Genomic DNA, 56,071 nt, shown 5'->3' with positions numbered 1-56,071 from the left:
CATCTCAATGCCGGTCGAGCGGGCAAGGCTTCTTCGTGCTCCGGCGTCTTTGGCCTCGGCCGGGCCAGTAAGCCTCCAGCGGTTGAAGGCAGCGAGTGCGAAAAGGAAAAACAGCAGCGCAAGCTTGATAAGCAGCAGCCGGCCATAGGCGGTGTCGAAGAGAGCCGACGGTGCCTGCACCTGAATGACGGCCAGCACGATGCCGGCAACCGCCAGTACGCCCACGACGGGCAGGATCGTCCGCGAGAACCGGCGCAGGAATGGCCCAGCATCCGCCGACCCTCTCTTGAGGGCAAGGCCGAGCGGCACCAGTGCACCAGCCCAGAAAGCGATGCCAATGCCGTGCACGAACACCATCGGCCGCGTCAGCCATTGCGGCTCGGCCGCGCTGGCGTGACCGCTGGCGGCAAGGGCTGTGCCGACACTGGCGAGCCCGGCCAGGGCGAACAGCCTGGATGCGGCGCGCGGCCCTGCCACCGACAACAAGCCGAGCCCCAGCGCCATCAGCGCGATCAGCGCCGTCCAGCCGAAACTGGTTCCGAGCGCGGTCCGCCAGATGATCGGCCGCGCCAGCCGGGCGAATGGCGCGCCAAGCGCATCGAGCCCCTGAAATCCGATCGACAGGGGTGCCGCGACCAGCCCGCACAGGATGGCGGCGATGACGAAACGCTGGCCGGAACGGTCGTCCTGTGCGAGCCAGGCGAGCGCGAAAGCGCCGCCGACGCCAAGAAAGAGCCCAATATAGAGGGCGACCTTGCCGATCCATATCGCCGATCGCAGCCCCCAGTCGACGGGTTCGGACACCGCGGGCGGCTCGGTGGCCGCGCCGACGGAAAACAGCACCGAACCACCGACCGGATGGCCGTCGGCGGAAATCACCCGCCAACTCAGGACATGCGTGCCGCGCCCCAGCGTTCGCGGATTGTCGATTGTGACGGTCTGGTCGGTGAGACGGAAGGCGGTCAGGGCAACCGGCGTGCCGTCGGGCTTCACCAGCGTCAGCACCAGCGGCGACACCGGCTCGCTGAAGGTCAGCGAAAATTGCGCGGGGCTTTGTTCCAGCGCGGCGCCGTCAGCCGGCTCCGTCGTGATCAGCGCGGCATGGGCAAAAGCCCGCCCCGGCAGCATCGCAGCCGATAGCAATAGAAACGCCAGCAGCAGGCCGATAGTCACGCGCCCGATGCCAAGGCCGGTCATATGGGTTCTTTGCCGAAGGAATGCCGCGTTCATGTCGTTATCGCAAACAGGCGGCGCGCGCCGTTGACCGAAGCGCGCCGCCAAAGATCATTTCTTGGGCAGGAGCTTGATGCCGGGCGCCGGGGTCTCCAGCGCATCCTCGTCCTGGCCTGCCGCCGGGACCTCGATCCAGCGGTCGGCAGCGCCGTCGCATTCCTGCACAACAGGGAAATAGAGCTTCTGGCCGACGGGCAGATCCGCCGTCAACGTCCCGCGGAAAACGAACTCGTCGTAGAATTCATCCGGCAGATTGCCGCCGCTCCAGTCGACCTCCTTGACGCCGTCGGTCACGGCCTGACCATAGAGCTGGTAGGTCTTTTCGTATTTGCCCTTCTTGGTCTGCAGCGTCCAGCCGGGCTTCGGCATTGGCTTCACCGCGATCACCCCTTCCGGGATCTGCACACGCACGGCGGTCGTCGCCTTGCCGTCGCAGCCATGCGGCACGCGCAAAACCGCCTTGTAGGTGGAGCCGACAGCCGCTTCCTGCGTTTCAAGCGTGATGTGGGCGAAGGCGGTGCCTGTGCCGAGCACGAGCAGCGCGCCGGCCGCCAGAAGATACTTGTTCATGTTGGTCCCTCGGATTTCGAAATTTGTGATACCGGTCGGCGCCGTCAGTCGGCGTGATCCATTCCGCCCATCTCGCCCATGCCTTCCACGGCGAAATCGACGGTGACAGGGCCGGCCTTCTCGAAGGTCAGGGTGGCCGCGAATTTTTCGCCCTGTTTCGGCTGCCGCTTCAGGCCAATGAACATCAAATGGTAGCCGCCAGGCGCCAGCGCGACCTTGCCGCCGGCCGGGATTTCCAGGCCTTCGGCGACCGGCCGCATGGTCATGACGCCGTCCTTGACAGACATCTGATGCAGTTCCGCCTTGTCCGAGACGTCGGAGGAGATCGACACAAGCCTGTCCGGCGCGCTGCCTTTGTTGGTGACGGTGAAATAGCCGCCGGCCACCTTGGCGCCGGCCGGCGTGGCGCGCGACCAGGGATGCTCTATCTCGAGATCACCGACCTTGAACTCATGCGCCAGCACGCCGTGGGCGCTGACGAACAGCAGGGCGAGAACGAAAACGGCGAAGCCCAGACGCTCTTCGAATTTGCGCGGAAAAGCGCCGCGGCGCCCGAACAAGAGCGCGTGCGCGGCGGTTTTGAAAGGATGGGACATGGGTAGCTCCATGAAAATGGGATCGCGCCGATGGTCGGTCGCGAATGGTTCCGGTTGTTGGATGCGGGGTCCCGCGAAAGGTTCCACGGGACGAAAGGGCTCAGGCCGGGATTGGCGGAGCGCGCGGGTTTGACGGCGAACGCTCGCGCGCGAAGTCGAGATGGACAATCGCTGGGAAGACGAACGCGACCGTCTCGAAAGTAAGGCTGGCCAGCTCCATGCCGCTCTCGGGCGCTGGCACATAAGCGTGCGAAACCATGCTGCAGCCAAGCGTGCAGCATGCCGGCATATGCGCGGGGTGCTGGTCGCCGGCCGGAAGCTCGGCTGCCCCCTCATGGGTACAGATGACGTTGCCGAAGGCATCGAGTTGCGCGGCAAGCGGCCCTGTGCCGAAGGCAAACGCGCCGAGCACGGACTGGAGCAGCAGCAGATAGGCCGCGACAAGCGCGACCGGCATGCTTCTGCATCTTCCCCGGATGTTCAACCCAATTGCCTCGTCAAGCAAACACGGGAACTACCTATCACGGGCGCGACAATCGGAAAATCGCCAAATCATCGCTGCGGCAACGCGGCGCGATGACAGCATGTCGCCGAAGTACCGTTTGGAAGAAGGCCAAAGCCCATCACGCGCGTCAGGCCTTGGCCGGCTGGCGGCCCTCGGGAATAGACGTCAGCAGCGTCTGTCGCGCGGACTTCAGGTGCTTGCGGCAGGCGGCGTCGACCTTGCCGAGATCGCGCGACTTGAGCGCCGCGATATAGGCCAGATGCTCGCTGACAGCCACTTCGTTGCGCTCGCGCTCCTGCGCCTTGTTCCATTGATAGTGGTAGTGAAAGATCATGGCGATGACGTCGTAGAAATCGACGATGAACCGGTTGTGCGAAGCGCGGTGGATCAGCCGGTGAAAGCGCTCGTCCAGCTCCGAGAATTCATTGAAGCGGGTGGCGATCTCGCGCGCCAAAAGGCGATGCTCGTCTTCCAGCCTGTCGAGATCGGCCCAGACCGGGCTGTCTTCCGGCAATGCGGCGAAGGCCGCGGCCGAACGCAGTTCGAACATCTCGCGGATCTCGGTCAGTTCCAGCGCGAAGGCTCGCGTAAAACCCTTCAGCACCCAATGGCTGTTGCGCCGCTTCTCGATCAGGCCGAAGCGGGAGAAGCGGATCAGGAATTCGCGCACGCTGGTGGTGCCCACCCCGATCTCGCGCGCCAGTTCAAGCTCGTTGATCTGCATGCCGGCCTCGGCGCCGCTGGCCAGCAGGCGCCGCATGAAGCTGCGCTCGATGATCTCGGCCAGCGAATCGGTTTCTTCCTCGGGAAAGAAGTCGTCCGGGCGTGGTTCGCGCAACACCGTCTTGGCGCGTTTGTTCCAGGCGATCAGACCTGTCTCTTCCATGCGCGCGAGAATGGTGCGCACCGTGGTGCGGCTGACGCCAAGCAGCGTACCCAGTTCCGGCTCGGAGGGCAGGTTGTGCGTTTCGTCCAGCAGCCGCAGGCAGCGATTGTAGGCGTCCTTGTAAACGTTGTTGCTCTTCGACATCCCCTGCCCCGTTGCGCCCCGGCGCTTGCGGCGGCCGGCTTGAAGCGCGATATTACGGATGCTCCTAGCGCATGCCCCTCAAAAGCAAAATCGCTTTTCGGCTCACGCGCAGGCCCAGTGCCGGATCACCGCGCATCCAGGTGGATGCGCGACGCTCTCCCGAAAAAACAATTGACGCAAAACTGTTTTTTCACGATAAAAGACATTACCTCTTAACAGGCGCGTGTCAATCCGCCCGCGCATCCCAGGATTACCCAGGAAACCGCCCGTGAACGCCTCGAATAGCATTCTTCTGTCTCCCGCCGACAATGTCGCCGTCGCCAATGGGCGCATCGAGATTGGAACGGTGCTGCCCGGCGGCGCCGTTGCAACGGCACTCATAGAGCCCGGCCACAAGGTGGCGATCAAGCCGATCGCCGCCGGCGCCGCGGTGGTGAAGTATGCGCAGGCGATCGGCCGCGCCACGCAGGATATCGCGCCCGGCGAGCACGTCCATTCGCACAATCTGGTCTTCGAGTCCGGCCGTTTGCCCGTGGTGCCGCCGACCGAGGCCGTCCATGCCACCGAGGCCGACCGCGCCCGCACCTTCATGGGCTACCGCCGCGCCGACGGACGGGCTGGCACGCGCAATTTCATCGGCATCATTGCCAGCGTCAACTGCTCGGCCACCGTCTGCCACGCCATCGCCGACCAGGCCAACCGCACGCTGCTGCCAAAATATCCGGGCATCGACGGCTTCGTCCCGATCGTCCATGGCCAAGGCTGCGGCATGAGCGGTACCGGCGACGGCATGATGGTGCTGCACCGCACGCTTGCCGGCTATACGCGCCATCCCAATTTCGGCGGCGTGCTGATGGTCGGGCTGGGCTGTGAAGTCAACCAGCTCACTCTTTACGGACAGAAGGGCGCGGCGGCTGGAAAGCGCCATTTCAACATCCAGGACGCCGGCGGCTCGCGCAAATCGGTCGAGAAGGCCATGGGCGTTCTGGCCGAGATCGCCGAGGAAGTCGGCCAGCTCAAGCGCGAACCGATCCCGGTCAGCGAAATCATAGTCGGCCTGCAATGCGGCGGCTCCGACGGCATGTCCGGCATCACCGCCAACCCGGCTCTGGGCGCGGCGGTCGACATCCTCGCCGACGCTGGCGGCATCGGCATCCTCTCCGAGACGACGGAGATCTACGGCGCCGAGCATCTGCTCGCCTATCGCGCGGCAACGCCCGAGATCGCCCAGAAACTCGACGGCTTCGTGAAGTGGTGGGAGGAACACGTCGCCAAGCATGGCGCCTCGATCGACAACAACCCTTCGCCCGGCAACAAGCGCGGCGGCCTGACCACCATCCTGGAGAAATCGCTGGGCGCGGTGGCCAAGGGCGGCCAGACGCCGCTCAACGGTGTGTTCGGTTACGCCGAGAAGGTCACCGGGCACGGCCTCGTATTCATGGACACGCCGGGATACGACCCTGTTTCAGCGACCGGCCAGGTGGCCGGCGGCGCCAACATCATCGTCTTCACCACGGGTCGTGGCTCTTGCTTCGGCTGCCGGCCGACGCCGTCGATCAAGGTCGCCAGCAACTCGACCATGTACCACACGATGGAAGAAGACATGGACGTCAACTGCGGCGTCATCGCCTCGGGCGAAAAGACCATCGCCGGCATGGGCCGCGAGATCTTCGAGCTCATCGTCGAGACGGCTTCCGGCCGCAAGACCAAGAGCGAGGATTTCGGCTACGGCGACAATGAGTTCGTGCCCTGGCACCTCGGAGCCACGCTCTGATTCCTGACTGACGGCAAAGATTGTGACAGGCCGGACAGCGGCCGGGGGACGGGAGGCTCGCATGGAGAAACGCCGCATCGGCAGGACGGCGCTCGAGGTCACCGAAGTCAGTTTTGGTGGCGCCGCGCTCGGCGGTCTGTACCGTGCCTGTCCACGCGAGGCGGCGATGGAAACGCTGCAGGGCGCCTGGGACGCGGGCTTGCGCTACTTCGACACCGCGCCCTTCTACGGCCTCGGCCTTTCCGAACGGCGCTTCGGCGACTTCCTGCGCTACAAGCCGCGCGATTCCTATGTGCTTTCCACCAAGGTCGGCCGCCTGCTCCGGCCAGTTCCGGAGGATCAGGTTCCCGATCACTCCTATGTCGATCCGCTCCCCTTCGCCGTCGACTACGACTACTCCTATGACGGCATCATGCGCTCGGTCGACTTCAGCTATGCACGGCTCGGCCTCAACAAGATCGATATCCTGTATGTGCATGACATCGGCACCTACACGCATGGCGTCGAGAAGACCAAGCTGCACTTTCGCCAGTTGATGGATGGCGGGCTGAGGGCGCTGGAGGAACTGAAGTCGTCCGGCACCATCTCCGCCTATGGGCTCGGCGTCAACGAAGTACGGATCTGCCTGGACGTGATGCGAAGGGCGCCGCTCGACTGCATCCTGCTGGCCAGCCGCTACTCGCTGCTGGATCGCAGCGCGCAGGCAGAATTGCTGCCGCTGTGCCGCGAACAACGGACATCGCTGGTCATCGGCGGCGTCTTCAACTCCGGCATTCTGGCAACGGGGCCGGTGGTCGGCGCCCATTTCGACTATTTGCCGGCTACCGAAGACATCCTGCACCGCGTCGATGCGATGGAGAAGATCGCGGGCGATGGCGGCTATCCACTTGCGGCGGCGGCGTTCCAGTTCCCGCTGCGCGAGCCCGTTGTCGCCACCGTGCTGACCGGCACGGCGAAGGCCACCAACCTGACGCGCAACCTTGAACTGCTTGATATCGAGATCCCGGAAACGGAATTCGCGAAATACGATCCCTACGCGGTCGTGCAGGAGCTGGCTTGATGTTGCGCGGCATTCACCGATGCCCGCGGCCGGGGAGACCGGCGGATGCCCGCCGTGGCGGACCGGCTTCACATTCGCGCGACCCCATAAAAGAATGAATATTCCATATTGACTAATGTATGGAATTAATATTCCGTACCGTTTCAGAACGAAACGGAAGCGCGTGAAGGTGACGGGGGACAAGCATCCTCGTCGCCGGGTCGGGAGGACCATACGAAACACCGCTTGCATCGCCCGAACCGATGCACTATCAAAAAGCGGTAAATGTTTTTTATTGATAAAGTTCTGTTTGGGCCGCGCCTATCCGAACGGAGCTTCCGTAACGTTCACCGGGCGACTTAGGGAGGAAACCTATGAAATTCGTCACCAGCATTCTCAACCGCCGCGCATTCGTGGCGCTCGCGGCCGCCTCCATGCTAGCCGGCGTGATGCACTCGGCCCCCGCTTCGGCGGCGGACGTGACCATTCCGATCATCGTCAAGGATACCACGTCCTTCTACTGGCAGATCGTTCTGGCCGGCGCCCGCAAGGCCGGCAAGGACCTCGGCGTCAATGTTCCGGAACTCGGCGCGCAGGCTGAAACCGACGTCAACGGCCAGATCTCGATCCTTGAGAACGCCGTTGCCGGCAACCCGGCCGCGATCGTCATCTCGCCGACGGAATTCAAGGCCCTTGGCAAGCCGATCGATGAAGCAGCCGCCAAGGTCAAGGTCATCGGCATCGACTCCGGCGCCGACTCCAAGGCCTTCACCTCGTTCTTGACCACCGACAACGTCCAGGGCGGCCGCGTCGCCGCTGACGGCCTTGCCGCAGCCATCGGCGCCGCCAATGGCGGTAAGGTCGAAGGCAAGGTTGCCCTGATCACCGCGCTTCCCGGCGCTGGCTCTCTCGAGCAGCGCGCCCAGGGCTTCAAGGAACAGCTGAAGGCAAAATATCCCGGCCTTACGCTGGTGGCCGACAAATATGCCGACGGCCAGGCCACGACCGGCCTCAACATCGCGACCGACCTGATCACCGCCAACCCTGATCTGAAGGGCATCTTCGCCTCCAACCTGATCATGGCGCAGGGCGTTGGCCAGGCCGTGGCCGAGAACAAGCTTGCCGGCAAGCTGGCCCTGATCGGCTTCGACAGCGACGAGAAGCTGATCAAGTTCCTCAATGACGGCGTGATCTCGGGCCTCGTCGTCCAGGATCCGTACCGGATGGGCTATGACGGCATCAAGACCGCGCTTGCCGCTTCAAAGGGCGAGAAGGTCGAGGCCAATGTCGACACCGGCGCCAATCTGGTGACCAAGGCCAACATGAAAGAGCCGAAGATCGACGCACTGCTCAACCCGAAGCTCAACTGAGCATCGAGGCACAATGGTTTCCGGGGCGCCGTTGCCCCGGAAACATCCCCGCACAAACGGCTTGGAAATCCGCCGCCTTGGACTAGGCTGCGATCGAGGCGTGTCAAGACATCGCCACGTGCCCATCGTGAGACCAATCTGGGAGGATTGTCATGACGTCGACGGCGCAGGAAAACCATCCGGCCCCTGTGCTGGAGCCCGGCAGGACGATCCTCGAACTGCGCGGCCTCGAGAAGAAATACCCCGGCACGCACGCGCTGAAGCCCGTGAACCTCGCCTTCAAGGCAGGCGAAATCCACGCCATTGTCGGCGAGAACGGCGCCGGCAAATCGACACTCATCAAGCTTCTGACCGGCGTCATGCCGCGCACGTCCGGTGACCTCATCTGGGAAGGCAAGCCGACCGCGCTGGCCACGCCGCACGAGGCGATGGCGCTGGGCATCAACGCCGTGCACCAGGAGGTCGTGCTCTGCCGCCACCTCACGGTCGCCGCCAACATGTTCCTGGGCGAGGAGAATTCCCGTTTCGGCATCCTCCAGCAACGGTCCATGGTCAGGCAAGCACAGAAGATCATCGACGATCTCGGCTTCGACCTGCCGGCGCATGTCAACCTTGGCGACCTGACCATCGGCCAGCAGCAGCTGATTGCCGCGGCCCGCGCCACCGTGCGCGGCACCAAGTTCCTGATCTTCGATGAGCCGACCGCGTATCTCACTCGCAAGGAGGCAGATCAGTTGTTCACGCTGATCCGCCGGCTGAAGGGCGAAGGCGTGACGATCATCTACATCAGCCATCGCATGGAGGAAGTGTTCGAGCTCGCCGACCGTGTCTCGGTGCTGCGCGACGGCACGCTGGTCGGCACCAGGAACATCGCCGAGACGAACGACGCCGAACTGGTCAGGATGATGATCAACCGCTCCATCGAGCAGATCTACCACAAGGAGCATTTCACGCCGGGTGCCACGATCCTGGAAACCAGGAACCTCTCGGGCAAGGGCTTCGAGAATGTCTCGATGACCGTCCGCGCCGGCGAGATCGTCGGCCTCTACGGCCTGATCGGCGCCGGGCGCAGCGAGTTCGTGACCACGGTCTATGGCCGCCACCGCAAATCGGCTGGCGAGATTCTCTGGGACGGCAAGCCGGTCCAGGTCAACTCGGAGCATGACGCCATCAAGCTCGGCATGGCGCTGGCGCCGGAAAGCCGCCGCGACCAGGGCCTCTGCCTCAACCTGCCGGTCGGCCTCAACCTCAATCTTCCGATCTACAAGCGCATCTCCAAGAATCTTCTGATCTCCGGCTCGCAGGAGAAAGCCGAGGCCGACCGGCAGATCGCCGATCTGAGGATCAAGACCCCGACACGCGGCGCTTTGGCCTCCAGCCTGTCGGGCGGCAACCAGCAGAAGATCGTCATCGGCAAATGGCTGGCCCATGGCGCCAGGCTGTTCATCTTCGACGAGCCGACCGTCGGCGTCGATGTCGGCACAAAGGCGGAAATCTACCGCCTGTTTAGTGCCTTGCTGTCCAAGGGCGCCGGCATCATCCTGATCTCGTCCTACCTGCCGGAGGTCTACGAACTCGCCGACACGCTGCACGTGTTCCGGCGCGGCAAGCTGGTGGCCACGCATGGGTTCCGTAGCGCCGATCACGAGGAAATTCTGACGCAGGCGCTCGCCGAGAAACAAGAAACGCTGGGAGGACAGACATGAGCACCGAGGCTATTCCCGCCGAAAAACCAAAGCGCAATTACAACGCCCTGTTCGGCCTGACGCTTCTGGCCCTGCTGGTGCTGCTGTGGGTCATCCTGTCCTTCTCCACATCAAGCTTTGCATCGGCCAACAACATCTCGAACCTGCTGCGCCAGGGTTCGATGATCGCGATCCTTGCAGTCGGGCAGACCTTCGTCATCATCACCGGCGGCATAGACCTTTCCGTCGGCGCCGTTGTCGGCTTCGCCACCGTCATTGCCGCGATGCTGATCAATGCCGGCCTACCGGTTTTCCTGGCCATCTTCCTGACCTTGCTGGTCGGTGTCGCCATCGGCCTGTTTCATGGCTTCGGCATCGTCAAGATGGGTTTGCCGCCCTTCATCATCACGCTGGCGACGCTGACCTCGCTGCGCGGCATCGGCCTTTTGATGACCAACGGCAATTCAATCTCGATCAACAACGATGCCTTCCAGGAGTTCTCGCGCAATTCCTTCCTCGGCATTCCCAACCTGTTCTGGATGGTCCTCCTGGTCGGCATCCCCGCCTATGTCTTCCTGCAGCATAGCCGCTGGGGGCGCTACCTGTTCTCGGTCGGCTCGAATGCCGAGGCCTCGCGCCTGTCCGGCGTCAGCGTCCAGCGCACCATCTTCATGGCCTACACGCTCTCTGGCCTGTGCGCGGCATTTGTCGGCGTGCTGCTGGCCTCGCGCATCGGCATCGGCAATCCGACCCAGGCCGAGGGCTGGGAATTGCAGGCGATCGCCTCGTCCGTCATCGGCGGCACCTCGCTGTTCGGCGCGGTCGGTTCCGTGCAGGGGCCTCTGCTCGGCGCGTTCATCCTGGCCACCATCAACAACGGCGCCAACCTGCTCAACGTCAACGCCTTCTGGCAGCGTGTCATCACCGGCGCACTGATCATCATTATCGTCTACTTCGACGGGTTGCGCCGACGCGGCGGGAAGTAGGCGCATCGATATCAATCGCCGGCCCGGCCTGCCGGAGCCGGCGATGCACCAACCGATTGGATTGAAGCATGAAAGCTGTCGTGTGCCGCTCGCCCGGCGACCTTGTCCTGGAAGATCGTCCCGCGCCCGGCGCACCGCCTCCCGGTTGGGCGCTGGTCGCGGTCAGCCATGTCGGCATCTGCGGCACCGACTACCATATCTTCGAAGGCAAGCACCCCTTCCTCGCCTACCCCCGCGTGATGGGTCACGAAGTGTCGGGAACCATCATCGACATCGGTGAAGGCGTCGCTCTTGCCGTTGGCGAGCCGGTCGTCATCAATCCCTATCTGTCCTGCGGCAAGTGCATAGCCTGCCGAAATGGCAAGCCGAACTGCTGCGTCGGCATCGAGGTGCTCGGCGTCCATCGTGACGGCGCCATGTGCGAGGAAATCCTCGTTCCCCAGCAGAACCTCTATCCTGCCAACGGGCTGTCGCTGGCCGATGCCGCCGCCGTCGAGTTCCTGGCCATCGGCGCGCATGCCGTGCGGCGCGCGCGGGCGGAACCTGGCGTGCGCACGCTGGTCATCGGCGCCGGCCCGATCGGGCTTGGCACGGCGATCTTCGCCCGCATTGCCGGGCTCGACGTGACTCTGCTCGACATGAGCAGTGAACGGCTGGATTTCGCGGCAGGTGAGCTCGGCTTCCAGACCCTCGACGGCTCGCGCGGCGCGGCGTCCGACCTGGTCAGGCAGGCAACCGGTGGCGACGGTTTCAACGTCGTCTTCGACGCCACCGGCAACACCCAGTCGGTGCAGTCGGCCTTCGCCCATGTCTCTCATGGCGGAACGCTGGTGCTGGTCAGCGTCGTCAAGGACGACATCAGCTTCTCCGACCCGGAATTCCACAAGCGCGAGATGACGCTGATCGGCAGCCGCAACGCGCTGCGCGCCGATTTCGACCATGTCGCCGCCTCGATCCGCAACGGCGCGGTTCCCTTGGCAAAGCTCGTAACCCACCGCACCAGGCTGGCCGAAACACCAGCCCATCTCGCCCGCTGGTCGCATGAGAAATCCGGCCTGATAAAGGCAGTGATCGAGATCGGTTAGCCAGCCAGCGGCAGCCTACAATGCCGACAATTTGAGCTCCACCCGCTCAGCCGGAAACCGCGACTCTGAAAACTGGATCGGCTGGCCGTCCGGCGTGACGTTGACGGAGACGGTGACCAGCACGATGGCGCCGGGCTGCAGGTCGAGATCCGCAAGATCCGTCGCGTCGGCGTGGCGCGCCGACAGCACCGTGGATTGCCTGAGATAATCGTCGATGCCGAAACGTGCCAGCGATGCGGTGATGGAACCGGTCTGCGCCATGGCCTTGTCGATGCCGTCAAAGCGTTTGGCATCGAACCAGCCGGCGGCGCGCGACACAGGCAGCCCGTCGGCCTGGCCGCGCGTTTCCAGACGGATGACATTCGAGCCCTTGGCAAGGCCAAGACCCTCCGCGACGCGCTGGCTTGCCGGCTCGACGCATGAAGCAAGCAACAAGATGTGGCGCTCTGTCGTCTGCCCTTGCAGGCCTGTCGAGAAGCGCGTCCGCGCGCCGATCGGATAGGACAGGCGCTTGCGCGACAGCACGAACGTCCCGCGTCCCTGCTCCGCCCTGAGCACGCCTTCCTGCACAAGCGCGGCTATGGCGCTGCGCACCGTATGGCGGTTGACGCCATAGCGCTCCGCCAGCGCCACCTCGGGCGGTAGCGCGGCGTTCTCGGGGAAGTCGCCGGCGGCGATCGCCTGCAGGATCCTGTCGGCGATCTGTCGCCACAGGGAGACGCCGCTGCGCCGCTCGATACTGTTGGCCATATGCTGCCCAGCCATGTTCCACGCCCTTGTTGCCCCTGTCATCCACCCGTCATGGACACGCGCTAGATAATAGGTATAATTTGTATAGTTGTCTATATCACTAGACAAATTCGAAACCGAAAGGAAGGTTCGATGCGAGGACAGGAAGCGCGCGACCAGGCAGAGCGCAAGGCCGCCATGGCGACCCTGGCGCAATCCAGTGGCGACGACATCGTTCGCCTGTGGAACGAGTCCGGTCTGCCCGCGCAGGCCGAGCTGCTGCGCGGCCCCGAAACGGGGCTGGTCACCGTGCGCGGCCGGATCGGCGGCGGTGGCGCCCCGTTCAACGTCGGCGAGGCGACGGTAACGCGCGCCACTGTGCGGCTTCCGTCAGGACAGGTTGGCCACTGCTACGCTCTCGGCCGGGACAAGCAGAAGGCGAAGCTGGCGGCGATTGCCGACGCGCTCTGGCAGGACCCTGTCCGGCGAGCCCAAGTCGAGACCAGGATCATCGCACCCTTGCAGGAGGAACTGGCCAGGGCACGAGAAAAAAGCCGCGCCGAGACGGCGGCGACGAAAGTGGATTTCTTCACCATGGTACGCGGAGAAGACTGATGGACATCACGGCCCAATCGATCGAGGGCGGCTTCGCCGATCCCGTGTTCAATGCCCAGACGGTCTTTCGCGGCGTTATGGACGCGATGGCGCGGCCAGGCACCGTGCTGAAACTGCCGGCCCTTGCCCGCCCCCCGGCGCCGCTGTCGGCGACGGCCGGCGCCATCGCGCTGGCGCTGTGCGACAACGACACGCCGGTGTGGCTCGACCCTGCGCTGCAGGCTGCCGTGACGGTGAAATCCTGGCTAGGGTTCCACTCCGGCGCGCCACTGGCCAACACGCCGGCCGATGCCCATTTCGCTATCATCACCTCCCCTTGCGAAATGATGGCGCTCGACGGGTTTTCGCAAGGCACCCAGGAATATCCCGACCGCTCCACGACGCTGATCCTGCAGATGAGCGATCTTGCCTCGGGCACGCCTCTGTTGCTGCAGGGCCCCGGCATCGAGACGACGGCGACGATCGCGCCGGCGCAGATGCCGCGCCACTTCGTCGAGCAATGGAAACAGAACAACCAGCGCTTTCCGCGCGGCATCGACATCATCCTTGCCACGCCTGACAGCATTGCCTGCCTGCCGCGCACCACGCGCATCAAGACGATGGAGGCGTAAGATGTATGTCGCGGTAAAGGGCGGCGAGGCCGCAATCGCCAACGCCCACAGCCTGCTTGCCGACCGTCGGCGCGGTGATCGTTCCGTCCCCGCACTTCGCCTCGACCAGATCGTCGAGCAGCTGGCGCTCGGCGTCGACCGGGTGATGAGCGAAGGTTCGCTCTACGATCGTGAACTGGCCGCACTCGCCATCGTCCAGGCACGCGGCGACATGATCGAGGCGATCTTCCTGGTTCGTGCCTATCGCACCACACTGCCGCGCTTCGGCTACACCAAGGCGATGGACACCGGAGCGATGCAGGTTGAGCGTCGCGTGTCGGCGACCTACAAGGACCTGCCCGGCGGCCAGCTGCTCGGCCCGACCTTCGACTACACGCACCGCCTGCTCGACCCCGAGCTCGCCGCTGGCGGCGATGTCGCCGAACCTCGGCAACGCGCCGGTGCGGCCGAGGCCATGCCGCGCGTCTCCGCCATCCTGGCCCGCGAGGGCCTGATCGAGCCGGATGGCGATATGCCGAAGGATCATGTACCCGGCGACATCACCCGCGAGCCGCTGGAATTCCCGATGGCGCGCGACATTCGCCTGCAGGCGCTGTCACGCGGCGACGAGGGTTTCCTGCTGGCGCTCGGCTATTCCACCCAGCGCGGCTATGCCCGCAACCATCCCTTTGTCGGCGAGATCCGCATCGGCGAGGTCGAGCTGGAGCTCGACGTACCCGAATTGCCCTTCGCCGTTCCGCTCGGCACGGTGCGCGTCACCGAATGCCAGATGGTCAACCAGTTCAAGGGCTCGGCCAAGGCGCCGCCGCAATTCACGCGCGGCTACGGCCTGGTCTTCGGCCAGAGCGAACGCAAGGCGATGGCCATGGCGCTGTGCGACCGCGCTCTTCGTGCGACCGAACTCGGCGAGGATGTCGTCGCGGCCGCACAGGACGAGGAATTCGTCATCTCGCATTCCGACAATGTCCAGGCGACGGGCTTCGTCGAGCATCTGAAACTGCCGCACTATGTCGACTTCCAGGCCGAACTCGACCTCGTGCGCCGCATGCGCGCCGAATACGACGCGCGTGAAAATCCCGCGAAGGTCGAGGAGAAGCGGGAGGCCGCGGAATGATCGAAGGCCTGTCCCACATGACCTTCATCGTCCGCGACCTCGACCGGATGACCGAAATCCTCGAGGGCGTTTTCGATGCACGCGAAGTCTATGCCAGCGACGCCGAGCAGTTCTCGCTCTCGCGCGAAAAATTCTTCCTGATCGGTGACATCTGGATCGCCATCATGGAAGGCGAGGCATTGCCGCAGCGCAGCTACAACCACATCGCCTTCAAGATAGATGAGGCTGATTTCGACGATTACCTCGACCGCATCGGCGGACTAGGCCTCGAACTGAGACCTCCACGCCCGCGCGTCGAGGGCGAAGGCCGCTCGATCTATTTCTACGACGACGACAACCACATGTTCGAACTGCACACCGGCACGCTGGCCGACCGGCTGGGACGCTACGCGCGGGGATTGGAGGCTGTGGAATGACCTTAGCTGTCTCCACCTCCATGCCCGCCACTGCCGTCGTGTCCGCCGCCATCATGAGAATGGACAGTATGGCTCCCATAGCTGCCATCTTGTCCGCCGGAGAAGGAATCATTGCCACCCGAACCGTTCCTTTGTCTGGAAAGGCTCTGGCGTGTGACGACAAAGATGACGACGCCGCCAAATATGAACAGCAGGATTGCGACGTGCGTCCATCCGGTTGGGGTCATCCGAGTTGGGCCCTTGCTGGCGCGCTACGCCGAGGGATTGAAGGCTGCGTAATGAGATCCGCTTCCAATATTTCCACGGTGAGAACCAGGCATGGGAGGGATGTCGTTGCTGTCATTTGGACGATTTAGCTTTCGCGGCCACAGGGCAACAACAATACCGGCAAAGATCAGCAGCAAAACACCTATGGCCACCCAGCCCCCGAAGCTCATGAAACATCTCATCTTAAGCGGCGCTGGCCAAGTTATTAACACGGAATCGGTGCAACAACCATGACCGACATCGCCACCTACAACTTCGCCTATCTCGACGAGCAGACCAAGCGGATGATCCGCCGCGCGATCCTCAAGGGTATCGCCATTCCAGGCTACCAGGTGCCGTTCGCCTCGCGCGAGATGCCGATGCCCTATGGCTGGGGCACCGGCGGCGTCCAGGTCACCGCCTCGATCATCGGTCCCGACGATGTGCTGAAGGTGATCGACCAGGGCGCCGACGACACCACCAACGCCGTCTCCATCCGCGCCTTCTTCAAGAAGGTCGCCAACGTCGCCGTCACCACGGAAACGGCCAGCGCCACCATCATCCAGACACGCCACCGTATCCCGGAATACCCGCTGAGCGCCGGCCAGGTGCTGGTCTACCAGGTGCCGATCCCCGAACCGCTGCGCTTCCTCGAACCGCGCGAGACCGAGACGCGGAAAATGCACGCGCTGGAAGAATACGGCCTGATGCATGTAAAGCTATATGAGGATATCGCCAGGCACGGCCGCATCGCCACCACCTATGCCTATCCGGTCAAGGTCGAGGGCCGCTATGTGATGGACCCCTCGCCGACGCCGAAATTCGACAATCCGAAGATGCATCAGTCGCCGGCCCTGCAACTGTTCGGCGCCGGCCGCGAGAAGCGCATCTACGCGCTGCCGCCCTTCACCGACGTGGTCAGCCTCGACTTCGAGGACCATCCCTTCGAGGTGCAGACCTTCGACCAGCCCTGTGCGCTGTGCGCGGCCGAGAACGTCTATCTCGACGAGGTCATCCTCGATGATCATGGCGGCCACATGTTCGTCTGCTCCGACACCGATCACTGCGAAAAACGCCGGTCGGACGGCCATCGCGGCCATCTTGCCCCCGAAGCCCATCTTGCCCCAGGAAACATGGAGCCGGCACAATGACCGACGAACCGCTGCTGCGCGTCGCCGCGCTCTCCAAATTCTACGGCTCGCGCGTCGGCTGCGAGAACGTCACCTTTGATCTGTGGCCAGGCGAGGTCCTGGCAATCGTCGGCGAATCCGGCTCCGGCAAGACGACGCTGCTCAACTGCCTGTCGACACGGCTGCTGCCGAGTTCCGGCACCGCCAGCTACCGCATGCGTGACGGCCAGTTCCGCGAGCTCTACCGCATGAGCGAGGCCGAGCGGCGCTTCCTGATGCGTACCGACTGGGGCTTCGTACACCAGAATCCCGCCGACGGCCTGCGCATGACGGTGTCGGCCGGCGCCAATGTCGGCGAGCGGCTGATGGCGGTCGGCGACCGGCACTACGGCAAGATCCGCGCCACCGCCGTCGACTGGCTGTCGCGCGTCGAGATCGACGAGGACCGCATCGATGACGAGCCGCGCGCCTTTTCCGGCGGCATGCGCCAGCGCCTGCAGATCGCCCGCAATCTGGTGACCGGCCCCCGGCTGGTGTTCATGGATGAGCCGACCGGCGGCCTCGACGTCTCGGTGCAGGCGCGCCTGCTCGACCTGCTGCGTGGTCTGGTCACCGATCTCGGCCTCGCGGCCATCGTCGTCACCCACGACCTCGCCGTCGCCCGGCTTCTGTCACAGCGCATGATGGTGATGAAGGACGGCCGCGTCGTCGAAAGCGGTCTCACGGATCGCGTGCTCGATGACCCGCGCGCGCCCTATACGCAGCTTCTCGTTTCCTCCATCTTGCAGGTGTAACATGCCGACGCCTCTCGTCGTTTCCGACGTCGCCAAGAGCTTCACCATGCATCTGCGCGACGGCATCAAATTGCCGGTGGTCGCCGGTGTGTCGTTCTCGATCAGGGCTGGTGAATGCACCGTCCTCGGCGGCCCGTCCGGCGCCGGCAAGAGCTCGATCCTTAAGATGCTCTATGGCAACTATGCCGTCGATGAGGGCCAGATCATCGTCCATCACGAAGGCGGCCTCATCGATCTTGCCACGGCCAGCCCACGCACCGTGCTTGCCGTACGCCGGCAAACGATCGGCTATGTCAGCCAGTTCCTGCGCACCGTACCGCGCGTCTCGGCGCTGGACGTGATCGCCGAACCGCTGGTCGAGCGCGGCGAGGAACGCGAAGCGGCGCGCGAAAAGGCACGTACCCTGCTGGCACAGCTCAATCTGCCCGAAAAACTCTGGGCACTGCCGCCGGCGACCTTCTCGGGCGGCGAGCAGCAGCGCGTCAACATCGCGCGCGGCTTCATCACCGAGCACCCGATCCTGCTGCTCGACGAGCCGACCGCTTCGCTCGACGCCACCAACCGCGAGGTGGTGATCGCGCTGATTGCCGCCAAGAAGGCGGCGGGTGTCGCCCTGCTCGGCATTTTCCATGACCACGACGTGCGCGAGGCGGTTGCCGACCGCATCATCGACGTCACCGCCTTTGGCGCGGGGAAGATCGCGGCATGACCCGGAAGCTTTCGGAAACGCCGCTGATCCACCCGACGGCGCAGGTCGAGAACTCAACACTCGGCCGCTGGACCGAGATCGCCGACCGCAGCCGGGTCTCGGAAAGCGAACTGGGCGACTATTCCTACATGATGCAGGACTGCTCGGCGTGGTGCACCACGATAGGCAAGTTCTCCAACATCGCGGCGGCCGTGCGGATGAACGCCACCAATCACCCGACCTGGCGGCCGACGATGCATCACTTCACCTATCGCGCCTCCGACTATTGGGACGACGCCGAGCATGAGAGCGAATTCTTCGCCCAGCGCCGCGCCAGGCGGGTCACAATCGGCCACGACACCTGGCTTGGCCACGGCTCCACCATCCTGCCCGGCGTCACCGTGGGCGATGGTGCCGCGGTCGGCGCCGGCGCCGTGGTGTCGAAAGATGTCGCGCCTTACACCATCGTCGCGGGCGTGCCGGCCAAGCCGATCCGCGAGCGCTTCGATCGCCGTACGGCGGAGCGCTACCAGGCACTGGCCTGGTGGGACTGGGACCACGCCAGGCTGCGTGCGTCGCTCGCCGATTTTCGCGAGCTTTCGGCGGAAGCATTCCTGGAGAAATACGGCTGACAGGGGGCAAGTCCGTTTCACACCCCTGACACATGACTCGGACAGGAGGCGATCTTACCCTGGAGATCGCAATGTCCACGTCAATCAGACCGTCACTCGCCGGATTCTTTGCCGGCTCCAATCCGACCGTTCCCGTGCATCTCGGCACGCGTTACGACATATCCGGCAATTTCCTGATCGAGCCCGGCAACACGGTCGTCAGCCATCTGGTCAGCGGTTCGCCATCCGAAGCCGTGGTCCTTGCCGTGCGCGACCGGATGCTGGCTATGCCCGACGCCGACCGGCTTGCCTTCACGCCTGTCTCCAGCCTGCATATGACGCTGTTCCAGGGCATCATCGAATACCGCCGCCGCCTGCCCTTCTGGCCGCAGGACGTGCCGCTCGACACCAGCATCGATGCGATGACGCGTCTCTACCTCGAACGCCTGAAGGGTTTCCAGGGCTTGGGCCCGTTCAACATCAAGGTGATCGAAGTCGTGCCGACCGGTCTCACCGTTGCCGGCGCAACGCAAGACGATTTGCGCATCATGCGTGAGTGGCGCAATGCGCTGGCGGTGCCATTCGGATACCGGCATCCGGATCACGATAGCTATGTCTTCCACATTACCTTCGCTTACCAGATCCAGCGCCTGGCCGACGGGCGGGCGGCCGAATGGCAGGCCCTGTTCGACGATAGCCTTTCGCTGTTTGCCCGCGAGGCGCCGGTCATCGAACTGCGGGCGCCGGCATTCTGCGGTTTCAAAGACATGAAGCATTTCGAGGAGCTGCTGGTCCTCCAGCAGTAAAGCCCGCGTCTGTGGAGCGTAACAAAACTGACATGGAGGCGACATGGCAGGTTCATGTGGCTGCGCTAGGCGAGAACCAGACGATCATTATGCCCCGGACTGGAATTTGCTCATGTCAGCAACCTCTGCCACGCTTGAAATTCGCGGTGTCAGCCGACGATTTGGCAAGAATACCGCCGTCAGCGATATCAACATCTCGATCCCGCAGGGTCAGATGGTCGGCATCATCGGCCGTTCGGGTGCTGGCAAGTCGACCCTTCTTCGCATGATCAACCGTCTCATCGATCCCAGCCAGGGGTCGATTTTTTTTGACGGCGCCGAGGTCTCGCAATTGCGTGGTTCGCCGCTCAGGCGCTGGCAGCGCGACTGCGCCATGATATTCCAGCAGTTCAACCTGGTGCCGCGCCTTGATGTCCTGACCAACGTGCTGCTCGGCCGGCTCAACCACCGCTCCACCATGTCGAACCTGCTTGGCGTGTTCTCCCGCGCTGAATGCGCCGAGGCCGTCTCGGCGCTTGAACGCCTCGACATCGCCCGCACCGCGCTTCAGCCGGCCGGTACCCTGTCGGGAGGCCAGCAGCAGCGCGTGGCCATTGCCCGCGCCATGATGCAGCAGCCGAAGATGATCCTGGCCGACGAGCCGATCGCCTCGCTCGACCCGCTCAACGCCAAGGTGGTGATGGACTCGCTGCAGGACATCAATCTGCGCGAAGGCATCACCGTCGTCACCAACCTGCACACGCTGGATACGGCCCGCACCTATTGCAACCGCATCATCGGCATGGCCGCCGGCAAGGTCGTCTTCGACGGCCCGCCCGAAGAGCTCGACCGCGAGGCCGTGCGTCTCGTCTATGGCGCCGACAGCAATGGCGCCGAAATCTCGGAGGCCATCACCTCCACCAGCGTTGCCTTCAAGCAAAAGATCGCCGCATCCGCCGGACCGCTCGAACCCGCATTCCCGGGATACTGAGCCCATGATCCCGAAAAGTGGAACCCGGTTTTCGGGAAAGATCATGGGCCCAGGACGAGCGGCCTGGATCGCCAGCCCGCGTTAAGGGCACCTGTCAAAAATCACGAACGCTGCCGGCGCGGGGCCGGCACCTATAGGAGAGACATTCAATGTTCAGGAAGATGGTTTTCGGCGCCGTTTCGGTGCTCGCCATGGCAACCAGCGCGGCTCACGCCGCCGATATCAAGGAATTCCGCGTCGGCATCCTCGGCGGTGAGAATGAAACCGACCGCCTGCGCAACTACCAGTGCCTCGCCGACCACCTGAAGGCCGAATTCGGCTTCGAAAAGGTCTCGCTGTTCCCCGCCGCCGACTATGATGGCGTCATCCAGGGCCTGCTTGGCGGCACACTCGACTTCGCCGAGCTCGGCGCCTCTGGCTACGCCAGCGTCTACCTGAAGGATCCGAATGCTGTCACCCCGATCCTCACCACCCAGCAGACCGATGGCGCGACCGGCTACTATTCGATCGGCTTGGCGCTGAAATCCTCGGGCATCACCGACATCAAGTCGGCCAAGGGCAAGAAGCTCGGCTACGCCGACCCGGATTCGACCTCGGGCTACCTGATCCCGCTGACCCAGATTCCGAAGGACACCGGCGCGTCGAACGAAAAGTTCTTCGCCTCGACCCAGTTCAACGGCGGCCACGAGAACAACATCCTGGCCGTGCGTGACGGCAAGGTAGACGTGGCGGTGGACGATTCCTCGGGCATCGGCAACTTCAAGGACGGCTACACCTCCGGCACCTTCCACAAGGTCGCCGCCAAGGGCGCCGTCGACCCCAACGACTTCGTCGAAGTCTGGCGCTCGGGCCTGATCCCGAACGGCCCGTTGGTCGTGCGCACCGCGATCGGCGCCGACATGACCGCCAAGCTCACCGACTTCTTCACCAACCTGCCCAAGAAGGACAAGGCTTGCTTCGAAGGCGTGGAAGGCGGCGACTTTACCGGCTACGTCCCGGTGAAGGCGGACTTCTACAACGTAATTGTTGAAGCTCGTAAGGCCGCTATCGGCGGCTAACGGCAAAAACCAGAAAGGGCGGCGACACCTCCAGCGCCGCCCTTTTTGCATGTCAGATCATGACCCTCTCCGTGACAGCCCATTCAGACGCGACACACCAGGCAGCCGATGCCTGGCGACGCCAGACATCCTTGCGCCGGCTCTATACGGTCCTGGGTGTCGGCCTGCTGCTCGTCGCCATGTGCGGAACCATGTGGTTCGCCGACGAAGCCAATGCCGGCCATTTTTTCGACCGGCTGCCGCATATATTCGATTTCCTTAGCTGGCTCATTCCCAAGGACTGGAACGATGTCTGGCGGGCCATGTTCGATATTGCCTCCCCGCATGACAACGGCACCCAGGAATACAATTTCCCGCTTGGCCGCGCCTATGTCTGGGGCGATTTCTACGTACCCGAATATTTCGAGCTGATGCTCACCACGTTGAACGTGGCGCTGGTCTCGACCTTCATCGGCTTCGTCTTCGCGGTGCCATTCTCCTTCATCGCCGCGCGCAACCTGACGCCACACCCGGTGCTGCGGCTTGTCGTCAAGCGACTGATGGAGCTTCTGCGCGCCTTTCCCGAGATCGTCATTGCCGGCCTGTTCGCGGCCATCGTATCGATCGGCCCGATCGCCGCCATCATCGCCATCGGGCTGCATTCGATAGGGGCCTTGGGCAAGCTGTTCTACGAGATCAACGAGAACATCGACATGCGCGCCGAGGAAGGCCTGACGGCCGTCGGCGCCAACTGGTTCGAACGCGTGCGCTTCGCCGACCTGCCTCAGGTGTTGCCGAATTTCATGTCCTACACGCTGCTGCGCATCGAGATCAACGTTCGCGCTTCCACCATCATCGGCGCGGTCGGCGGCGGCGGCATAGGCGAGGAACTGAAGCTCTCCATCTCGCGCGGCTTCGGCGCCAAGACGCTGGCGCTGGTGCTGCTGCTGTTCACGACCATCTTCCTGATAGACCAGTTCTCCGCGTGGCTGCGCCGCAAGCTTGTCGGCGAGCAGGCCTTTTTGATGGGTGCTCAGCCATGATCCCGACCCGAAGGACCGCGCCGGCGAAAAGTGGAATCCGCTTTTCGGAAAAGATCATGGCGAAAGGCTCTTGATATGGCTGTCATGACCGCCGACGAAATCCTGTCGATCGAGAAGCGCTTCCCGCAGGTGTTCCAGCGGCCGCTGCACAAGCGTTTCGGCCCGCTGCTGCTGTTTGTCGGCACGCTCCTCTATCTCGTCTATGCCGTATGGTTCTTCAACCTGCCGCAGGTCCTGCGTGAATCGCACTGGGAGCGGCTGCCACTCTTCCTGACCCAATGGATCAGCTACGACGTGCAGCCAACCTTCCCGCTCGACACGCCAACGATCGAGCCCAAATATCCGCGGTTCTCCGTGCTTGGCGCGGACCCACACCCGGACTGGGTAAAGACCAATGCCGACGGCTCGATCACGGTCCTGGTCAACGGCCAGGCCAAATCCGTCACCTTCACCAAGACCGAAGCCACCATCGCCGCCAATGGCGAAACGGTCCAGGTTTCGATGCTTTCGGGCAAGCCGGTGGTCTCGGGCGTCATTCCGGCCTGGATCACGGCGCATGACGAAGAGGTCGTCGCCGACATGGGCTTTGCCGGCGAGGTGCGGGTCGCCGCCGATCGCGTCAAGGTCCGCAAGCGCTTCCTCGGCTGGGCGAATTTCGTCTTCGACCCACGCTCGCCTTTCTTCGAGAAATCGCCGAGCGAGGTGATCTCGCTGATCACCTCCGGACCGGAGCTCAAGCCGGGCACGTCCAATCTGGCGCTGGCCGCCAACAATATCTGGTACAACGGCCAATGGCAGCATGGCGACGTCTGGACGAAGCTCCTGCAGACCATAGTCATGGCGTTTCTCGGCACGCTGCTTGGCGGCATCGTCGCCTTCCCGCTCGCCTTCTTCGCCGCCCGCAACATCACGCCCAGCGGCGTGTTGAGCCAGGTCCTCAAGCGGTTCTTCGACTTCATGCGCTCGGTCGACATGCTTATCTGGGCGCTGTTCTTCACCCGCGCCTTCGGACCTGGCCCGCTGGCGGGCAGTGCCGCGATCTTCTTCACGGAGATCGGCACGCTCGGCAAGACCTATTCCGAAGCACTGGAGAACATCGACGACAAGCCACGCGAAGGCGTGATGTCGACCGGCGCCAACGGCCTCCTGGTGCAGCGCTACGGCGTGTTGCCGGAGGTGATCCCGGTGTTCATCAGCCAAACGCTCTACCAGTGGGAATCCAACACTCGCGGCGCCACGATCATCGGCGCTGTCGGTGCGGGCGGCATCGGCCTGAAGCTGTGGGAAGCCATGCGCACCAATTCCAACTGGGCCAATGTCTTCTACATGGTGCTCCTGATCCTGCTTGTCGTCTTCATCTTCGACAACATCTCCAGCTTCCTGCGCCGGAGGCTCAGCCGGACGATCCACGATTACAACAGGATCCAGGCCGAGCAGGGGTGATGAATTGACGGCACCACGACAACGGCTCGGCGCGCCTTCGTCATCCTAGGGCGGAGCAAGGAGCGAACCGACGCGGCGCGGACAAGGATCCATGCCGCGACGTCCGTTTTATAGTGCAGCAATTCAGGACAACCGCACAACAGCACAACAGCTCATCGTCGCCGTACTCAGAGGTCACGGCATGGATCCTCGGGCCTCCGCGCGCGCTTGCTCCCGCTACGCCCGTGGATGACGAAGGAAAGTTACGCCGCCTTCTTCCACCCGTTCTTGATATGCTTGTAACCCTCCCGATACACCGCCTCCGGCGTCTCGGAAAAATCGCGCCAGACCTTGGTCGCCGCCGCCAGGTCCTTCAGCGAGCGGCCGAACGCCTCGATCGTCAGCCAGTCGTTATAGCCACTCTTGCGGATGGCCGAAAACGTCTCCTGCCAGGGGATGTTGCCGCGCCCCGGCACGCCGCGATCATTTTCCGAAATGTGGATATGAACCACATTGCCACGATGTTTCGTATAGGCGCCGATCGGGTCGGCTTCCTCGATATTGGCGTGGAACGTGTCGTACATCGCCTTGATGTGCGGCCGGCCGATGGCGTCGATATGCTCCGACAGGTCAGCCATCGTGTTGACCAGGTAGCATTCGAAGCGATTGAGCGCCTCGAGCCCGATGGTGACGTTCTTCTTGCCGGCATGGTCGCCGATGGCGCGCTGCGATGCGACCGAACGCTTCTTCTCGGCCGCCGTCGGCCCTGTGCCGGAAAAGGCGCCCAGTGTCGAATGCAGCGGCCCGCTCAGCGTCCGGGCGCCCAGCGCATCGGCACAGTCGATGGCCCATTTCATATAGTCGACGCCGGCCTTGCGCGTCGCCGCGTCGGCCGAGATCAGGTTCATCGAGGGATCGCCCATCGCCGAAACGGCGGTTCGCTCAAGCCCGATACGGTCGAGCAACTCGCCGAGCTTTCTGTAATCGTCCGGCGTGCCCACGAAGATCGGTATCTCGACGCCGTCGAAGCCGGTCGCCTTGATGTCGCGAAGCAACGGCTCGTGTTTCTTTGACACCGCCGTGGTCCATAAGAACATGCACATGCCGATTTTCATCGACGCCCCTCCCCTGATCCTCCCAGATCTCCCTCAGATTTAAAGCTTCGTCCACGCCCCGTTTTTCTTCGAGGACTTCACGCAAGCTTCGATGAAGGCCATGCCCTCAACGCCGTCCTGGATGGTCGGAAACACCACATCCTTTGCCGGCTTGCCGCCCTTGCGGCGCGCTGCCCGGATGGCGCGCGCGGCTTCCTGGTAGATGTTGGCGAAACCTTCGAGATAGCCCTCCGGATGCCCCGACGGCACGCGGCTGACACGGCCCGCCACCGGCAGCGATCCGGCGCCGTTGCGGGTGATCAGTTGCTTGGGCTGGCCGAACGGCGTGTACCAGAGATAGTTCGGGTCGGCCTGCACCCATTCCAGCCCACCCTTCGAGCCGTAGATGCGCAGCTTCAGCCCATTCTCATGGCCCGGCGCCACCTGGCTTGCCCAGATCATGCCCTTGGCCGGATGTGCCTTGCCGGGCGCCTTGAAGCGCAGCATGACGTTGACATTGTCGTCGAGTTGCCGCCCCGGCACGAAAGCGTCGAGATCGGCCGACAGCGAATCCAGTTCCAGCCCGGAAACGAAGCGGGCGAGGTTATAGGCATGCGTGCCGATGTCGCCCAGCGCGCCGCCCGCGCCCGCCTGCTTTGGGTCGGCGCGCCACGACGCCTGCTTCTGGCCGGTGGCCGCGAGGTCCTCGGTCAGCCAGTCCTGTGGGTACTCGGATTGCACGATGCGGATATCACCGAGCACACCCTTGGCCACCATTTCGCGCGCCTGCCTGATCATGGGATAGGCGGTGTAATTGTGGGTCAGCACAAACACCTTGCCGGTCTTCTCGACGATCGCCGCCAGCTTCTTCGCCTCGGCCAATGTCGTGGCCAGCGGCTTGTCACAGATCACGTGGATGCCCGCCTCGAGAAACGCCTTGGCCGCGGGCACATGCACATTGTTGGGGGTGACGATGGCCACCGCCTCGATGCCGTCGGGCCGCTTGGCCTCGGCTTTGGCCATCTCGGCATAGGAGGCATAGCTGCGGTCCGGATCGAGACCCAGTTCTGCCGCCGAGGCCTTGGCGCGTTCTGGATCGGATGACAGCGCGCCGGCAACGAGCACGAAATCATTGTCCATGCGCGCAGCGATGCGATGCACCGCGCCGATGAAAGCGCCCTGCCCGCCGCCGACCATGCCGTAGCGGATCGGGCCGCCTCCCGTTTCCGACTTCGATGCGCCAACCATGTTTTTCTCCCTCGTGTCAGATACCCCTCTCCTGGAGGGGAAGCGTTCGCCGCGCTAAATTCCCATCATGGCCCGCAGCACCTTCTTGTCGGTAGCGCCGCCGGCGAAATCATCGAATGCCCTTTCCGTCACCCGGATGATGTGGTGCTCGATGAAGGGTGCGCCTTCGGCCGCGCCATCCTCCGGATGCTTCAGGCAGCACTCCCATTCCAGCACGGCCCAGGAATCATAGCCGTATTGGGTGAGCTTGGAGAAGATGCCGCCGAAATCCACCTGACCGTCGCCGAGCGAACGGAAACGGCCGGCACGGTTGATCCAGCCCTGGTAGCCGGAATAGACGCCTTGCCGTCCTGTCGGGTTGAACTCGGCGTCCTTGACGTGGAACGCCTTGATGCGCTCGTGATAGATGTCGATGAATTCGAGATAGTCGAGTTGCTGCAGCAGGAAGTGCGAGGGATCGTAATTGATGTTGCAGCGCTTGTGACCGCCGACGGCATCAAGGAACATCTCGAAGGTCGCGCCGTCGAACACGTCCTCGCCCGGGTGGATCTCGTAGCCGACATCGACGCCATTGTCCTCATAGATATCGAGGATCGGCTTCCAGCGCTTGCCCAATTCCGCGAATGCCTCCTCGATCAGCCCTGCCGGCCGCTGCGGCCACGGATAAAGATAAGGGAAGGCCAACGCGCCGGAGAAGGTCACCGAAGCGTTCAGGCCTAGATTGCGCGACGCCTTGGCGCCGAATTTCATCTGTTCGACCGCCCACTTCTGCCGTGCCTTGGGGTTGTTGTGCACCGAAGGCGGCGCGAAGCCGTCGAACTGCGCGTCATAGGCCGGATGCACCGCCACCAATTGCCCCTGCAGATGCGTCGACAATTCGGTGATCTCGACGCCTGCCTCGGTGCAGACGCCCTTCACCTCGTCGCAATAGGTCTTGGACGATGCAGCCTTCTTGAGATCGAACAGCCTGGCATCCCAGGTCGGGATCTGCACGCCCTTGTAGCCCAGGCCTGCCGCCCATTTGGCGATCGACGGCAGCGAATTGAACGGCGCGGCATCGCCCGCGAATTGTGCCAGGAAAAGTCCTGGGCCTTTCATCGTCGACGGCATTCCTCATCCTCCCTTGCAGACCAACCATAGCGCCGATTGAACGCAGAGCCAGCCTCTTTGTCTTTTCAACCATACGCTTGTGGACATCGTCGTTCTGGTATTACCAAATGTGTCATACTGGTCAAGCCATTCAACACGGCGCCATTAGGCCGACCATCCCCGGATAGTGGTCATATAAGCCAATATAATCAGCCATCTAAACCACACAAGAAGTTGTCTTGGTCCGGTTCTTGCCGTTCCATTAAAATTGCGATAGACCTCAAAAGCGGCCCAATTGGTCGAACCAGTTTGTTGAAAAGAGCTGGGACGCCTTGGGGAGGAACCCGTGCGCGGCTTTCGGCGGCGCGCGTTGCAGGCGAACCGTTAAAGACGAATTGGGAAGGACTGACCATGCATCTTTCGACGCACAACTGGATGCGCGCGGAACCACTGGAGACGACGCTCAGGCGCATCAAGAAATTCGGCTATGAGTCGATCGAGATTTCCGGCGAGCCCGAGCAGTACAAGACCAAGGAAACACGCGCTCTTTTGAAGGAGCATGGCATTCGTTGTTGGGGCGCGGTGACGTTGATGCTGGGCGAGCGCAACCTAGCCGCCAGGAACCAGGGCCAGCGCGAGCGCTCCGTGCAATACGTCAAGGACGTGCTGACGATGGTCGGCGAACTCGACGGCGAGATCATCACGCTCGTCCCCGCGACCGTCGGCAAGGTGGTGCCGGACGGCACCGAGGAAGAGGAATGGAAGTGGGTCGTCGATGCGACCCGCGAATGCTTCACCCACGCCAAGAAGGTCGGCGTCAAGATCGCGGTCGAGCCGCTGAACCGCTTCGAGACCTATCTGTTCAATCGCGGCGCCCAGGCGCTCGCATTGGCCGACGCCGTCAGCCCCGAATGCGGCGTCTGCCTCGACGCCTACCACATCCACATGGAGGAATTTAACGTCCATGACGCCATTCGCCAGATCGGCAAGCGACTGTTCGACTTCCATGTCGCCGACAACAATCGCTTCGCCGCCGGCCTTGGGCAGATCGACTGGCCAAGGATCGTCGCGACCCTGCGGGAGGTCGGCTATGACGGCGCGCTGACCAACGAATTCGTCGCCCCGGTCGACCGCACGCCGGCCGCGCCCTATCCCGACATGGTCGAGCGCCACCCCGTCGACATCTCGCCCGAACAGCTGAAATTCATCCAGGATCACGGCTCCAGCGTGCTGACCGAGAAATTCTACACCGACCAGATGCGCATCACCGCCGAAACGCTGCTGCCGCTGATCAAGTAGTCGTCTTTTCAGGGAAATCTGCCTTTCCGCCCAGCCGGCGGCAGGGCCGGGGAAGAACATGCGCATAAAGACCGTCCAAGCCTGGTGGGTCCGCATACCGATCGAAGCGGCACAGCAACACCGCAGCGACTTCGGTCAGGTGACGACTTTTGACGCCGCCATCCTGCGCATCGAGACCGACGATGGCCTGGTCGGCTGGGGCGAAGGCAAGAATGCGGCCGGCAGCGCCGGCAGCTACGGCGCCCTGGTCCACATGCTGAACCACGAGGTCGGCCCGCAGCTGATCGGCCGCGATCCCGCCGACATCGGCGTGATCTGGGAGATGCTCTACAATGGCGTGCGCCACGACAGCGCGGCGCGCGCCGGCCACGCCATGCCGCAGCTGGCGCGGCGCGGCATGAGCGTAGCCGCCATCAGCGCCGTCGACATCGCGCTGTGGGATATTCTGGGTAAATCGCTGGGCGTGCCGGTCTGGCGGCTGCTTGGGGGGCGCAAGCTCGACCGCTTGCCGGCCTATGCATCCGGTGGCTGGGCAGCGGTCGACGCCATCGGCGAGCAGTTGAAATCCTATATCGCGAAGGGCGGCTTCAAGGCGCTGAAGATGCGGGTCGGCGCCATGGACGGCGCACCGCACGTTTCCGCTGCCCGTGTGCGCGCCGCGCGACAGGCGCTCGGCCCCGATGTCGAACTGATGGTCGATGCGCATGGCACCTACACGGTGGCCGAAGCCAAGCGCTTCATCAATCTCGTTGGCGATCTCGACCTTGCATGGTTCGAGGAACCGATCATCGCCGACGACAAGCCCGGCATGGCCGAGGTGCGGGCGTCCGGCGCCGTGCCGATCGCAACGGGCGAAAGCGAGGCCACGCGCTATGCATTCCGCGATCTCGCCGTGCTCAAGGCGGCCGACATCTTCCAGCCCGATCCGGCCTTTTGCGGCGGCATCAGCGAGGCGATGAAGATCGGCACCATCGCCAGTGCCTTCAACCTGCGTTTTGCCCCGCATCTGTGGGCGGGAGCGCCCTGCTTCTTCGCCGGGCTGCATATCTGCGCGGCCTCGCCGGCGAGCTTCACCGTCGAATATTCGCTCGGCGCCAATCCGATGATTCACGATCTTGTTGAAGAGACTGTCGAAGCAAGGGACGGTATGATAGCCGTCCCTGAAAAGCCCGGATTGGGATTCACCACCTCGGAGCGATTCCTCGAGGCGCACGCGCAACGCGGGTGACAATGAAAGAAAAGAACCTTCTGGCGGAACTTGCCGCCTATCTGTTTTCCCACTCGGACAAGGAGACGGGCCGCACGCCGTCGGAACGTGAGCTGGCCGAGCATTTCGGCGTCAGCCGCGGCCAGATCCGTGAAACGCTGGCCATCCTCGAAGCCATGCGCATCGTCGAGCGCCGGGCCAAGTCCGGCATCTATATCGACACCAAACAGGCAAGCGTCGAGGCGTTGGCGCTGTTTGCCCGCGCCGGCCTGCCGCTCGATCCCTTGCAGATCTACGAAACCGTCGAGTTGCGCAAGATCCACGAAATCAAGGCCGCCGAGCTCGCCTGCTCGCGCGCCACGGAGGAGAACTTCGAACGGCTGCGCGAGATTCTGAAAGCGTCCGAGAAGCGCATTGCCGCCGGCGAAGGCCTGGCCAAGGAGGACCGGGAATTTCACCTCGAGATCGTGCGCGCGACCAAGAACGGTGTCTTCCACAATATCTGCAGCGTCTATTACCTGATGGGCGAGCAACGGCTTCCCGTCTACTTCAACGATCCCGAGCGCAGCGTGCGCTCGCATGCCGAGCACATCCAGATCTACGAGGCGCTGCTGCGCCGCGACGGCAATCTCGCCCAGGCGCTGATGAGCGCGCATCTGCAAGGCGCGGAGAGCTACTGGAAGGGACTGATCGGCGGTCGGGCCGCTGAACCGCCGCCCCCCGTGCTTGAAAAAGCCTGACGTGGCGCGAATCCTTTCAACCCACCCCCTGCACCCGCACGCTTCGGCCATGCTGGCCGGCGCCGGTCAGCTTGTCATTGCGTCCGCACTCGATGCCGGCACCCTGACCAGGGAGGCGAAGGACGCCGACATCGTCATCGTGCGGGCGCATCTGCCGCCACAACTTTTCGAGGGTGCCTGGACGCTGAGGGCGGCAATCCGCCATGGCGCCGGGCTCGACATGATCCCGATGGAAGCAGCCACCGCCGCCGGGGTGCTGGTGGCTAACGTGCCGGCGGTCAATGCCCGCTCGGTGGCCGAACATGTGATGTTTGCCGCCCTGGCCCTGCTGCGCAATTTTCGCGTGGTCGACCGTGACCTGCGCGCTAAAGGCTGGCTCGCCGGCCGTGAGCACGCCAATGCCAATAGCGAACTTGCCGGCAGGACGATCGGCATCGTCGGCCTCGGCGCCGTCGGGCAGGCGGTCGGCCACATCGCCACGCATGGTTTCGACCTCAACGTCGTGGCAACGACGCGCAGCATGCAGCCGGCGCCGGACAAGGTCGGCTTCCTGTCGATCGACGCCTTGGTCGAACAAAGCGATATCATCGTGCTGTGCTGCCCGCTGACGCCGGAGACACGCGGCCTGATCAGCCGCGAGCGCATCGCCCGCATGAAGCCACACGCCTTGCTGATCAACGTTTCGCGCGGCCCGGTGATCGACGACGACGCGCTGATCGAGGCGCTGCAAAAGCACCGCATCGGCGGCGCGGCGCTCGACGTGTTTTCGACCCAGCCGTTGCCACCCGGCCACCCCTATTTCGGCTTCGACAACGTCATCATCACCCCGCACATGGCTGGCATTACCGAGGAATCGATGATGCGCATGGGCGTCGGCGCGGCGGGCGAGGCCCTGCTGGTGTTGGCGGGCAAGCTGCCAGTCAACCTGCGCAATCCCGAAGTGATCGACCACTACCGGCGGCGGTTTCCCGAGTCCGACTGAAGGCGCCTCAATTTTCCCGAATTCCTTGGCGACCTTGCCGCCCATGTGGAACGTCGCTTCAATGATTCTCCTGGCCGTCGGCGTCTTCGCAACGACGGCGCAAGCCCTTGCCGATGGACGCGACGGCTACGTGTTCTGCGACAATGGTCTGCGCTGCATGGCGGCGCCCTGCCCGTCGAACAGTGCGCTCGACCTCACCACCGGCAAGATCATCAAGGGCGTGTCGATCGACATCGACGGCTTGCCGCGGGAAGACAGGGCACTCGATCTTTCGGACAAGCTTTACGACGGCAAGGTCGTCGTTGCCGGCTCCATCGAGAACCGGACCCAGACACTCAACGGCAAGCAATCCATCCAGCCCTGGCTGGTAGCCACGGGCATAGAACGCGCAGCCCGGGACAGCGAACGCAGCCACTGCTCGGCGCACTGAAGCTTGGCCTTACACAGACAGCGACTCGATCAGCGGCCGAGCAAAGCCTCGATTTCGGCCGCGATCCGCAGCAGTTGATGATCGCGGCCATTGCGCGCCACCAGCATAAGGCCGGCAGGCAACACCGTTCCCGGCATCGGCAGCGAAATCGCGCAAAGGTCGAACTGGTTGGCGACCTGCGTGTTGCGCAACAGCAGGCCCTCGATGCGGTCACGCAGCTCCGCATCCTCGGCCACCGAAACGATGGCCGGAGCCGTGACCGGCGTCGTCGGCAATGCCAGCACATCGACCGATGCCAGCCGCTCGTCCATCGCGGCGACGAGCCCGCCGCGACGGCGCAGCGCCCTGATGTAGACCGGGGTCGGTATCGCGGCCGCTCGCGACAAGGGCCCGCTGACATGTGGATCGACAGGCACGGATGCACCCGTCGCCAGCCAGTCGGCATGGACTTCGGCTCCCTCCATCGCCGCGATCGAACCGCGCTTGGTCGCCGCGCGCAGGTCCGCGATCAGATCGTCGATCGACAGGTCCGCGATGCCGGCGCCGGCTCGTGCGATCTTGCCGAGACAGTGCTCGAACGCCGCCGCGACCTCGCCTTCCGTGTCTTCGAAAAGAACGCCGCGCGGGATGCCGACGCGAAGTCCTGAAAGGGCGATCGGAGCCAGCGCGGCCGGCGTATCGCCGGCCATCACGGCGTCGGCGGCGGCGCATTGGGCGACGGTTCTGGCAAGAGGTCCGACGGAGTCCAGCGTGCCGGACAATGGGAAAGCGCCGGCGAGCGGCACACGGCGCGCCGTTGGCTTGAAGCCGACGACGCCATTCAGTGACGCCGGGATGCGGATCGAACCGCCAGTATCGGAACCGATCGATATCTCGCTCGTCCCCTCGCCAACGGCGACGCCTGCACCCGAGGAGGAGCCGCCGGGAATGCGGCTGGCATCGGCGGCGTTGCCCGGCGTGCCATAATGCTGGTTGTCGCCGATGGCGGTGAAGGCGAATTCGGTCATATTGGTCTTGCCGATGACGACCGCGCCGGCCTGCCGTAGCCGGCTTACGATGGCGGCGTCGCGCTGGGCGGGCGCGGCGGTGCTGAGCATCAGCGAGCCGGCCGTTGTCGCTTCGCCGGCGACATCGAACAGATCCTTGATCGAGACGATCGTACCGTCGAGTGGACCCAGCGTCACGCCGGCCTTGGTGCGCCCATCGCTGGCGTCGGCCGCTGCCCGCGCCGCGTCGGCATAGAGCTTCGTATAGACCCTCTCATCGGCCACGCGATTGGCAAGACGTGACAGGATGATTTCGAGACGGTCGCGAATTGATTGCATATCGATGTCGGACTCCGCCAGGATACAACGTCTTTAAAGCAGTTCCAGGAAAAGCGTTCAGCGGCTTTCCTTATGGAATTGCGAAGAAACAATGACTTACCGCAGCCCATGGGCCTGCGTATTGGATAACCCGGCCAGCGTGCGTTCGCACCGGCCAGCAATAGGAAGATTCTGGTGCTGTACAAAGGCGGTTGCCATTGCGGCAAGGTTGCATTCGAGGTGAAGGCCGAACTGACCGGCGCCGCGCGATGCAATTGCTCGATCTGTTCGCGCAAGGGCGCTCTATTGTCAGCCGTGCCTCACAAGGCGCTGCGCGTGCTGGCCTGGGGCGACGACCTCGGCAGCTACACGTTCGGCAACCACGTCATCGCGCATCGCTTCTGCCGCGGCTGCGGCATTCATCCCTTCGCCGAGGACGTTGGCGAAGGGAATGAAAGGAATGCCTACATCAATCTGCATTGCGTCGATGGGCTGGATCTTGCCTCAATGCCTGTTTTCGACTTCGACGGCCGCTCGGCCTGATACCCTCAAATGTCGGTCCGCTTCGGCCCGAGAGCGAACACAGTCAGGGCCGCCAGCAGCGTCGCTGCCCCGCAATAGGCGAAAGCGCTGGCAACGCCGGCATGATCGACAAGCAGGCCGCCAAACACTGCCCCAAGTGCGATCGCCACCTGGAACGTTGCGACCATCAGTCCGCCTGCGCTTTCGGCCTGGTCCGGCGCCTCGCGTATCAGCCAGGTTTGCAGCCCGACCGGCACCGCGCCGAAGGCAAAGCCCCACGCCGCGACCGCCATCGCGGCAATCGCGGGCGACGCGCCGAAGGTGAGCAGCAGCACGGCCGAGACGGCGATCAGCAGGGGGGCCAGCGCCACGGCGGCCTTGAGGTTGCGCTCGGCCATGAAGCCCCCGGCAAGATTGCCGAAGAAGCCACCGACGCCATAGGCAAGCAGCACGAGCGAGATCGTCTGGATACCGAGTACTGGCACCTTCTCCAGGAACGGGCGCACATAGGTGAAGCCGGCGAAATGTCCCGAGGCGATGAGCAGGACGACGACAAGCGCTACCTTGATCATCGGGCGCTTCAGCACGTCCAGCAAGGTCCGGAAACCCGCCACGCCGTCGGGCGGCAACTTTGGCAAGGTGGCGATCTGCACCAGCAGCGCCAGGGCGCCGACGACAGCGGCGATCATGAAAGCCGTGCGCCAGCCCCACATGTCGCCGACATAGGCGCCGATCGGCGCCGCGCAGACGGTCGCGACCGAAACGCCGGTCAGGATAATGGACATGGCGCGCGGCACCAGACGCATGGGAACGAGCCGCATGGCCATTGCAGCCGACATAGCCCAGAAGCCGCCCAGGCCGATCCCCAGCAGGACGCGGGCGACAAGCAGGACAGGAAGCGAAGTCGCGAAGGCTGCCAGTATGTTCGAGAGGATGAGCAGAACCGAGAAGCCCCACATAACCAGCCTGCGGTCGAGGCGCTTGGTGATGATGGCCATGGTCGGCGCGGCGATGGCGCCGACGATCGCGGTCGCCGTCACAGCCTGCCCGGCCGCGCCCTCCGTGATGCCCAGGTCGCGCGCGAGCGGGGTGAGCAGGCTCGCGGGAAGAAATTCCGCGGTCACCAGCCCGAAGACGCCGAAGGTAAGGGAAACGACCGCGCCCCAGGCAGGCTGGGCGCGTTCGTCGGCGTCGGACGGATTGAGCAAAGGCGCGTCTATGACGCCTGTCGCGGGTTCGATCATGGTCAGTCTCCGATCTGTTGGCAGCGCCAGATACTCAGTGGCCCGCCGGAGGCTCCACCCGTTACATGCTTGACTGTGTCGGGCATGGCTATTGGCCGGTCTCTGATTTGTGTCGCAGTGCAACATAGGGAGTGACCGGCTGGAGTTTCCATGCTAGAAACCCCATTATGTTTAACCATTCGTCCAAAATCCCAGTCACCGGCGATCCGCTGACGGATATCTTGCGCGGCTTGCGCCTTGATGGCGTCGAGTATGGCCGCTGCGAAATGAAGGAACCCTGGGGCATCCAGTTCCCCGCTCATCCCGGAGCACGCTTTCATTTCATCGGCCGCAAAGGTTGTTGGCTGAAGCAGCCGTCCGGCGAATGGGTGCAACTCAATGTCGGCGACGCTGTGCTGCTGCCGCGCGGTGCGGCCCATGTGCTGGCCAGCGAACCCGGCGCGCAGGCATGGCCGATCCACGGCTACGCGCTCGAGGAAGTTTGCAAGGACGTCTTCTGCACGTCCAACGCGGAGATGTGCGACAAGAATTGTCATCCGGGCACGCTGCTGTTCTGTGCCGCCATGTACTTCAACATCGACGGCCTGCATCCCCTGCTCGGCATGATGCCGGATGTGATGCGCAGCCACGAGTTGGAAGCATACGAACCGGGCATCCCGCACCTGCTGGAGGCGATGGCGCGCGAGGTGACCATGGAGCGCGTCGGCTCGGGCGGCATACTGGCGCGGCTGGCCGATGTGCTGGCCGCCACGGTCATCCGCTCATGGGTGGAACGCGGCTGCGGTGACTCGTCCGGCTGGATCGCGGCGGTCCGGGACCGTGACATCGGCCGCGTGCTGGCGGCCATCCATCTCGAGCCAGACCATGACTGGACGGTAGAGTCCCTGGCGAGGATGATGGGCGCCTCCCGCTCGGGGTTTGCCGAGCGCTTCGCCACCATTGTCGGCGAGACGCCGGCAAGGTATGTCACCCAGGTCAGGATGCATCAGGCGCGGCAATGGCTGGTGCGCGACCGGATGAAGATTTCCGTCGTTGCCGCGCGTCTCGGCTATGAATCGGACGCCGCCTTCAGCCGTGCCTTCAAGCGCGTCATCGGCTCGGCGCCCAGCCATTTCCGGGCCGACGAGCAGGCCGTCATCCGACAGGCCGGATGACCCAGCGGTATCAGCCTGCGTGTCGCAGGCTGATACCGCTGCCCTTGTCGAACAGCACCACCTTTTCAGCGTTCCAGGCAAAGCGCACCGGCTGCTCGATCGTGACATCGGTCCTCGCCGGCACGGTGGCGCGCAACGTCGTGTCGCCGACCCGCAGCGTCAGGATCTTCTCCACGCCATGGTTCTCGACATCGTGGACACGTGCCTCCACCGGGGCGCCGCTTTCGAGATAGACGTCTTCCGGCCGGATGCCAAAGACGAGTTGGCGACCATCGGTCGCCGCACTCGTCCTGGCTCCCCCTGTAAAAGGCAGTTCGAAATTCAGCGGCGCCATGACCGCGCGTCCGTTCACGAGCTTGCCGTCGATGAGGTTCATCGGCGGCGAGCCGACGAAACTCGCCACATAGGTGTCGCGCGGATTGTTGTAGATTTCGTGCGGCGTACCGGTCTGGACGATGCGACCATGGTTGAGCACGCCAACCTTGTCGCCCATCGACATCGCCTCGATCTGGTCGTGGGTGACGAACAGGAAAGTGGCGCCAAGCTGTATCTGCAGGTTCTTCAATTCGGTGCGCAGCGCCTCGCGCAGCTTGGCATCCAGCGCCGACAACGGCTCGTCCATCAGGAACACGCGCGGCTTGCGTACGATGGCGCGTCCGATAGAGACGCGCTGCATCTCGCCGCCTGACAGCCGGTCGGTCTTGCGGTCGAGCAGATGCTCGATCCTGAGCGTGCGAGCGGCACGGTCGACCCGATCCTTGATCTCGGCAGCGGGCAACCGGCGGATCTTCGGCTTGAGCGGGAATTCAAGGTTTTCGCGCACCGTATATCGCGGATAGAGCGAATATTGCTGCAGCACGAGCGCCACGTCGCGCTCGGCCGCTCCCCAGTCGGCGACATCGACGCCGTCGATGAACACCTGGCCTTCCGTGGGTTTCTCCAGGCCGGCGACAAGGCGCAGCGTCGTCGTCTTGCCGGCGCCGGTCTCGCCCAGCAGGACGAAGAATTCGCCATCGGCAATGTCGAGGTCGAGCGCGGTGAGCGCCGTGTGGTTGCCGAACTTCTTCGAGATGTTCTTGAGCTGGATATGGGCCATGGGTCAGTTGCCTCGATACTGTTTGGAGGCGGTCTGCACTCCGCTATGGCTCCGGGCGTTCGACTGTTCGAAAAGCCAGATCATTGGCTTTTCGCGGCCTTCGGCCATCACAATCTCACCCCCAGCGACTTGCCGCTTGCCGTGTCGAAGAAATGCGCCTGCGTCGGATCGATCCTGGCAAAGACCTTTTCGCCGGGGCCGGAGATGAAACCGCTCCTGGTGCGCGCGCGCAGCGTCTTGGAACCGACCTTGAGGTCGACGATGTCGTAGGACCCGAGCGGCTCGACGATCTGTGTCTCGACCGCCACGAAGCCTTCGCTGGCATCACGCCGAAGGAAGACGCCCTCGGGCCGGATGCCGAGTGCGAGCTTGCCGCCGGCATGGCCGTTGAGCCTCGACAGCAGCGCATGCGGGAATTCGAAACCGCTGGCGGAGCCGCCCACCGTCACCGATGCGGAGGAGGCCTTCTCCGCCACCGCCGCGTCGGCGACGTTCATCACCGGGCTGCCGACGAACTGCGCGACGAAGAGGTTCGCCGGGCGCGAATAGACTTCGTCTGGAGTGCCGACCTGCTGGAGCACGCCTTCATGCATGATGACGATGCGGTCGGCGAGGCTCATCGCCTCGATCTGGTCGTGGGTGACATAGATGGTGGTCGAGCCCTGCTTGATGTGCAGCCGCTTGATCTCGGCGCGCATCTCCTCGCGGAGCTTGGCGTCGAGCGCGCCGATCGGCTCGTCCATCAGCATGGCCTTGGGCCGCCGCACCAGCGCCCGGCCGATGGCCACGCGCTGCATGTCGCCGCCCGAGAGCGCCGACGGCTTCCTGCCGAGCAGGTCGGTGATCTGCAGCGTCTTGGCGACCGAGCGCACTTCCTGGTCGATCTCGGCCCGGCTCTTGCGCGTCGCCTTCAGCGGAAAGGCGATGTTCTCGTAGACGCTCATATGCGGGTAGAGGGAGAACGACTGGAAGACCATGGCGATGTCGCGGGCGGCGGCCTTGAGATGCTGCACCGGCTTACCGTCGATGAGAATGTCGCCCTCGTCGATCGTCTCCAGCCCGGCAATGGCCCTCAGCGTGGTCGTCTTGCCGCAGCCGGACTGGCCGAGCAGCACGATGAACTCGTTGTCTGATATCTTCAGGTTGAGGTCCTTGATGACCTGGACGGCGCCAAAGAATTTTTGGACGCCCCGGAGCTCGATCTGCGTCAATGCTGTGCTCCCGGATAGCCCTGTGCATTTCCAGCCTGGCCGGTGGCTGCGTCTTCCTCCGGCGCGATCTTCGAGGTGACGTTGAAGCCGATCAGGCCGACGAGGATGATGGTGAGGCCATAGCTGTGGAGCAGCATGTTCCACGGCTGGCAGAGCGCGATGATGCCTAGCACCATGAGCACCTGCGAACCCGGTTCCAGATATTTCTGGTTGATGGCGCGGAAGCTCATTTGCGGATCGCTCCGAAGGACATGCCACGCAACAGGTGATTACGCAGCAGGAAGGTGAAGATCGCGACTGGCAACAGGAACAGGAAGGTTCCGGCAGCTATCACTGTCCAGTCGGTTAGGCCCGAGCCGACCTGGCTGGGAATGAAGGGTGGCGCGGTCTGGGCGCGGCGGTTGGTCATGATCAGGGCGAAGGCATATTCGTTCCACGCCGTGATGAAGCAGAAGACAGCAGTGGCGGCGATGCCGGTGGCCGCCTCGGGCAGCACGATTTTGAAGAAAGCCTGCATGCGCGTGTAGCCATCGACGAGCGCCGCCTCCTCGTACTCCTTGGGGATCTCGTCGATGAACCCCTTCATAAGCCAGACGGAGAAGGAAAGGTTGAAGGCCGTGTAGAGAATGATCAGGCCGATATGCGTGTCGTTCAGCCCGACCGCGCGATACATCAAGTACATCGGGATCGCGACCACAACGGGCGGCAACATGCGCGTCGACAGGATGAAGAAGAGCAGATCCGCTTCACCCTTCACCTTGAACCGGGAGAAGCCGTAGGCCGTGAGCGTGCCCATTCCGACAGCGATCACCGTGCTGCTGATGGCAATGATGAGGCTGTTCGCGAAACGATCCGGGTATGGCGACAATTGCGGGCTGTCCCCGACCTTCAGGATGCGCTCGCCGCCGTCATAAACCGCCTTCTCCCACCACGGCGCCGCGGCGTAGGTTTCGGGGTCGACCGGCTTGGTCTGCTGCACGCGCTTGGTGAACAGCTTGACGAACGGTGTCAGCTCCGGCTGGAACAGCACGGTCGGCGGCACTGTGGTGGCGAGCGCGCGCGGTTTGAAAGCTGTCGAGGCTATCCAGTAGATCGGCGCGAGAAAGATAACCATCACGACCAGGACCGCGACAATGGCGATGCGATTGAATGCTATCTCGCCGCTGGTGCGAACTGCGGCCATCTCAGCGCTCCTTCACCTTGTTGAGATATTTTACGTAAATGTTGGTGATGGCCAGCACCATGATCAGGACGATATAGGCAAGCGCCGACGACCTGCCGGTATCCCATTGCTGGAAGGCGAGACGGTAAAGCTTGATCGCAATGAGTTCGGTCGTAGGCTGAACGCTCAGGACGTAGGCAAGATCAAACGTCTTGAAGGCTTCCATGGTTCGGAAGATGAGCGCGATCATCAGGATTGGCGCGACCAGCGGCAGCGTGATGCGCGTGAAAGTGTACCAACTGCTGGCACGGTCGATTGCCGCGGCCTCGTAAAGATGTTTCGGCACCGCCGAGAGACCGGCGAGCGAAAGCAGCATGACAAAGGGGGACCACATCCAGATATCGGTGATCGCCACCGCGTAGAGGGCGGTGTCGGCATCCGACAGCAGGCCGAAACTGCGCAGACCGAGGATGTAGTTTATCGGCCCCCATGACGGGCTGTAGAGGAGCTGCCAAAACAACCCAACGACAGCCGCCGAGAGCATCATTGGCAACAGCAGCAGGGTCGTGACCACCCCCTTGAAGGGGAAATCGCGATTGAGCAGGAGCGCGATCCCAAAGCCGATGATCATCTGTCCGCCAACCGAGACAATCACATATTTGGCGGTGATGACGAAGTTGGTCCAAATGCGCTGGTCGGCAAGCAGTTCGCGATAGTTTTGCAGACCCACGAAACTCCACGCCGCGTTGCGGTTCGCCGCGAAGTCGGTGAACGAATAACCGAGTGAATAAATCAACGGGAAAATGTTGAAGACGATCAGAAACAGGACCGTTGGAATGATGAAAAGATTGCGGATGGTGAGATCGCTCCACCCGCGTGCGGCGGCGCGCGACCGCGCGTCCAGCGTATTCAGAACCGAAACTGCCAAAACTTCCTCCGGAAATCCCCTGAGAACAGGTTTCGAGAGAAGGCTGTTGCCTTCCCTCGAAACGAGCACATGGGCCTAGTGGACTGGGCGATTGTACTTCTTGAAGGTCGCGGTCCAATCCTTGATGACGCCGTTCATGGCTTCCTCCGCCGTTCCCTTGTTGTTGACGACGAAGGGATAGACGTTGTCGTTGAACTGGGTCAGCAACTCGGCATATTCAGGCGGCGTCCAGAAGTCCCTGACGATCTTCATCGAGTCATAGAAGGCCTTGTTGTAAGGCGTGGCGTTCTGGAACTCCGCGGATTCGAGCACCGCCTTTGAGCAGGTATAGCCGCCGAGTTTCGCCCACTTCAGCTGGGTCTCATCCTTGACGAACCATTCAAGGAACTTCATCGCCTCTTCCTGCTTCTTCGAATAAGAGACCACCGAAATGCCCTGCCCGCCCAGCGCGGCGACATGGACGCCTGTCGGCCCCGGGGGATTGGCAAAGAATCCCGTGTCCGCGGCATGCGGATTGGTGGCCGGATTGGCGAGGGCAGGGAAGAAGGCGAAGAAGTTCATGCTCATCGCCGCCAGGCCAGAGGTTATGGCCTGATTGTTCTCGAGAAAGAACGACTTGTTCCATCCGGGCGGAGTGAACTTGAAGAGGTCGTGATAGGCCTGCAGGCCTGCAATCGACTCCTTCGAGTTCACGACGCCGTTGATCTTGTAGGTATCGTACTCGCCGAGACTGCCGCCGTAGGAGAAGATCGTCTGCTCGGTTCCCATGGCGACCGCGTCGTAGGAATTGTCGGTGTAGAGCGCGATGCCGTAGCGGTTCTTGTCGGGTCGCGTGAAGAACTCGGCGATATCATGCAGCGCCTTCTGGTCCTTCGGCACACCAAGCTCATAGCCGTACTTGGCCTTGAAGTTCGCTTTCTCGGTAGGATCCTCGAACCAATCCTTGCGGTAGGACCAGCCGTTGACGTCGCCTTCGAGGGGAATCGCCCAGAACTTGTTGCTCTTCAGCGGATACTCGCCATAGGCAAGGGTTGCGGGCAGGAAAACGTCCTTGAGCTTATGTTTGTTGAAGAAGTCCGTGAGATCGACCCAGTGCCCCTGCTCCGAGCCGACCCCCAGCCACTGGGAGTCGCCGACGATCAGATCGTACGCATCGCCGTGAGCGTTCAGCTCGGCGAATGTCTTGGTCTGGAAATCGGGCCAAGGCGTTGTCTCGATCGTAACCTTGACGCCGGTCTCGGCCGTGTAATCGTTGACAAGTTCCTGAAGATAATTGGCAGGATCCCATTCCGCCCAGAAGATGGTGAGCTCCTTGTCCTGCGCGTAGACGGACGTTCCGCAGGCAAGCGTTAAGCCAATACCAGCAAGCAAGCTGGTCACAAACTTGCGCATATTCATTTCCTCCCTTGTGCGCATTCTACCGTGTCGAGCGAACCGGCAACGGAGCCGGCCCAGGTAGTTCCTCCCATGATCGCGCCTTCCGGTTTGGGCCTCCTCGCCCGGCCGGAAATGGATCGCAGCTTTTCACTTTCGATCCGCTTTTTCTTATCTGATCTGGTATTACCAATTTGATGCTGACGTCAAGCTGTTTCTTGACCGGCGCACCAACGCCGAACGGCACGAAAACAGCGATATCTCGCTGTTTTACCTTCATTTTCCTACTGATTGATACATGAATGCCTTGCCCTGACCGCCGCATCGCAGCTAAAGTCAGTGGACAGAAGAGAAATCTGGTCGAACCAGATAGATGCTATTTCTAATCTTTCGACGGTTCGGCGTCCTCGCCTTAGGTCTCTGAGTCCGCGATGGCCGCGCGCACCAGCGCCCCGGCCGCCCATTGAGCGACTGACATCGTCTCGCGACTGTCCAACCCCCAGATATCCTTCAGCACGACAAGCACTTCCACGCCGAAGATCAGCGAAAGCGCCTGCGCCAGGCGACTGAATTCGTCCGGTGGCAAGCTGTTCTCGAGCGGCGCGAGCGCATCCTTCAGCAACGCGATACGGTGACCGCGCGTGAAGGCGGGCTCGCCTCCCAGCGTGCCTGCCTGGCGCCGGGCCCATTGGTCGAGGGACAATTTCAGGGCCGCCTTGAACGTCGCCTCGAAGGCTTCGATGCGCGGCATGGCGGCGTCGAACAGGTCCGCCACCCGGCGCCCGGGGTCTGCCGAACTGGATTGCCAGGTGAGGATCGGACCAAGCCCTTCGTCGACCACGGCCTGCACAAGCGCCGCCTGACTGGGGAAATAGCGATAGGCCGTGGCGCGAGAAACCTCCGCCGCCTCGGCAACCTCGCTGACCGAGGGCGTGACACCAGCCTGCATCAGCCTCGTTGCTGTCTCCAGCATCAACCGTTTTGTCCGCGCGCGGGGTCCGCGCTCTGAATCATCTGTTACGGCTTGTTGACGTGAGATGCCCATATCAATATGATACGCATGTCTCAAAAATTTGCAATGGCAGCCCTTTTGTAGGAGTGGCTACGTTGACCCTCCAAGGGGTACTCGGTTCTCAAGCTCCCGACAGTGCCACGGCCGAGCCTGCCAGCAGGGTAGCGCTCGCATGAAACGCGTCTATGCGGTAGGTACCGCCGATACCAAGGGCGAGGAACTCGCCTTCCTGGCCGATGCGATCACCGCCGCCGGCGCTGCCGTTTGCCGGATCAACGTCGGAACACGTGGCGCGACAGTCCCCGTCGATGTGACGGCAGGTGAAGTTGCGGCGCATCATCCCGAGGGCGCCGATGCGGTTCTCGGCAGCAATGACCGGGGCACCTCTGTGGCCGCAATGGGCATCGCCTTTGCCCACTTCGTCCAATCGCGAAACGACATAGCGGGCATCATAGGCATTGGCGGTGGCGGCGGCACCTCGATCATCACGTCGGGCATGCGCGCCATGCCTCTCGGCCTGCCCAAGATCATGGTATCGACGCTCGCGTCGGGCGATACGGCGCCTTATGTCGACGTCTCCGACATCATCATGATGCCCTCGGTCACCGACATGGCCGGGCTCAACCAGTTGTCCCGGGTCGTGCTGCACAATGCCGCCCAAGCCATATCCGGCATGGCGGCGAGGCCGGCGCCACCGCCGGACGGCAAACCGTCGATCGGCCTCACCATGTTCGGCGTCACCACGCCTTGCGTGACCGCCATCGCCGATCAGCTTCGTTCGACCTATGACTGCATGGTCTTCCACGCCACCGGCACCGGCGGCCGAAGCATGGAAAAGCTGGCAGACAGCGGCCTCTTGTCCGGCATCATCGACATCACCACCACCGAGGTCTGCGACCTGCTGTTCGGCGGCGTGCTGCCCGCTACGGAAGATCGTTTCGGCGCCATTGCCCGCACCGGCCTGCCCTATGTCGGCTCCGTCGGCGCACTCGACATGGTCAATTTCTGGGCGCCTTCGACCATTCCGGAGCACTACCGCGGACGCCTGTTCTACGAGCACAATCCCAACGTCACGCTGATGCGCACCACGGCCGACGAATGCCGGCGGATCGGTGAGTGGATCGGCGCAAGGCTCAGCCTTTGCGAGGGCCCGATACATTTCCTGATCCCTGAGAAAGGCGTCTCGGCGCTCGACATCGAAGGTGGCGCGTTCTTCGATCCTGAGGCCGACACGGTTCTCTTCGAAGCCATCGAGCGGACGATCCGGCCAAACGCAACCCGCCGGGTGACCCGCCTGCCCCTTCACATCAACGACCCCGAATTCGCCAAGGCCGCGACATCAGCCTTCCTCGACATCGCCAGACAGTGAGATCCCAGACATGCCAGCCATACCGCGCAAGGACATACTGAAGAAATTCAGGGGAATGATCGACAAGGGCCTGCCGATAGTCGGCGGCGGCGCCGGCACCGGCCTGTCGGCAAAGGCCGAGGAAGCCGGCGGCATCGACCTCATCATCATCTACAATTCCGGCCGCTACCGCATGGCCGGGCGCGGCTCGGCCGCCGGTCTGCTCGCCTATGGCAATGCCAACGAGATCGTCAAGGAGATGGCCTACGAGGTGTTGCCGGTGGTCAAGAAGACGCCGGTCCTGGCCGGCGTCAACGGCACCGATCCCTTCATCATCATGCCGCTGCTTCTGGCCGAACTGAAGACGATGGGCTTTTCGGGCGTGCAGAACTTCCCCACCATCGGCCTGTTCGACGGCAACATGCGGCGCAGTTTCGAGGAGACAGGCATGGGCTTCGGGCTCGAGGTCGACATGATCGCCGAGGCGCACAAGCTCGACCTGTTGACCACTCCCTATGTGTTCAATCCCGACGAGGCACGCGCCATGACAAAAGCCGGCGCCGACATCGTCGTCGCCCATATGGGCGTGACGACAGGCGGCTCGATCGGCGCGACGTCAGCCAAGTCGCTTGACGACTGCGTTGTCGAGATCGACGCCATCGCCAATGCCGCGCGCTCGGTGCGCAAGGATGTCATCCTGCTTTGCCACGGCGGTCCGATTTCGATGCCGGACGACGCCCGCTACATCCTCGACCGCTGCAAGGGCCTGCACGGCTTCTATGGCGCGAGCTCGATGGAACGGTTGCCGGCGGAGGCCGCGATCGCAAGGCAGACTGCGGATTTCAAGGCCGTGACACTTAGTGCCCAGAAGACCACGCCCAAGAAAAAGAAGGGATGAGACGATGGCCGACACAAGCAGGGTGTTTGTCTATCCGAAGGACGTCAGCGCCTTCGGTTTCGACTGGGGGAAACTCTCGCTGACGGTGGCTCCGGAAGTGAACGGCGCCAGCCGCTTTTCCGGTGGCGTCGTCGACCTCCCCTCCGGCAAGGGCCACACCCGCCACAACCATCCAGGCGCCGAGGAAATCATCTTCGTCATCTCCGGCCATGGCGAACAGATGGTCGAGGACGAACAAGGCAACCCGGTGGTCGAGAAGGTCGGCCCCGGCTGCACCATCTATGTGCCGGAAAGCCGTTTTCACTCGACGTTGAATACGGGCGACGGGCCAATGCAGCTGTTCGTCGTGTATTCGCCGGCGGGGCCCGAGCTGGGCTTGCGGGAACTGCCGGATTTCAGGTTGATCCCTGCTGGGCTGTTGTAAACTCATTCCAGGGTAGCGCCGCCCCTCATTGTCCTGCCGGACATTTCTCCCCGTATAGTGACGGGGAGAAAGACGCTGTCATCTGCGATTTCGCCAGTTGGCAGCGCTGCAGCTGCTTCCTTCTCCCCGTTCTACGGGGAGAAGGTGCCGGCAGGCGGATGAGGGGCAGCGCCGACCTTCATCCAGATCAGGCCACCCCACCCCTGTTCCAGCCTCGACCCCGATCGCCAAACATCACATAGCCGCCCTCGGTGACCGCCAGCGTGTCCTCGAGCTTGATGAAGCCGCGCGTCGGGTGAAGCATGGTCGTCTCTACCGACAGCACCATGTTCTTTTCCAGCGGTTTGGCCGCATAGGTGCCTTCATAGGTCACCGGATGGTTGGTCATCAGGAACGGCGCCTCATGCGTGATCAGCCCCATGCCATGGGCGAAGAAATCCGTGTAGGCAGCAATCTTGGATTTCTTCAGCACGCCCTCCGCATGAGAGATCATGTCGCCGCCCAGCGTACCCGCGCTGACCTTGGAGAACGCCGCCTGCTGCACGGTCTCGACCTCGGCCAGCAGATCTTCCAGTTCGGCGTCCGGCTCGCCCAGGATGCCCATCCGGCAGAGGTCGCCGATATAGCCGTGATAATTGCCACCTGAATCGATCGACAGCACCTCGCCCCTTTGCCACGCCTGAGGCGAGGTGGCGCGGTTGTGGCTGGCGCCCAGCGTCAGCAGGCAATATTCGAAGTGCACGCCGCGATTGGTTTCCTCGCGCCGCAGGTGCTCGATGATCTCGCTCTTGGTCGTGCCTTCGCGCGCCCAGGCAATGGTCGCCAGCATGGAATCGGTTATCAGCTCGGAAGCGATGCGTAGCTTCTCCAGTTCCGCGTCGGTCTTGATCGCACGCATGCGTTCCAGCATGTCGGTGGCATCGATCAGCTTGGCGTCGGGCAATGCCTTGCGGATCAGCGTATAGGCATCCGAGGGCAGAAAGCCCGGCTCGATGCCGATGCGGGCAGCGCCCTTGCCGATCTTTTCCAGATGCTCGACAGCCAGATTGGCGGCGTCGAGCGTGCCCCAGCAGGCGGCATGCAGGGTCGGCGTCCAGAACGGATTGTTCTGATGCTCGCCGCCCTCCATGCGATTGCCGATATAGGCGGCATGGTCCGGACCGCCCTTTTCGTAGACGACGATCGGCAGGTAGCGGCTGTGGCCGATCGCATCCATGGCGGCGAAGAAGATGAACTTGTAGCCGCCCAGCAGATATTGCGTGTTGTGCTTGGAAGTGGCGAGCAGCACATCGATACCGGCCTCCTCCATCAAAGCATCGACCCTTGCCTGATCGAACGGGATCGTGCTGACGGCATTCTTGCCCGGAGCAATGTTCATCTCTCTCTCCCTAAATTGGCTGGGATCGCGGGCTGTTCTACTCCTGATCCCTTGGCTGTGGTCAAATCTGCATCATTTTGCCTATACTGGTCCAGCCAGAAATGGACGAGTGGCGCCACCAGCTTAGTCACAAAGCCGCCATTGGGCATATATTCTGGAAATCTGGTCCTACCAGATTACCCGGATTGGCCCGCTGCCTCTGAACTGGTCCACCGAACGAAAATTTCAAAGCCAAGTCAGGATGCGCCAATTCCGTCTCTGGCGAAAGCTTCGGCAAAGTTCATAATCAGCTCCGCATGGATGCGCCCAGGAGTCATCCGTGGATGATACGTCGCCTGTTGCGGCCGATAGAGGGGGAGTTGGGTTGATGTCGGAGTTCCGGATTTCGCGCCGTAAGGTGCTTGTGGGTTCGGCCATGCTGCTGGCCTCAACCGCCATGCCGACCCTCGGCTGGGCGCAGACGCCGAAGAAGGGTGGCCGTCTTGTGCTCGCCGCCGATTCAGAGCCGCGCAACCTTAACCCCGCGATCGTCGCCTCCAACGGCGTGTTCTTCATCTCCAGCAAGATCGTCGAGACGCTGGCCGAAGCATCGTTCACCGGGAAGGACGGGCTCGACCCACGCCTCGCCGTCAGTTGGGAGGGCGCCGCCGATGGCCTGTCGGCGACCTTCAAGCTGCGCGAAGGTGTCAAATGGCATGACGGCAAGCCGTTCACCTCCGCCGATGTCGCCTTCTCGGCGCTGCGGATCTGGAAGCCGTTGCAAAATCTCGGCCGCACCGTGTTCAAGGATCTCACCGCCGTTGACACGCCGGACGACCTCACAGCCATCTTCAAATTCGCCAAGCCGACGCCGTTCCAGCTCATCCGCAACGCCTTGCCGGCACTGAGCAGCGTGGTGCCAAAGCACATTTACGAAGTGGGCAAGATCGAGGACAACCCCGCCAACAACGCCCCGATCGGCACCGGCCCCTTCAAATTCGGCGAGTACAAGGCCGGCCAGTACTACCGGCTGACGAAAAACACCGACTATTGGGGCAAGGACGAGCCCTATCTCGACGAGATCATCTACCAGGTGCTGCCGGACCGCACCTCGGCGGCAAGCGCGCTCGAGGCTGAAGAGATTCAGCTCGCGGCCTTCTCCGCCGTGCCGCTGGCCGACCTCGACCGCATCTCCAAGGTGCCGGGCCTGAAGGTGATCAGCAAAGGTTATGAGGGCCTGACCTATCAGCTGGTCGTCGAAATCAACCACCGGCGCAAGGAACTGGCCGATCTGAAAGTTCGCCAGGCGATCGCCCATGCCATCGACAAGGATTTCGTCGTTAAGACGGTGTTCCTCGGTTACGCCGCGACCGCCACCGGCCCGGTGCCGAAGAACGATCCGCAATTCTACACCGCTGATGTCCCGACCTATGCCTTCGACGTCGCCAAGGCCAACGCCTTGCTCGACGAGGCCGGCTACAAGAAAGGCCCGGACGGCAACCGCTTTACCCTGAAACTTTTGCCGGCTCCCTATTTCAACGAAACCAAGCAGTTCGGCGACTATCTGCGCCAGGCGCTCGCCGCCATCGGCATCGACGCGCAGCTCGTCAACAATGACTCGGCCGCCCACATCAAGGCCGTCTACACCGACCACGCCTTCGACCTCGCGGTCGGGCCACCGGTGTTCCGCGGCGACCCTGCGATCTCGACCACCATCCTCGTGCAGAGCGGCATTCCCGATGGCGTGCCTTTCTCCAACCAGGGCGGCTACAAGAACGACGCGCTCGACGCTCTGATCGCCAAGGCCTCCGAGACGCTCGACACATCAGCTCGCACGGAGCTCTACAAGGAATTCCAGAAAGAGGTTGCCGCCGACCTGCCGCTGATCAACGTCGCCGAATGGAGCTTTATCAGCGTCGCCCGCGACACGGTGGGCAACATCGCCAACAATCCGCGCTGGGCGGTGTCGAACTGGGCGGACACGTATCTGGCGGGCTGACAAGATCCTCACGGGATGCTTGCGCATCGTTTGGGCGAGTGCTCATCATCAGCGATGAGAGTTCCTTCGCGCCCCCCTCTGTCATGCCGGACCCAGCCCTTCGCTGTCGCTTCGGGCGTTCGTCATTCGGAAAGCCAAGCAGTTGGCTTTCCGTCCGCTTCGCGGACTACTCCTTACCCCCCACGAGAGGGGAGATTTGCCGTCACGATCGCCGTCGCTAATCTCCAGCGCTGCAGAACCGCAGCCAGTGCCGAAGCTGCCGCCCCCCCGTGTGGGGGAGATGTCCGGCAGGACAGAGGGGGGCGCTGTAAAGCGCGACCTCAGATGCTTGAGAGCGGCGTCCCTCTCCCATGACCCGCGCCCTCACTCTGCTCCGCCGTCGTCTCGTCGGCAGTATCTTCGTGCTGCTGATCGTCATCATAGGCACCTTCCTGTTGCTAGAAGCCGCACCCGGTGACGCAGTCGACGCCTACATGGTCTCGACCGGCGGCGACGCCGGCATGATCGAACTGCTGCGCCATCGATGGGGCCTGGACCAGTCTGAGCTGACGCGGCTGGCGAACTATCTCTGGGCGCTCTTGCATCTCGATCTCGGCCAGTCCGTCACTTTCAACCGACCGATCCGCGACGTCATACTCGAACGCCTGCCCAACACGCTGCTGCTCATGGCCAGTTCCACCGCGCTTTCTTTTGGCCTCGGTTCGGCGCTCGGCATCTACGCCGGCGCAAAACCCGGCAGCGCCCGCGACCGTCTCCTGTCGATCGGTTCGCTGGCACTCTATGCGGTGCCTGGTTTCTGGCTCGGCCTGGTGCTGATCGTCGTCTTTGCCGTGGACCTGCGCTGGTTGCCGATCGGCGGTATCGAGAGCCTGGCATCGTCCAAGACCGGTCTAGAACGCGCCGCCGACATCGCCGTTCACCTTGTCCTACCTGTGTCAGCACTCGGCTTCATTTATCTGGCGCTTTACCTACGCATGATGCGCGCCGGCATGGCCGAGGTCTGGCGGCTGGATTTTGTCCTCGCGGCCCGTGCCAGGGGCCTTTCGCGCCGCCGCATCGTGCTCGCCCATGTCGCGCGCAATGCTCTGTTGCCGCTGGTCACCATGCTCGGGCTGCAATCGGCGCAGATGCTGGGCGGCAGCGTCGTCATCGAGAGCGTCTTTTCCGTACCCGGCCTTGGCCGGCTGGCGCAGGAAGCGGTGGCCTCTCGCGATACCCCGTTACTGCTCGGCATTATCCTCGTCAGCGCCGTCCTCGTCGTCATCATCAACCTTGTCGTCGACATCGCCTACGCCTTCCTCGACCCGCGCGTCGGCGCCAGCGAGGCCAGCGGATGAGCCCCATCCGACGCTTCCTGCGCACGCCCGAGGCAATCGCCGGGGCGATCATCCTGGCAGCGCTCTTCGCCATGGCGCTGTCTGCATCGCTGGTCTTTCCCGGCGACCCCCAGGCCCTTGCCGGCCCGGCGCTGCTGCCGCCATTTCAGGACTGGTCCCTGCCACTCGGCACTGACCGGCTCGGCCGCAATGTGCTGGCAGAACTGTTCCACGGCGCCCGAACCTCGCTGGCGGTAGGACTGGCGGCGGCGGCCGCTTCCCTGTTCATCGGCACGGTGATCGGCACGCTGGCGGGCTTTGCCGGCGGCCTTGTCGACGAGGTGCTGATGCGCATCACCGATGCTTTCCAGACCGTGCCGAGCTTCCTTCTTGCCTTGGCATTCGTCAGCGTCGTCGGGCCGTCGCTCGCCGTCGTCGTCACCGCGATCGCATTGGGGGCCTGGACTGGCCCTGCGCGCGTGGCGCGTGCCGAAGTGCTCTCCATTCGCGAACGCGATTTCGTCGCCGGCGCCCGCGTCATCGGCATGCATCCGCTGGAGATCGCCTTTCGCGAGGTGCTGCCCAATGCCTTGCCGCCGGTGCTGGCGCTGTCGTCGGTGATCGTCGCCGCCGCGATCCTCACCGAAGCGGCGTTGTCGTTTCTCGGCCTGGGCGATCCCAACCTCGTGACCTGGGGCGGCATGATCGCCGAGGGCCGCGCCGTGCTGCGCACCGCACCCTTCCTGTCGATCATTCCAGGCGTGGCGCTGGTCTTGACGGTGCTCGGTGTCTACCTCGCCGGTGAAGGCATCGTCGAGACGACGGCAGTGCGACGGGGGCTGTCGTGACAACGCTGCTCTCCATCCGCGACCTGACGGTGAATTACCGCCGCGATGGCAGCGAGGTGGCAGCGCTGAGGAGCATCAATCTTGATATTGCTGCGAGCGAGCGTCTGGCAATCATCGGCGAAAGCGGTTCGGGCAAGAGCACGCTGGCGCTGGCCATTGCCGGGCTGCTGCCGGCGTCGTCGATCAGCGGACGGATCGACCGGCCGGGCCTTGATCACGCTCCCATTCCCGGCCGCGACATCGGCTTCGTCTTCCAGGACCCGTCTGGCAGCCTCGATCCGGTGATGCCGGTCGGCAAACAGATCGCCGAAGTCGTGCGCACGCATCTCGGCCTCACATGGCGGCAGGCCTACGCGAAAGCCAGAACCCTGCTCGAACGCGTCCGCCTGCCGGACCCGGACTCGGCCTTGGACGCCTTCCCGCATCAGCTGTCCGGCGGCCAGAAACAGCGCGTGGCAATTGCCGCCGCTATCGCCGCCGGGCCGAAATTGCTGATCGCCGACGAGGCGACCAGCGCGCTCGACACGATCGTCCAGGCGGAGATCGTAGCGCTGATCCGGCAGCTCGTTGCAGAGGACGGCATGACGCTGGTGTTCATCAGCCACGACATCGCGCTGGCGGCGGAGCTTGCCGAGCGGATCGCCGTCTTCCGTCATGGCGAGCTCGTCGAATGCGGCGCGACGGCACAGATCGTCGAAACCCCAAGGCAAGCCTATACGCGCGCGCTACTCGACGCTCATATCGGCCTCGATGCCGAGCCGCTGCTTGGCCGACATTCTCTTGGGCACACCAGATGAGCCCGCTTACGGTTTCCAACCTCGCCAAGCGATACCGCCGGGGCGGCAAGACGCTCGCAGCCGTGGACGATGTGACGTTCCACATCGAGCCCGGCGAGACGCTGGCATTGGCCGGTCCTTCCGGCAGTGGCAAGTCGACGATCGCACGGCTGGTGCTGCGGCTGATCGAGCCCGATGCCGGCCGCATCGAATTCGAGGGAGACGATCTGTTGGCCCTGAATGGCGCAGCGCTGCGCGTCCGGCGCGCACGCCTGCAGATGGTGTTCCAGGATCCGCTCGCGGCCTTGAACCCTCGCGCCACCGTCGCCCGAGTGCTGGACGATCCATTGCGCATCCACGGCATCGCATCACGCAGCGATCGTCCGCACCGCATCGCCGCCCTGCTGGAGCGTGTCGGATTGAGCAGCGCCCTTGCCGGGCGCGCCATCCATGAAATCTCGGGCGGCCAGCGGCAACGCGTCGCCATCGCCCGCGCCATCGCGACAAAGCCATCGCTGATCGTGCTCGATGAGGCGGTTTCCGCGCTGGACGTCTCGGTTCGCGGACAGATCCTGCAACTGCTCCTCGATCTGCAGCGCGAGGAAAGCCTCGCCTATCTGTTCATCTCGCATGATCTTGGCGTCATCCGCGCCGTCTCCCATCGCGTCGTCATCCTCGACGCCGGCAAGATAGTCGAAAGCGGCGATGCGCGTGCCGTCATCGACGCCCCGCAATCGGCGGTTGGCAAGGCGCTGGTGGCGGCGGCACCAAGACTGAACAGGCAGACCGAATAGTAAGTCCCGTCACCAATCTGGTGACATGCCAATAGCGGCCTGTTTTGATAGACCGGCCGCGAATCGTGATCCAATATGAGCGCCTCGTTGAAGGAAATGTCCCAATGCATGTGATGACGTTGCTGAAAGCAGACATGTTCGACGTCACGATTGATGGAAAGCCCGCGTCGATCGCGCAGGCGCTGCCAGGCTGGAACGCGCATGACAGGTTCGGGCTTGTCATCGACGACGCCCTTGGCGGCATCGGCGCGACGCATCTGCTGCAGATCGCCATGACCGCCTTCTATGACGTCAAGCCGAGCCGCCGCACCGCGCTCACCGTCTATCCGGAAATCTACGCCTTCCATATCGGCAAGGGCTATGGCGCGCATGCGCCCTATGATTTCTGGCCGGCGCGCCGCGAGGTCATCACCTCGATCGATCACCGTGAAGTGCTGGACGCCATCAACGATCGCGGCATCACCCGGCTGGCTGTTCCCGACCGGCCGCAGCGGGATGTCGTGCATCGCCCGAAGGAAGTGGATGCAGCGCTCGACCGCATCGCCTCGGCATTCGTCTATAGCCCCTCGGGCCGGGTCGCCAATCCCGACCTGGTCATCGCCGGCAAGGACCGTCGGACCGAATACAATCCCAACAGCGCGTTGAGACCACGCTACACCGACAGCAGGCCGGCTTCGGTTTCGACCGCGGCAAAGCCGGTCAAGGAACTCGACACCTCCTACCAGGAGTGGCTGCGCAAGCGGGAGCATGACATCACGCTGGAACAGCGGGCCTTCGTCGAGGCGCGCCGCGAGGCACTCAGGCAAGACGGGCTGGCGACGGAGTCCTACAGGCGCGTCAGTGTGCTGGAAGCCCTGGCGCGGCTGGCTTCAGCCGGCGTGTCGGAGGAAAAGGCGGCCTGATTTTCGAACCTTCGCCGCGCCGCGCAATGGCCGATAGCGTAAGAAAGAACTTACATTGTCAATGTGACTCTGCCTGGTCACCATGCACAAAAACCCCGGCGCAGTGATGCGGCCGGGGTTTCGTCTATGGCTACAGGAATTCGAAGCTTTTCGCGCCGACGGCAACGCAAATCCGCGTCGCGCCAAGCCAACGACTGTTCCGTTGTCGATAGTGGGTTAGATCGAGAAGCTGGGAAATGGAAGAGGTTGGTTGCGGGGACAGGATTTGAACCTGTGACCTTCAGGTTATGAGCCTGACGAGCTACCGGGCTGCTCCACCCCGCGCCACCTCCGCCAATCGCGGTAGCGATTTGGCGACCTGCCGATCGCGTTTTGCGATTTGGCATATTTTTTTTGCCAATGGAAAGGGCCGCTTATGGCGGCCCGAGGTTTCCCGTTGGCGGGCCTTGTATTGAGAAGATTTAATCATCGCTTATGCGATGTTTGATTGAACGTGCGTTTAGCAGACCTGGCAGCGACCTACTCTCCCGCGTCTTGAGACGAAGTACCATCAGCGCTGGAGCGTTTCACGGCCGAGTTCGGAATGGGATCGGGTGCAGCCGCTCCGCCATAACCACCAGGTCGGCAAAACGCACGTTATTCGAGAAGCTTTGAGCGAAGGCAGCGAGGCAGAGGACAGGCGATGCCTATCTTGTGCTTTCTCGGAGCGTTTCGCTGGTCTTTGTTGTGCTTTTTTCACGCTCCCTGACGGGAGTTGGTGAGCATAAGGAATGAGAACGATCAAGCCGATCGAACTATTAGTACCGGTAAGCTTCAAGCGTTGCCGCTCTTCCACACCCGGCCTATCAACGTGGTCGTCTTCCACGGTTCTCAGGGAATACTCGTTTTAAGGTGGGTTTCCCGCTTAGATGCCTTCAGCGGTTATCCCGTCCGGATATAGCTACCCTGCTATGCGGCTGGCGCCACAACAGGTCCACCAGAGATCCGTCCATCCCGGTCCTCTCGTACTAGGGACAGATCCTTTCAATATTCCTACACCCACGGCAGATAGGGACCGAACTGTCTCACGACGTTCTGAACCCAACTCACGTACCGCTTTAAATGGCGAACAGCCATACCCTTGGGACCTGCTCCAGCCCCAGGATGCGATGAGTCGACATCGAGGTGCCAAACAACCCCGTCGATATGGACTCTTGGGGGTCATCAGCCTGTTATCCCCGGCGTACCTTTTATCCGTTGAGCGATGGCCCTTCCACGCGGGACCACCGGATCACTATGACCGACTTTCGTCTCTGCTCGACTTGTCAGTCTCGCAGTCAGGCAGGCTTATGCCATTGCACTCAGCGAACGATTTCCGACCGTTCTGAGCCCACCATCGCGCGCCTCCGTTACTCTTTAGGAGGCGACCGCCCCAGTCAAACTACCCACCATACATTGTCCCGGACCCGGATAACGGGCCGCGGTTAGACATCCATAGTAATAAGGGTGGTATTTCAAGGGTGGCTCCACCTGAGCTGGCGCCCAGGTTTCAAAGCCTACCACCTATCCTACACATGCCACTACGAATGCCAATGTAAAGCTATAGTAAAGGTGCACGGGGTCTTTCCGTCTAACCGCAGGAACCCCGCATCTTCACGGGGAATTCAATTTCACTGAGTCTATGCTGGAGACAGCGGGGAAGTCGTTACGCCATTCGTGCAGGTCGGAACTTACCCGACAAGGAATTTCGCTACCTTAGGACCGTTATAGTTACGGCCGCCGTTTACTGGGGCTTCGATTCAGAGCTTGCACCCCTCCTCTTAACCTTCCAGCACCGGGCAGGCGTCAGACCCTATACGTCGTCTTGCGACTTCGCAGAGCCCTGTGTTTTTGATAAACAGTCGCTACCCCCTGGTCTGTGCCACCCTCCTCCACTTGCGTGGAAAAGGGTCACGCTTCTTCCGAAGTTACGCGTGCAATTTGCCGAGTTCCTTCAGCATAGTTCTCTCAAGCGCCTTGGTATACTCTACCAGACCACCAGTGTCGGTTTCGGGTACGGTTTATAAGGAGGAGCTATTTCCTGGAACCACGCAGCAGCCCGTTCAATCCGATAAGATTGGACTACCTCAATGATCCGTCACTACCTCCAAGCCCACGAATATTAACGTGGTTCCCATCGACTACGCGTTTCCGCCTCGTCTTAGGGGCCGGCTAACCCTGCTCAGATTA

General features: G+C 62.9%; 54 protein-coding genes, 1 tRNA gene and 2 rRNA genes (2 of these 57 running past the window's edge). 35 read left to right on the top strand and 22 right to left on the bottom strand.

Features of this window, described 5'->3' with window-relative positions; genetic code table 11:
- The 5 genes from ACO07C_RS21915 to ACO07C_RS21895 all read right to left on the bottom strand — a co-directional run.
- Positions 1–1,230 carry the 5' portion of a copper resistance CopC/CopD family protein gene (locus tag ACO07C_RS21915; protein ID WP_421916245.1) on the bottom strand. It extends 408 nt beyond the left edge of the window, so only the first 1,230 of its 1,638 coding nucleotides appear in the window; the start codon lies at positions 1,228–1,230; its stop codon lies beyond the left edge, outside the window.
- Between the two features lie 54 nt (positions 1,231–1,284).
- Positions 1,285–1,803 carry a YcnI family protein gene (locus tag ACO07C_RS21910; RefSeq protein ID WP_421916243.1) on the bottom strand — a complete coding sequence of 173 codons (519 nt, stop codon included), beginning with the start codon at positions 1,801–1,803 and terminating at the stop codon, positions 1,285–1,287.
- Between the two features lie 44 nt (positions 1,804–1,847).
- The gene (locus ACO07C_RS21905) at positions 1,848–2,399 is read right to left on the bottom strand and encodes a copper chaperone PCu(A)C (RefSeq protein WP_421916242.1); all 552 of its coding nucleotides are present in this window, start codon (positions 2,397–2,399) and stop codon (positions 1,848–1,850) included.
- Between the two features lie 100 nt (positions 2,400–2,499).
- Positions 2,500–2,856 carry a DUF2946 family protein gene (locus ACO07C_RS21900; RefSeq protein WP_421916241.1) on the bottom strand — a complete coding sequence of 119 codons (357 nt, stop codon included), beginning with the start codon at positions 2,854–2,856 and terminating at the stop codon, positions 2,500–2,502.
- A 175-nt stretch (positions 2,857–3,031) separates the two neighbouring features.
- Positions 3,032–3,934, bottom strand: a complete 903-nt coding sequence (locus ACO07C_RS21895) for an FCD domain-containing protein (RefSeq protein WP_421916240.1) — start codon at positions 3,932–3,934, stop codon at positions 3,032–3,034.
- A gap of 268 nt (positions 3,935–4,202) precedes the next feature.
- Here ACO07C_RS21895 and ACO07C_RS21890 point away from each other — a divergent pair, with 268 nt between their 5' ends.
- From ACO07C_RS21890 to ACO07C_RS21865, 6 genes are all read left to right on the top strand, one after another.
- Complete coding sequence (locus ACO07C_RS21890; RefSeq protein WP_421916239.1) at positions 4,203–5,708, top strand: UxaA family hydrolase; 1,506 nt, start codon at positions 4,203–4,205, stop codon at positions 5,706–5,708.
- A 61-nt stretch (positions 5,709–5,769) separates the two neighbouring features.
- Positions 5,770–6,768: an aldo/keto reductase gene (locus tag ACO07C_RS21885; protein WP_421916238.1), complete on the top strand. Its 999-nt coding sequence runs from the start codon at positions 5,770–5,772 to the stop codon at positions 6,766–6,768.
- Between the two features lie 353 nt (positions 6,769–7,121).
- Positions 7,122–8,117: an ABC transporter substrate-binding protein gene (locus ACO07C_RS21880; protein ID WP_421916237.1), complete on the top strand. Its 996-nt coding sequence runs from the start codon at positions 7,122–7,124 to the stop codon at positions 8,115–8,117.
- Between the two features lie 152 nt (positions 8,118–8,269).
- Positions 8,270–9,823: a sugar ABC transporter ATP-binding protein gene (locus ACO07C_RS21875; RefSeq protein ID WP_421916236.1), complete on the top strand. Its 1,554-nt coding sequence runs from the start codon at positions 8,270–8,272 to the stop codon at positions 9,821–9,823.
- Positions 9,820–10,788 (top strand): ABC transporter permease, encoded by a 969-nt coding sequence (locus tag ACO07C_RS21870; protein WP_421916235.1) that lies wholly within the window; start codon positions 9,820–9,822, stop codon positions 10,786–10,788. The genes ACO07C_RS21875 and ACO07C_RS21870 overlap by 4 nt, the downstream gene beginning before the upstream one ends.
- Positions 10,789–10,856: 68 nt before the next feature.
- Complete coding sequence (locus tag ACO07C_RS21865; protein WP_421916234.1) at positions 10,857–11,873, top strand: zinc-binding alcohol dehydrogenase family protein; 1,017 nt, start codon at positions 10,857–10,859, stop codon at positions 11,871–11,873.
- A 15-nt stretch (positions 11,874–11,888) separates the two neighbouring features.
- Here ACO07C_RS21865 and phnF read toward each other — a convergent pair whose 3' ends face one another.
- Entirely contained in the window at positions 11,889–12,638 is a 750-nt protein-coding gene (gene phnF / locus ACO07C_RS21860; RefSeq protein ID WP_421916233.1) for a phosphonate metabolism transcriptional regulator PhnF, read from the bottom strand.
- Between the two features lie 117 nt (positions 12,639–12,755).
- On the opposite strand from phnF, the gene phnG reads away from it, so the two are divergent.
- From phnG to phnE (ACO07C_RS21795), 13 genes are all read left to right on the top strand, one after another.
- On the top strand, positions 12,756–13,217 hold the full coding sequence (gene phnG / locus ACO07C_RS21855; protein ID WP_421916232.1) for a phosphonate C-P lyase system protein PhnG: 462 nt from the start codon (positions 12,756–12,758) through the stop codon (positions 13,215–13,217).
- Positions 13,217–13,828: a phosphonate C-P lyase system protein PhnH gene (phnH, locus tag ACO07C_RS21850; protein ID WP_421916231.1), complete on the top strand. Its 612-nt coding sequence runs from the start codon at positions 13,217–13,219 to the stop codon at positions 13,826–13,828. Before phnG ends, phnH begins: the two co-directional genes overlap by 1 nt.
- Position 13,829: 1 nt before the next feature.
- Positions 13,830–14,942, top strand: coding sequence for a carbon-phosphorus lyase complex subunit PhnI (locus tag ACO07C_RS21845; protein ID WP_421916230.1), 1,113 nt, complete (start codon positions 13,830–13,832; stop codon positions 14,940–14,942).
- Complete coding sequence (gene fosX / locus ACO07C_RS21840; RefSeq protein ID WP_421916229.1) at positions 14,939–15,358, top strand: FosX/FosE/FosI family fosfomycin resistance hydrolase; 420 nt, start codon at positions 14,939–14,941, stop codon at positions 15,356–15,358. Before ACO07C_RS21845 ends, fosX begins: the two co-directional genes overlap by 4 nt.
- Positions 15,359–15,855: 497 nt before the next feature.
- On the top strand, positions 15,856–16,755 hold the full coding sequence (locus tag ACO07C_RS21835; protein ID WP_421916228.1) for an alpha-D-ribose 1-methylphosphonate 5-phosphate C-P-lyase PhnJ: 900 nt from the start codon (positions 15,856–15,858) through the stop codon (positions 16,753–16,755).
- Positions 16,752–17,528 carry a phosphonate C-P lyase system protein PhnK gene (gene phnK / locus ACO07C_RS21830; RefSeq protein WP_421916227.1) on the top strand — a complete coding sequence of 259 codons (777 nt, stop codon included), beginning with the start codon at positions 16,752–16,754 and terminating at the stop codon, positions 17,526–17,528. Before ACO07C_RS21835 ends, phnK begins: the two co-directional genes overlap by 4 nt.
- A 1-nt stretch (position 17,529) precedes the next feature.
- The gene (gene phnL, locus ACO07C_RS21825) at positions 17,530–18,237 is read left to right on the top strand and encodes a phosphonate C-P lyase system protein PhnL (RefSeq protein ID WP_421916226.1); all 708 of its coding nucleotides are present in this window, start codon (positions 17,530–17,532) and stop codon (positions 18,235–18,237) included.
- Positions 18,234–18,848, top strand: a complete 615-nt coding sequence (locus ACO07C_RS21820; RefSeq protein ID WP_421916225.1) for a DapH/DapD/GlmU-related protein — start codon at positions 18,234–18,236, stop codon at positions 18,846–18,848. The genes phnL and ACO07C_RS21820 overlap by 4 nt, the downstream gene beginning before the upstream one ends.
- Before the next feature lie 71 nt (positions 18,849–18,919).
- The gene (locus ACO07C_RS21815; RefSeq protein WP_421916224.1) at positions 18,920–19,633 is read left to right on the top strand and encodes a DUF1868 domain-containing protein; all 714 of its coding nucleotides are present in this window, start codon (positions 18,920–18,922) and stop codon (positions 19,631–19,633) included.
- A gap of 112 nt (positions 19,634–19,745) precedes the next feature.
- Entirely contained in the window at positions 19,746–20,603 is an 858-nt protein-coding gene (phnC, locus tag ACO07C_RS21810) for a phosphonate ABC transporter ATP-binding protein (RefSeq protein WP_421916222.1), read from the top strand.
- 149 nt (positions 20,604–20,752) lie between these two features.
- A complete protein-coding gene (gene phnD, locus ACO07C_RS21805; protein WP_421916221.1) occupies positions 20,753–21,661 on the top strand; it encodes a phosphonate ABC transporter substrate-binding protein in 909 nt (302 codons plus the stop codon).
- Between the two features lie 59 nt (positions 21,662–21,720).
- Positions 21,721–22,683, top strand: a complete 963-nt coding sequence (gene phnE, locus ACO07C_RS21800) for a phosphonate ABC transporter, permease protein PhnE (RefSeq protein ID WP_421916220.1) — start codon at positions 21,721–21,723, stop codon at positions 22,681–22,683.
- A gap of 75 nt (positions 22,684–22,758) precedes the next feature.
- Positions 22,759–24,126: a phosphonate ABC transporter, permease protein PhnE gene (gene phnE / locus ACO07C_RS21795; protein WP_421916219.1), complete on the top strand. Its 1,368-nt coding sequence runs from the start codon at positions 22,759–22,761 to the stop codon at positions 24,124–24,126.
- A 242-nt stretch (positions 24,127–24,368) separates the two neighbouring features.
- Here the strand turns inward: phnE (ACO07C_RS21795) and ACO07C_RS21790 are convergent, their stop codons facing one another.
- From ACO07C_RS21790 to ACO07C_RS21780, 3 genes are read right to left on the bottom strand one after another with little or no spacing between them, the layout of a single operon-like run.
- On the bottom strand, positions 24,369–25,220 hold the full coding sequence (locus ACO07C_RS21790; RefSeq protein ID WP_421916218.1) for a sugar phosphate isomerase/epimerase family protein: 852 nt from the start codon (positions 25,218–25,220) through the stop codon (positions 24,369–24,371).
- 39 nt (positions 25,221–25,259) lie between these two features.
- Positions 25,260–26,447: a Gfo/Idh/MocA family protein gene (locus tag ACO07C_RS21785; RefSeq protein WP_421916217.1), complete on the bottom strand. Its 1,188-nt coding sequence runs from the start codon at positions 26,445–26,447 to the stop codon at positions 25,260–25,262.
- Positions 26,448–26,501: 54 nt separating this feature from the next.
- Positions 26,502–27,557 (bottom strand): sugar phosphate isomerase/epimerase family protein, encoded by a 1,056-nt coding sequence (locus ACO07C_RS21780; protein WP_421916216.1) that lies wholly within the window; start codon positions 27,555–27,557, stop codon positions 26,502–26,504.
- 390 nt (positions 27,558–27,947) lie between these two features.
- On the opposite strand from ACO07C_RS21780, the gene ACO07C_RS21775 reads away from it, so the two are divergent.
- The 5 genes from ACO07C_RS21775 to ACO07C_RS21755 all read left to right on the top strand — a co-directional run bounded on the left by ACO07C_RS21775 (position 27,948) and on the right by ACO07C_RS21755 (position 32,194).
- Positions 27,948–28,835 carry a sugar phosphate isomerase/epimerase family protein gene (locus ACO07C_RS21775; protein ID WP_421916214.1) on the top strand — a complete coding sequence of 296 codons (888 nt, stop codon included), beginning with the start codon at positions 27,948–27,950 and terminating at the stop codon, positions 28,833–28,835.
- Positions 28,836–28,893: 58 nt separating this feature from the next.
- Positions 28,894–30,063, top strand: a complete 1,170-nt coding sequence (locus ACO07C_RS21770) for a mandelate racemase/muconate lactonizing enzyme family protein (RefSeq protein WP_421916213.1) — start codon at positions 28,894–28,896, stop codon at positions 30,061–30,063.
- Between the two features lie 2 nt (positions 30,064–30,065).
- On the top strand, positions 30,066–30,782 hold the full coding sequence (locus ACO07C_RS21765) for a FadR/GntR family transcriptional regulator (RefSeq protein ID WP_421916212.1): 717 nt from the start codon (positions 30,066–30,068) through the stop codon (positions 30,780–30,782).
- 1 nt (position 30,783) lies between these two features.
- Positions 30,784–31,764: a hydroxyacid dehydrogenase gene (locus ACO07C_RS21760; RefSeq protein ID WP_421916210.1), complete on the top strand. Its 981-nt coding sequence runs from the start codon at positions 30,784–30,786 to the stop codon at positions 31,762–31,764.
- A gap of 61 nt (positions 31,765–31,825) precedes the next feature.
- Positions 31,826–32,194 (top strand): hypothetical protein, encoded by a 369-nt coding sequence (locus ACO07C_RS21755; protein ID WP_421916209.1) that lies wholly within the window; start codon positions 31,826–31,828, stop codon positions 32,192–32,194.
- 29 nt (positions 32,195–32,223) lie between these two features.
- Here the strand turns inward: ACO07C_RS21755 and ACO07C_RS21750 are convergent, their stop codons facing one another.
- Positions 32,224–33,519 (bottom strand): amidase, encoded by a 1,296-nt coding sequence (locus ACO07C_RS21750; RefSeq protein WP_421916208.1) that lies wholly within the window; start codon positions 33,517–33,519, stop codon positions 32,224–32,226.
- Between the two features lie 174 nt (positions 33,520–33,693).
- On the opposite strand from ACO07C_RS21750, the gene ACO07C_RS21745 reads away from it, so the two are divergent.
- Positions 33,694–34,041, top strand: coding sequence for a GFA family protein (locus ACO07C_RS21745; RefSeq protein ID WP_421916207.1), 348 nt, complete (start codon positions 33,694–33,696; stop codon positions 34,039–34,041).
- 5 nt (positions 34,042–34,046) lie between these two features.
- On the opposite strand, the gene ACO07C_RS21740 is transcribed toward ACO07C_RS21745, so the two are convergent.
- Complete coding sequence (locus tag ACO07C_RS21740; RefSeq protein WP_421916206.1) at positions 34,047–35,264, bottom strand: MFS transporter; 1,218 nt, start codon at positions 35,262–35,264, stop codon at positions 34,047–34,049.
- A gap of 167 nt (positions 35,265–35,431) precedes the next feature.
- Here ACO07C_RS21740 and ACO07C_RS21735 point away from each other — a divergent pair, with 167 nt between their 5' ends.
- A complete protein-coding gene (locus tag ACO07C_RS21735; RefSeq protein WP_421916205.1) occupies positions 35,432–36,418 on the top strand; it encodes an AraC family transcriptional regulator in 987 nt (328 codons plus the stop codon).
- Between the two features lie 10 nt (positions 36,419–36,428).
- Here the strand turns inward: ACO07C_RS21735 and ACO07C_RS21730 are convergent, their stop codons facing one another.
- The 7 genes from ACO07C_RS21730 to ACO07C_RS21700 all read right to left on the bottom strand — a co-directional run bounded on the left by ACO07C_RS21730 (position 36,429) and on the right by ACO07C_RS21700 (position 43,234).
- Positions 36,429–37,514 carry an ABC transporter ATP-binding protein gene (locus tag ACO07C_RS21730; RefSeq protein ID WP_421916204.1) on the bottom strand — a complete coding sequence of 362 codons (1,086 nt, stop codon included), beginning with the start codon at positions 37,512–37,514 and terminating at the stop codon, positions 36,429–36,431.
- A 107-nt stretch (positions 37,515–37,621) separates the two neighbouring features.
- Complete coding sequence (locus ACO07C_RS21725; RefSeq protein ID WP_421916203.1) at positions 37,622–38,725, bottom strand: ABC transporter ATP-binding protein; 1,104 nt, start codon at positions 38,723–38,725, stop codon at positions 37,622–37,624.
- Complete coding sequence (locus tag ACO07C_RS21720) at positions 38,722–38,955, bottom strand: hypothetical protein (RefSeq protein ID WP_421916202.1); 234 nt, start codon at positions 38,953–38,955, stop codon at positions 38,722–38,724. Before ACO07C_RS21720 ends, ACO07C_RS21725 begins: the two co-directional genes overlap by 4 nt.
- On the bottom strand, positions 38,952–39,908 hold the full coding sequence (locus tag ACO07C_RS21715; RefSeq protein ID WP_421916201.1) for a carbohydrate ABC transporter permease: 957 nt from the start codon (positions 39,906–39,908) through the stop codon (positions 38,952–38,954). Before ACO07C_RS21715 ends, ACO07C_RS21720 begins: the two co-directional genes overlap by 4 nt.
- A gap of 1 nt (position 39,909) precedes the next feature.
- Positions 39,910–40,815, bottom strand: a complete 906-nt coding sequence (locus tag ACO07C_RS21710) for a carbohydrate ABC transporter permease (RefSeq protein ID WP_421916200.1) — start codon at positions 40,813–40,815, stop codon at positions 39,910–39,912.
- A 75-nt stretch (positions 40,816–40,890) separates the two neighbouring features.
- Positions 40,891–42,207 (bottom strand): ABC transporter substrate-binding protein, encoded by a 1,317-nt coding sequence (locus tag ACO07C_RS21705; RefSeq protein ID WP_421916199.1) that lies wholly within the window; start codon positions 42,205–42,207, stop codon positions 40,891–40,893.
- A 394-nt stretch (positions 42,208–42,601) separates the two neighbouring features.
- Positions 42,602–43,234 carry a TetR/AcrR family transcriptional regulator gene (locus ACO07C_RS21700; RefSeq protein ID WP_421916198.1) on the bottom strand — a complete coding sequence of 211 codons (633 nt, stop codon included), beginning with the start codon at positions 43,232–43,234 and terminating at the stop codon, positions 42,602–42,604.
- Positions 43,235–43,373: 139 nt separating this feature from the next.
- Here ACO07C_RS21700 and ACO07C_RS21695 point away from each other — a divergent pair, with 139 nt between their 5' ends.
- From ACO07C_RS21695 to ACO07C_RS21685, 3 genes are read left to right on the top strand one after another with little or no spacing between them, the layout of a single operon-like run.
- Positions 43,374–44,570 carry a Tm-1-like ATP-binding domain-containing protein gene (locus tag ACO07C_RS21695; protein WP_421916197.1) on the top strand — a complete coding sequence of 399 codons (1,197 nt, stop codon included), beginning with the start codon at positions 43,374–43,376 and terminating at the stop codon, positions 44,568–44,570.
- Positions 44,571–44,580: 10 nt separating this feature from the next.
- Positions 44,581–45,447, top strand: coding sequence for a phosphoenolpyruvate hydrolase family protein (locus tag ACO07C_RS21690; protein WP_421916196.1), 867 nt, complete (start codon positions 44,581–44,583; stop codon positions 45,445–45,447).
- Between the two features lie 4 nt (positions 45,448–45,451).
- Positions 45,452–45,871 (top strand): cupin domain-containing protein, encoded by a 420-nt coding sequence (locus tag ACO07C_RS21685; protein ID WP_421916195.1) that lies wholly within the window; start codon positions 45,452–45,454, stop codon positions 45,869–45,871.
- A 187-nt stretch (positions 45,872–46,058) separates the two neighbouring features.
- On the opposite strand, the gene ACO07C_RS21680 is transcribed toward ACO07C_RS21685, so the two are convergent.
- Positions 46,059–47,249 carry a M24 family metallopeptidase gene (locus tag ACO07C_RS21680; RefSeq protein ID WP_421916194.1) on the bottom strand — a complete coding sequence of 397 codons (1,191 nt, stop codon included), beginning with the start codon at positions 47,247–47,249 and terminating at the stop codon, positions 46,059–46,061.
- Between the two features lie 367 nt (positions 47,250–47,616).
- Here ACO07C_RS21680 and ACO07C_RS21675 point away from each other — a divergent pair, with 367 nt between their 5' ends.
- From ACO07C_RS21675 to ACO07C_RS21650, 6 genes are all read left to right on the top strand, one after another.
- The gene (locus tag ACO07C_RS21675; protein WP_421916193.1) at positions 47,617–49,227 is read left to right on the top strand and encodes an ABC transporter substrate-binding protein; all 1,611 of its coding nucleotides are present in this window, start codon (positions 47,617–47,619) and stop codon (positions 49,225–49,227) included.
- A gap of 350 nt (positions 49,228–49,577) precedes the next feature.
- Positions 49,578–50,564 carry an ABC transporter permease gene (locus ACO07C_RS21670; RefSeq protein ID WP_421916192.1) on the top strand — a complete coding sequence of 329 codons (987 nt, stop codon included), beginning with the start codon at positions 49,578–49,580 and terminating at the stop codon, positions 50,562–50,564.
- Positions 50,561–51,391, top strand: a complete 831-nt coding sequence (locus ACO07C_RS21665) for an ABC transporter permease (RefSeq protein ID WP_421916191.1) — start codon at positions 50,561–50,563, stop codon at positions 51,389–51,391. The genes ACO07C_RS21670 and ACO07C_RS21665 overlap by 4 nt, the downstream gene beginning before the upstream one ends.
- Entirely contained in the window at positions 51,388–52,188 is an 801-nt protein-coding gene (locus ACO07C_RS21660; RefSeq protein WP_421916190.1) for an ABC transporter ATP-binding protein, read from the top strand. The genes ACO07C_RS21665 and ACO07C_RS21660 overlap by 4 nt, the downstream gene beginning before the upstream one ends.
- Complete coding sequence (locus ACO07C_RS21655; protein WP_421916189.1) at positions 52,185–52,961, top strand: ATP-binding cassette domain-containing protein; 777 nt, start codon at positions 52,185–52,187, stop codon at positions 52,959–52,961. Before ACO07C_RS21660 ends, ACO07C_RS21655 begins: the two co-directional genes overlap by 4 nt.
- A gap of 104 nt (positions 52,962–53,065) precedes the next feature.
- Entirely contained in the window at positions 53,066–53,863 is a 798-nt protein-coding gene (locus ACO07C_RS21650) for a hypothetical protein (RefSeq protein ID WP_421916188.1), read from the top strand.
- Positions 53,864–54,110: 247 nt separating this feature from the next.
- On the opposite strand, the gene ACO07C_RS21645 is transcribed toward ACO07C_RS21650, so the two are convergent.
- The 3 genes from ACO07C_RS21645 to ACO07C_RS21635 form a co-directional block, all read right to left on the bottom strand.
- Positions 54,111–54,187 (bottom strand) — tRNA-Met (locus ACO07C_RS21645).
- A gap of 182 nt (positions 54,188–54,369) precedes the next feature.
- Positions 54,370–54,484 (bottom strand): 5S ribosomal RNA (rrf, locus tag ACO07C_RS21640).
- Positions 54,485–54,639: 155 nt separating this feature from the next.
- A 23S ribosomal RNA gene (locus tag ACO07C_RS21635) occupies positions 54,640–56,071 on the bottom strand (it continues 1,379 nt past the right edge of the window).

The sequence above is a fragment of the Mesorhizobium sp. genome (genome assembly GCF_965229135.1).
Classification (GTDB): domain Bacteria; phylum Pseudomonadota; class Alphaproteobacteria; order Rhizobiales; family Rhizobiaceae; genus Mesorhizobium.
Note: the sequence above shows the minus strand (reverse complement) of the source record. Positions and strands in the feature narration are given on the sequence as shown.

Excerpts from the sequence above, each read along its gene's own strand:
- ACO07C_RS21875 (WP_421916236.1), top strand. The coding sequence starts at position 8,270 with ATGACGTCGACGGCGCAGGAAAACCATCCGGCCCCTGTGCTGGAGCCC.
- ACO07C_RS21740 (WP_421916206.1), bottom strand. The coding sequence starts at position 35,264 with ATGATCGAACCCGCGACAGGCGTCATAGACGCGCCTTTGCTCAATCCG.
- ACO07C_RS21685 (WP_421916195.1), top strand. The coding sequence starts at position 45,452 with ATGGCCGACACAAGCAGGGTGTTTGTCTATCCGAAGGACGTCAGCGCC.
- ACO07C_RS21910 (WP_421916243.1), bottom strand. The coding sequence starts at position 1,803 with ATGAACAAGTATCTTCTGGCGGCCGGCGCGCTGCTCGTGCTCGGCACA.
- ACO07C_RS21775 (WP_421916214.1), top strand. The coding sequence starts at position 27,948 with ATGCATCTTTCGACGCACAACTGGATGCGCGCGGAACCACTGGAGACG.
- ACO07C_RS21650 (WP_421916188.1), top strand. The coding sequence starts at position 53,066 with ATGCATGTGATGACGTTGCTGAAAGCAGACATGTTCGACGTCACGATT.
- ACO07C_RS21815 (WP_421916224.1), top strand. The coding sequence starts at position 18,920 with ATGTCCACGTCAATCAGACCGTCACTCGCCGGATTCTTTGCCGGCTCC.
- ACO07C_RS21820 (WP_421916225.1), top strand. The coding sequence starts at position 18,234 with ATGACCCGGAAGCTTTCGGAAACGCCGCTGATCCACCCGACGGCGCAG.
- phnK (WP_421916227.1), top strand. The coding sequence starts at position 16,752 with ATGACCGACGAACCGCTGCTGCGCGTCGCCGCGCTCTCCAAATTCTAC.
- fosX (WP_421916229.1), top strand. The coding sequence starts at position 14,939 with ATGATCGAAGGCCTGTCCCACATGACCTTCATCGTCCGCGACCTCGAC.
- ACO07C_RS21720 (WP_421916202.1), bottom strand. The coding sequence starts at position 38,955 with ATGAGCTTCCGCGCCATCAACCAGAAATATCTGGAACCGGGTTCGCAG.
- ACO07C_RS21690 (WP_421916196.1), top strand. The coding sequence starts at position 44,581 with ATGCCAGCCATACCGCGCAAGGACATACTGAAGAAATTCAGGGGAATG.
- ACO07C_RS21770 (WP_421916213.1), top strand. The coding sequence starts at position 28,894 with ATGCGCATAAAGACCGTCCAAGCCTGGTGGGTCCGCATACCGATCGAA.
- ACO07C_RS21715 (WP_421916201.1), bottom strand. The coding sequence starts at position 39,908 with ATGGCCGCAGTTCGCACCAGCGGCGAGATAGCATTCAATCGCATCGCC.
- ACO07C_RS21790 (WP_421916218.1), bottom strand. The coding sequence starts at position 25,220 with ATGAAAATCGGCATGTGCATGTTCTTATGGACCACGGCGGTGTCAAAG.
- ACO07C_RS21700 (WP_421916198.1), bottom strand. The coding sequence starts at position 43,234 with ATGGGCATCTCACGTCAACAAGCCGTAACAGATGATTCAGAGCGCGGA.
- ACO07C_RS21680 (WP_421916194.1), bottom strand. The coding sequence starts at position 47,249 with ATGAACATTGCTCCGGGCAAGAATGCCGTCAGCACGATCCCGTTCGAT.
- ACO07C_RS21675 (WP_421916193.1), top strand. The coding sequence starts at position 47,617 with ATGTCGGAGTTCCGGATTTCGCGCCGTAAGGTGCTTGTGGGTTCGGCC.
- ACO07C_RS21780 (WP_421916216.1), bottom strand. The coding sequence starts at position 27,557 with ATGCCGTCGACGATGAAAGGCCCAGGACTTTTCCTGGCACAATTCGCG.
- ACO07C_RS21895 (WP_421916240.1), bottom strand. The coding sequence starts at position 3,934 with ATGTCGAAGAGCAACAACGTTTACAAGGACGCCTACAATCGCTGCCTG.
- phnE (WP_421916220.1), top strand. The coding sequence starts at position 21,721 with ATGACCCTCTCCGTGACAGCCCATTCAGACGCGACACACCAGGCAGCC.
- ACO07C_RS21755 (WP_421916209.1), top strand. The coding sequence starts at position 31,826 with ATGATTCTCCTGGCCGTCGGCGTCTTCGCAACGACGGCGCAAGCCCTT.
- phnG (WP_421916232.1), top strand. The coding sequence starts at position 12,756 with ATGCGAGGACAGGAAGCGCGCGACCAGGCAGAGCGCAAGGCCGCCATG.
- phnC (WP_421916222.1), top strand. The coding sequence starts at position 19,746 with ATGTCAGCAACCTCTGCCACGCTTGAAATTCGCGGTGTCAGCCGACGA.
- ACO07C_RS21705 (WP_421916199.1), bottom strand. The coding sequence starts at position 42,207 with ATGCGCAAGTTTGTGACCAGCTTGCTTGCTGGTATTGGCTTAACGCTT.
- ACO07C_RS21695 (WP_421916197.1), top strand. The coding sequence starts at position 43,374 with ATGAAACGCGTCTATGCGGTAGGTACCGCCGATACCAAGGGCGAGGAA.
- ACO07C_RS21730 (WP_421916204.1), bottom strand. The coding sequence starts at position 37,514 with ATGGCCCATATCCAGCTCAAGAACATCTCGAAGAAGTTCGGCAACCAC.
- ACO07C_RS21900 (WP_421916241.1), bottom strand. The coding sequence starts at position 2,856 with ATGCCGGTCGCGCTTGTCGCGGCCTATCTGCTGCTGCTCCAGTCCGTG.
- ACO07C_RS21845 (WP_421916230.1), top strand. The coding sequence starts at position 13,830 with ATGTATGTCGCGGTAAAGGGCGGCGAGGCCGCAATCGCCAACGCCCAC.
- ACO07C_RS21735 (WP_421916205.1), top strand. The coding sequence starts at position 35,432 with ATGTTTAACCATTCGTCCAAAATCCCAGTCACCGGCGATCCGCTGACG.
- phnD (WP_421916221.1), top strand. The coding sequence starts at position 20,753 with ATGTTCAGGAAGATGGTTTTCGGCGCCGTTTCGGTGCTCGCCATGGCA.
- ACO07C_RS21870 (WP_421916235.1), top strand. The coding sequence starts at position 9,820 with ATGAGCACCGAGGCTATTCCCGCCGAAAAACCAAAGCGCAATTACAAC.
- ACO07C_RS21880 (WP_421916237.1), top strand. The coding sequence starts at position 7,122 with ATGAAATTCGTCACCAGCATTCTCAACCGCCGCGCATTCGTGGCGCTC.
- ACO07C_RS21865 (WP_421916234.1), top strand. The coding sequence starts at position 10,857 with ATGAAAGCTGTCGTGTGCCGCTCGCCCGGCGACCTTGTCCTGGAAGAT.
- ACO07C_RS21750 (WP_421916208.1), bottom strand. The coding sequence starts at position 33,519 with ATGCAATCAATTCGCGACCGTCTCGAAATCATCCTGTCACGTCTTGCC.
- phnE (WP_421916219.1), top strand. The coding sequence starts at position 22,759 with ATGGCTGTCATGACCGCCGACGAAATCCTGTCGATCGAGAAGCGCTTC.
- ACO07C_RS21905 (WP_421916242.1), bottom strand. The coding sequence starts at position 2,399 with ATGTCCCATCCTTTCAAAACCGCCGCGCACGCGCTCTTGTTCGGGCGC.
- ACO07C_RS21665 (WP_421916191.1), top strand. The coding sequence starts at position 50,561 with ATGAGCCCCATCCGACGCTTCCTGCGCACGCCCGAGGCAATCGCCGGG.
- ACO07C_RS21655 (WP_421916189.1), top strand. The coding sequence starts at position 52,185 with ATGAGCCCGCTTACGGTTTCCAACCTCGCCAAGCGATACCGCCGGGGC.
- phnH (WP_421916231.1), top strand. The coding sequence starts at position 13,217 with ATGGACATCACGGCCCAATCGATCGAGGGCGGCTTCGCCGATCCCGTG.
- ACO07C_RS21885 (WP_421916238.1), top strand. The coding sequence starts at position 5,770 with ATGGAGAAACGCCGCATCGGCAGGACGGCGCTCGAGGTCACCGAAGTC.
- phnL (WP_421916226.1), top strand. The coding sequence starts at position 17,530 with ATGCCGACGCCTCTCGTCGTTTCCGACGTCGCCAAGAGCTTCACCATG.
- ACO07C_RS21835 (WP_421916228.1), top strand. The coding sequence starts at position 15,856 with ATGACCGACATCGCCACCTACAACTTCGCCTATCTCGACGAGCAGACC.
- ACO07C_RS21670 (WP_421916192.1), top strand. The coding sequence starts at position 49,578 with ATGACCCGCGCCCTCACTCTGCTCCGCCGTCGTCTCGTCGGCAGTATC.
- phnF (WP_421916233.1), bottom strand. The coding sequence starts at position 12,638 with ATGGCTGGGCAGCATATGGCCAACAGTATCGAGCGGCGCAGCGGCGTC.
- ACO07C_RS21785 (WP_421916217.1), bottom strand. The coding sequence starts at position 26,447 with ATGGTTGGCGCATCGAAGTCGGAAACGGGAGGCGGCCCGATCCGCTAC.
- ACO07C_RS21765 (WP_421916212.1), top strand. The coding sequence starts at position 30,066 with ATGAAAGAAAAGAACCTTCTGGCGGAACTTGCCGCCTATCTGTTTTCC.